The sequence below is a fragment of the Blautia sp. AF19-1 genome, from assembly GCF_003479155.1.
GTDB classification, from domain to species: Bacteria; Bacillota; Clostridia; order Lachnospirales; family Lachnospiraceae; genus Fusicatenibacter; species Fusicatenibacter saccharivorans.
Genome location: NZ_QUGQ01000007.1, coordinates 55,811 through 113,481, shown reverse-complemented (window position 1 = coordinate 113,481; position 57,671 = coordinate 55,811). Strand labels below are relative to the sequence as shown.

Below are 57,671 nucleotides of genomic sequence, written 5' to 3'. Positions count from 1 at the left end.
TTTTACATCACTTTTCTTTACGTGTTCTACCGCACTTCTATATCATTCCTATAATCAGCTTATGTTTGTCGATTATATGCCGTTTCTGCTGCTGGCTCTGCTGGGCGTGGATCGCCATTTTCAGAAGAGAAAGAGCGGTCTTCTGATTCTTTCCGTTCTTGGGATGATTCTGACCAGCTTTTATTTTTCTGTCGGCGGGCTGCTTGCGCTCACGGCGTATGCGGTGACGGAGTATTTGAAATGCGGTACAGAAAATGCTGCGTATGAAGCGGAACAGGAGAATCGAAAAGTGTCGCGGAATCAAAAGGCCGGGGCAGAGAAAAAGCAGAGGGCAGGTGAAAAATCTGCCGGAACGGGTGAAACCTTGGTGGGTTTGCGGAGCTTTTTTGGCGCAGCAATCCGCTTTGCGCTTCCGGTCCTCGCAGGAATCCTTCTTTCCGGTATTCTGCTGATCCCATCGGCTGCCGCCTTGTTCGGCGGCAGCGGCGAGGGCGGACGCGGCACCGCAGCGGGCGGCATCGCAGGACTTTTTACCGATCCGGCGATGTGGAAACCGCAGTTTCTGATCCTGCGTCTCTGCTACACGCCGTACGGCATTGGCCTCTCCGCATTTGCGGGGGTGGCGCTTTTGGGCAGAGTGATCGGAAAGAGCCGGTTGCGTGAGAAACTGTTGTCCTTCCTTTTGCTGGTATTCTTTTGTATTCCCCTGTTCGGCTATCTGCTGAACGGCGGCCTGTACAGCAAAGATAAAGTATTCATCCCGTTTCTTCCGGTCCTCTGTGCAGAAGTCGGGCTTTATGTGGAAAACCAGCTTGTCCGGAAGCGGGAGTGTGGAAAAAATCGAAGCACCGGGAATTTTAAGCGCAAAGTCATGACAGAGCTGCGAGAATTGCTTCCGTACCTCATAGTTCTGATTCTGATGTGGAATGCAAAGCAAGAGACATACTTTGAACCATACTGGCATCTCGGCATACTGGATGTGATTTGTGTGACTGCGTGCTATCTGGCATGGCGGTGGTTTCCGGCAAAAAAACGGCTGCGGGGCAGAGAGCTTCCGTTTCTGCCGCTCGTCTTTAGTGCTGTGATTCTTGCATTTGCCGGAAAAGCAATCAATCAGGAAAAGCATGTGATGATCCCGCGTAAAACGTATGAAGCTCTGACGGACAGCAAGATTGCAGCGGCAATCCGCGAGATCCGTGCGGAGGATCCCGGCTGGTACCGTATGGAGCAGTATGGAGACGGCGGACAGAACCTTGCGAACGTCAACCGGATATGGGATATTGGACAGAATGTTTCGACGATTTATTCCTCGGCATACAATGCAGAATATAAGAAATTCCGGGACGAGACGTATGGGATTAATGAAGCCTTCCGCAACCGCATGATGCAGACGGTTTCCGATGATCCGCTGTTCTGGCAGTTCATGGGAGTGAAATATATTCTGGCAGAAACACGGCCGGAGGGGTATGAACTGTACCGGGATTACGGGGACTTTCAGGTTTATCGTGCCATATCCGCAGCGCCGGTTGCCTACGTGACAGACCAGGTGGTTTCCGAGACGGAATACAAATCATTACCTTATCCGCAGAACCAGGAAATACTGGAGACGGCAGCCGTGATCCCGGATCAGGAAATGCGGAAGACAACAGCGGCAATCCCGGATCAGGAAAAATCGGCGGAATCTGTGGATAATTTCAGAGCCGCTGCAGATTCAGATACAAAGAATGGTTCTGTAGGACCCCTGTTTCACAGTTGTTTTCAGAAAGTGAACCTTGAAATTCCAGAGACTGATCAGGAAGATCTGCGCATTCAGAAGACAGCGGACGGATATGAGATTGAGACGAAAAAATCCGTGACCGTCTCAGCAACGCTGCCGGGTACCGCAGAGGGAGCGACGCTGCTCGCCGTTTCTTTCGAGGTGGAGAATCAGAAAGCGAGTCATGATATGTTTATCCGCATCAACGGCCAGACCAACCGCCTGACCGGCATCAACCATACGTATGCCAATGGGAATACACAGTTTAACTATCTTGTAACGATGAAAGAAGATGGAACCGTATTCATTCGGATGGGAAAAGGCCATTATATCCTGAAAAATTTTGAGACATGGACTGGTATGGCACAGCCGTTGGAAAAAACGGAGCAGCTGTACAGTCAGGCGGTTACCCTGATTGGCGGAACAACAGCAACATACGGCGGCGACGGCATCACAGGCGTGGTTTCCGCGGAAAGAGACGGATACCTCATCACCAGCATTCCATACGATGAAAATTTTGTGCTGAAAGTGGATGGGAAAGAAACACTGCTGTTCCGCGCAAACACAGCATTTCTCGGCGCAAAAATCCCATCAGGCGAGCACAAAATTGTTCTTGTGTACCATGCGCCCGGACGGACGGCTGGCAGTTGGTGCAGCCTGATGGGAGGAATGCTGGCACTCATCCTTGTGATCTGTGAAAAAAAGAAACAGCAAAACGGCAGCGAACGGGCAGGAGAGAGCAAAATGTTGCAAAAACAGCGGAAATATTATATCATCAGAGTGTAAAAATAGTTGTAGTGACACTTGGTGGAATGGAGCATATCTTTACAGCCGCAGGAAGAACTGGCAGCGTTTGCCCGTTTTGGAAACGCCGTTGCAAGCCTTTGTGTGGAGAAAAAAGGTGCTAGAGCGTGTCTGAAAAATCATTTCCGCAATCTGCAAGCTCCACTTTGCGGTATATTTTACCCTCATTCGGTTGCCGTAGCCCGCTACGCCGCCCTTATTCGGATAAAATCTCCCACGAACTGGGACTCGCAGCTCACGAAAAGCCTTTTTCAGACACGCTCTATTCCGACCAACGATATTGAGATGACGATTGCGTTTTATGAAAAGCTTGGATTTGAAATTGCATTCCGCACCGTAAATGAGGCGGCGGATGAGAAAGTGGCATTCTTAAAGCTTGGAACACTTGCGATCGAAACGTACGAAAACAAAGCTGCAGCACTGAAACCCGGAGCAATCGACCATGTGGCGATTGACGTAAAGAATATTGAAAAGGTTCACGAAATGATTACCGGGGCCGGTCTGAATACGACGCAGGATGAAGTACATTTCCTTCCGTTCTGGGAAAATGGCGTCCGTTTCTTCACGATCGAAGGACCAAATAAAGAAAAAGTGGAATTCAGCCAGTATTTGTAACGATTCCAAGCCATGCGAAATGGAAGAAAAATCGCGAATCATGCTTGCATGAATATCCGTTTGACCAGCAAAGCCTCTGCCGGAAAGCAAAATTTTTGCCCGGCAGAGGCTTTTTTACTTACTCTGAAACAAATACTACCGGATAGTCAAAAAAGCGCAAATTATCCCTATAGAGTAAAGGAGATGCAAAATTTATCTGCAGTTACAAAAACGGGGTGGAGTTTTTATGGAAACAGGGCAGGAAATCATTGTGCTTTCTGCACGTGAGTGGTAAAATAGAATAGATAATATATAATCTGTTTTGAATAAAAACAGGATATTTTAGATAACATATAATCTGTAACAAGAAGGGGAAAAAATGGAACAATTTATATGGGAAACTCCGGAAGAACTGGATCAAAAACTTGCGCAGCGAGTGAGAAAAATCAGAAAGAGACGTTCAATTACGCAGGAAAAATTAGCATCTATAAGCGGAGTGAGTTACGGCTCAATCAAAAGATTCGAAACGACAGGACAAATTTCCCTGTTATCTTTAACGAAAATTGCAATCGCACTGGATCTTGCAGATGAGCTCAGAAATATTTTCACGCAGGTACCGTATAAAGATATTCAGGAGGTTATCAATGAAACAAGATAAAGTACTGCAGGTGTGTTATGAGGATCAAACGGTGGGAACATTAGCTATGACGGCAGACCACAAAGTGGCATTTCAGTACAGTGATGAATGGCTGGAAACCGGATTTTCGATCAACCCATTTTCATTGCCTTTGCAAAAACAGGTATTTGTTCCAGTTAAGGATCATTTTGAAGGATTATTTGGGGTTTTTGCGGACAGTCTTCCAGATCATTGGGGCAGATTACTGTTGGATCGCCTGTTACGGGCACATAAACAAAATCCGGATGAACTGACCGTACTGGATCGTCTGGCGATTGTGGGCACATCGGGGATGGGAGCGTTGACATATCACCCGGAAAAGAATTTTCCAGAGGAGCAGAGCAGTGCAGATCTGGACAAACTGGCGGAAGAGTGTCAAAAGATACTGAATACAGAGTATTCGGATAAACTGGACGAATTGTATCTGCTGGGAGGTACCAGCGGCGGAGCAAGACCTAAAATCATGACAACCATTGATAATGAAGAATGGATTATCAAATTTCCAGCGCATGTGGACGGAAAAGATGCAGGAAAAATGGAATATGACTATTCCTGCTGTGCCAAGGCCTGCGGAATTATGATGAGTGAAACGAGATTGTTTCCATCAGAAAAATGTAAAGGATATTTTGGAACTAAAAGGTTTGACAGGAGAAACTGTTTGAAAGGGAAAAAGAAAGTGCACATGTTGACGACAGCTGCAATTCTGGAATTGGATTTTGAGCAGCCAAGTCTGGACTATCATGGATTAATGAAACTGACAAAAATCATGACACGCAATTGCGATGAAGATGTTGAAAATATGTTCCGCCGAATGTGTTTCAATGTTTTTGCACATAACAGAGATGATCATTCGAAGAACTTCACGTATTTGTACGAAGCAGACGAAGATAAATGGCATTTAAGTCCGGCATATGATCTTACTTACAGTAATACGTATTATGGCGAACATACTACGTCAGTAGATGGAAATGGAAGAAATCCAGGCAGAAAAGAGTTACTGGCGGTAGGAACTGGTGCAGGGATGAAAAAGACAAGGTGTGAAGAGATCATAGACGAAATTGAGAAAAAAGTAAAGGAAATGTTGGAAGAATATCTTTTGGGTAAGTGATTCTCTTTGCATTCAAAAAATTTTAAACAGCAAGTTATTAACAGTTAAATAAAAAAGAGTTGCCAGACAAATGAACACTATAAGTACCTTGCTACGAGTTTTATTTTCGTAGCAAAGTACAAGATAGTACAGAGATAAAAATATGTCTCATTTGTCGTTTAACTCTTCACATTGCGCTTTTATTTCTTCTATCGAATCCTTCAATAACTTTAATCTGGCAGGCTACTTTCTAAACAAAGTCGTCCCCATCCCACCCGCCTGTTCGGGTATTCGCTCTCGGATGCGATGGGTTTTGTGCCTGCGATGAGATAAGCTTTCAGCTTTTCACCATATAAAAACGGGTCATTTCCGCGCAGAATACCCCATTCCATCATAAGAGCGGCGCTTCCCGATACAAAAGGCGTGGCAAACGAGGTGCCGGTGAAGGAAGCATAGCCGCCGCCGGAACGGGGAGCTGGGATATTGACACCCGGGGCGGCGAGATCAGGTTTAATTTCGTGGAGAATACGGGTATAGCCGCGGCCGGAGAAGCTGGCATAGGAGGAAAGGCGGGGATCGTAGGCACCGACCGTGATGGCGGAGCGGGCGGTGGAAGGGATGGTGAGTGTGGTGTCGGCAGTGGGGGAGAAGAAGCGGGTCTGTGAACCGACGGCGTTTCCGCCGGGAAGCCAGAGGTCAAAGGAACCGGAGATCAGGCGGCCGGGGGTGAGACGCAAGGTCCAGATGCCGTTTTCGACGGACAGATGGTTTCCTGCGCCCTGAAAGGTCAGGTAAATTTCCTGCGCCTGGCTGTAGGGGGATGGCATGCCATAAAACAGGAGAAGTTCTGTCGGACCAAGCGTCAGACGCGCCGTGCCGAGGACAGGAGAGAGCGTGCCGGAGCGGATGCCGCCGGGGGAAATCAGTTCGATCGAGATTTCATCCCCATAAACCTTCCAGATCTGGAGACTGAACGAGGATTCATAAGCACCGACCTGAAATTCAACGGAGACAGCGCGGTCAGCCGTTGCCGAGACCGCAGACGTCGCAGCCGGATCAGATGTCGCACGGACTGTTTGCGTCTGACCGGACGACTTGCGATCCGACTTTAGGTTCCCGGCATAATGGCGTCCGGTATCCCCTTCATTTCCTGCCCCGATACAGATCACGTTCTGCCCTAAATTTGACACTGCATTCAAATACGTTTCAAGTAAGGAATCCCCGCTGTGCGAACCGTAATTATTCCCGAAGCTCAAATTAATCACAAGCGGCCGCTCCACCAGAAGTGCATATCTTACGCAGAAATCCACCGCCTGCAGCAATTGCGATGTCCGCGGCAGATCCGCCGGATCAGGATTCCCAAGCTTTACGACCACGAGTGTTGCTTCCGGTGCCACGCCCCGCATGGCCGCATCTGCCGAGGATCTCCCATTTCCCGCTGCGATTCCGAGCACCGCTGTCCCATGCCCCGTCACATCGCGGGACGGCACGAGGGCAAACCGTTCTTCCGGCGTAGAAGATGCAAGTGCCTCATTGATCTGCTGCCGTGTATATACCGACCCAAGAGCATACCCCATCGGAGGATTCCCCGGAATCGTCTGATCCCATAAAATTGCAATTCGGCTTGTCCCGTCCGGTGCGCAGAAATCAGGATGCGCATAGTCCACGCCTGAATCAATGCATGCAAGCAGCACCCCATTCCCATACAGACCTGAAATCCCCTCCTGCACAGGTGTAATACAGGATATGCTCCGCGCAAACGCATCCGCGAAAAACAAAGGTTTCGGTTTTTCCAGATACGTAATCTGCGGCAGTCCCGTCACGTAATCCATCAGAGATTCCGGTACCAGAAGAATGGCATACGAAAACAGCAGAAGCGTCACGCGTATCCCCTGCCCGTCCAGAAAGGCCAGATCTCCCTGATATTGTACAATTACTTCCCAGGTTTTGCCGGAAGCGTTATAACCTGCCGAAAGCTCCGGCACACGCCGCCGTTCGACTTCCGTTGCGGCCAGCGCAAGGTTCAACAGGTTTTCCCTTTTTTGATCAATCATTACAAAAACTCCGTCCAAAATGTTGTTAAAATCTATTCCGCTTTTCCTGGAAATATGATATAATCGCCATCGTACAATAGGGGTACAGATCTGCTTTTTGGAGTGCATCGAAAAATGGTTTTACGATGCCGCCTGGCGGGTCTTTACTATTTTACGCGAAATGCTTTTGCATTGAAGGGAGAGAACATGAAAATTATCATTGTGGGCTGCGGAAAAGTCGGAGCCGCACTGACCGCCCAGCTGAGCCGCGAGGACAACCTTGTGACGGTCATCGACACAGACAGTATTGTCGTCCGCAACGTCTCCAACACCTACGACGTTATGGGAATTGTAGGAAACGGAGCAAGCTATCAGGTGCTTCAGGAGGCGGATATTGAGCATGCGGATCTGATGATTGCCGTAACCAAAAGTGATGAAATGAACCTGCTTTGCTGTGTCATCGCCAAACAGGCAGCAGACTGTCACACCATCGCCAGAGTTCGAAATCCGATGTATCGGGAGGAGAGAGAATTTATCCGTAAAAAGCTGGGTCTGTCCATGATCATCAACCCGGAGCACGCGGCCGCCATGGAAATGGCAAGACTGCTGCGGTTCCCATCTGCGATTGAGATCGACAGCTTTTCCCGCGGAAGAATCGAAATGCTGCGCTTTAAAGTGCCGGAAACATCGAAAATTGTCCATATGTCGCTGCGTGAGCTGGCCGGAGCGCTTCAGTACAGTCTGCTGGTCTGTGCTGTTGAGCGAAACGGCGAGGTTTACATACCGGATGGAAATTTTGTGATCCAGGCAAAAGACAGCCTTTCCATCATTACCACACCGCAGAACGCAGAGAGCCTGTTTAAGAAAATCGGTGTTCATACAAACAAGGTACACAATACGATGATCGTTGGCGGCGGTGAAATTACGTATTATCTCGCAAAATCACTGGCAAATATGAACGTCGATGTCAAGATTATCGAGAAAAATAAGGATCGCTGTGAGGTTTTAAGCGAAGCACTGCCGGATGCAACCGTTATTTACGGTGACGGAAGTGACCAGGAGCTCTTAAAAGAGGAGCGCATCCAGAATATGGATTCCTTTGTGGCCTGCACCGATATGGATGAGGAAAACATCATTCTGTCGCTGTATGCGAAAGAGAAGGTATCCTCAAAGGTTGTAACGAAAATCAACCATCTGGAATTTAATGATGTTATCCACAGCCTGAACCTGGACAGCCTGATCTACCCGAAACACATCACCGCAGAGTACATTTTGCAGTATGTCCGGGCAATGAAAAACTCCATCGGAAGCAACGTTGAGACGCTGTATAAGCTGATGGAAGACCGTGTGGAGGCTCTTGAGTTTATCGTGAACCAGAATTGCCGTATGATCGGCATCCGTCTGCAGGATATGAAAACACGGCCAAACCTTCTGGTAGCAGCGATTAACAGACGGGGAAAGGTCATCATTCCGGGCGGACAGGATTCCTTTGCGGCAGGAGATTCCGTCATTATCGTAACAACGGAAACCGGTCTTCAGGATATCCATGAGATTCTGGCAGAGTAACGGGGGAAGCGGATTATGAACTATAAAATGATTCGTTTTGTCATCAGCTGGGTGCTGAAAGTGGAAGGTATGCTGATGCTGTTTCCGGCGCTGGTCGGAGCCATGTATCAGGAAAAGACAGGCTTTGCGTATCTTATCTGGGGACTGCTCTGCATTGCGGCCGGTCTGATCCTCTGCTTCAGAAAACCGTCCAATATGGAAATCTATTCCCGCGACGGATTTGTCTGCGTTTCGTTAAGCTGGGTTGTCCTTGGTGTTTTCGGAGCGGTGCCGTTTGTAATTACGGGGGAAATTCCGTTTTATATCAATGCGCTGTTTGAGATCGTTTCCGGTTTCACAACGACAGGAGCCAGCATTTTGAGCGATGTGGAAGCACTTTCACACGCCAGCCTGTTCTGGAGAAGCTTTTCCCACTGGATTGGCGGTATGGGCGTTCTTGTGTTCATTCTTGCATTGCTTCCGATGAAGGGCGGTTCCGTCATGAACCTGATGAAGGCAGAGAGCCCGGGACCGACTGTTTCCAAATTTGTTCCGAGAGTGCGCGGAACCGCTAAAATTCTGTATCAGATTTATCTTGGCATGACACTTTTTACCATTGCTGCCCTGCTGCTTTCCGGCATGAAGACATTTGATTCTGTCACACTCGCCATGGGAGCTGCCGGAACAGGAGGCTTTGCCGTGTTGAACAGCGGCTGTGCAGTGTACACACCACTGCAGCAGTGGATTCTGACAATCGCCATGATTGCGTTCGGTGTGAATTTTAACTTTTATTATCTGATGCTTTGCAAAAAGGGAAAGGCCGCCATTTCGTCCCAGGAGGTAAGAGCGTATATCCTGATTATTCTTCTGGCAGGAGGCGTGATTTCCTGGAATATCTATCCGATGTACCATTCCATCGGTGAGACAGTACGGACCGCCTTTTTCCAGGTCGGATCGATTATCACGACAACGGGTTATTCCACGACGGACTTTGATCTCTGGCCGGAGCTGTCAAAATGTATTCTGGTGATGCTGATGTTCATCGGAGCCTGCGCCGGTTCAACGGGAGGCGGAATCAAGGTTTCGCGAATCCTGATCCTCTTAAAAACCGTGAAAAAAGAGCTTGGTTCGATCGTACATCCGCGCAGTATCAAACGCATCCGTTTCGATGATCACCCGGTAGAGCATGAGGTTCTGCGGGCGATCAACGTATTTTTGATTGTTTATCTTGTGATCTACAGCTTTTCCATGCTGATCATCAGTGTGGATGGATTTTCCTTCGAGACAAACTTCACGGCAGTTGCCGCAACGCTGAACAACATCGGACCTGGTCTTGACCAGGTAGGACCGACCAGCAATTTCTTTGGATACGGTCCGGTTTCCAAGCTGATTCTGATTTTTGATATGCTGGCAGGCCGTCTGGAACTGTTTCCGATGCTGATTCTTTTCTATCCGTCTACCTGGAAGAAGAGAGGATAAAGCGGTTCACCGGGAAAAAGAGGGACTTTGCGTCGGCGGGAAACTGCCGGAGCAGAAGGAAAAGAAAAAATGGTTACGATTCACAGGGTTTTCCAAAAAAACAGAAAGACGGAATAAAGTCAGGGTGCATTTCCTGACCACAGGCAGAAAGGAAGGAACTTATGAGTAACTGGGAAAAGAATGTAAGAAAAGTTGTGCCGTATGTACCGGGCGAGCAGCCGCATGAGGCTGACATGATCAAGCTGAATACGAATGAGAATCCGTATCCGCCGTCACCAAAAGCCGCAGAGGCGATCAGACGGGTAGCAGAAGAGGATACCCTCCGTCTCTATCCGGATCCGACCGCGGCAGAACTGGTGCAGGCGATTGCGGATGTCTACCACGTAAGCACAAAGCAGGTTTTTGTCGGCGTTGGTTCGGATGATGTTCTGGCGATGGCGTTTATGACGTATTTTAACTCTGACAAACCGATTCTTTTCCCGGACATTACGTATTCCTTCTACGATGTCTGGGCGGAGGAATTCCGCATTCCGTACGAGCAGATCCCGCTCGATGAAAATTTCTGCATTGTGCCGGAGCAGTATTTTGCAGAAAACCATCCAAATGGCGGAATCGTGTTCCCGAACCCGAATGCACCGACGGGTGTGGAGCTTTCACTTTCTGCGATCGAATCGATATTACAGCACAACCCGGATGTGGTTGTAATTGTGGATGAGGCATATGTGGATTTCGGAGCAGCCACTGCGCAGCCGCTGTTGGAAAAATATGAAAATCTGCTGGTTGTGCAGACAACATCAAAATCCCGTTCGCTTGCCGGCATGCGCATCGGCTATGCAATCGGAAATGAGAAGATGATTTCGTATCTGAACGATGTGAAATATTCCTTCAATTCGTATACCATGAATCAGACCACGATCGCAGCCGGAGCCGCAGCGATCCGCGATGTGGAATATTTCCGCAAGACGGTGAAAAAAGTGATGGAAACGAGAGAGTGGTCGAAGGAGGAGCTGAAAAAGCTGGGATTTTCTTTCGAAGATTCGAAATCGAACTTTATTTTCGCAACGCACAAAAGCGTACCGGCCGGGAAGATTTTTCAGGCACTCCGGGAACGCCATATTTATGTGCGGTATTTTGAGAAACCCCGCATTGACAATTATTTGCGTATTACGATTGGCACGCGGGAAGAAATGCAGACGCTGTTTGATTTTTTGAAAGATTACTTAACCGAATCAAGCAAGTAGCGAAGCGGATTGCAAATATCCGCTTGCCAAGAGGGATGAAGCAGCTGAAAATATAAAACAGAAGAAGAGTATCTGCAGAGGAGCAGAAGAAAATTTTAAAGGGGGACTGCCGTCGGAATCAGCCATGAGATCCGGCGGCAGTTTTAGAAGGTATTTGGGTATGAACAAAGAGAAGAAAGAAGTAGTAAAGGTAAATCAGATTACGGAAGGTGTTATCTGGCAGCAGATTCTGATCTTTTTCCTGCCGATTCTGTTCGGAACGTTTTTCCAACAGCTTTACAACACGGCAGATGCCATGATTGTCGGACACTTTCTTGGAAAACAGGCACTTGCGGCGGTCGGCGGAACGACAGGTACACTGATCAATCTGCTGGTCGGATTTTTCGTCGGCCTTTCGAGTGGTGCGACAGTTGTTATTTCACAGCATTACGGAGCCAATAAAGAGGACAAGGTTCAGTGGGCAGTGCACACTTCTATTGCCTTTTCCATTCTCGGAGGTATTGTGCTGACAGTAGTCGGCATTGGCTGTTCGAGATGGATGCTCGATCTGATGAACACGCCGGATGACGTTGTAAACTATGCGCTGATTTATATGCGTGTCTATTTCCTTGGAACCATCGGAAACCTGATTTACAACATGGGTTCCGGTATTCTGCGTGCGGTCGGCGATTCGAAACGTCCGCTGCTGTATCTGATCATCTGCTGTATGACCAATATCGCGCTTGACTTTTTATTTGTTGTCGGTTTGCAGATGGGTGTTATGGGCGCGGCGCTTGCGACCATTCTGTCGCAGATCATCAGTGCGGTTCTTGTTATGGGCTCTCTGATGCGGACCAGAGATATTTACCGGCTTCATCTGCGGAAAATCAGCATTGACTGGATTATGCTGAAACGAATTATCCGCATTGGCTTTCCGGCAGGAGTACAGTCGATTCTGTACTCGGTATCGAACGTGATCATTCAGTCTGCTGTCAACTCGCTGGGAACCAACAATGTGGCTGCGTGGGCGGCTTACGGAAAGGTGGACGGTCTTTTCTGGATGATGATCAATGCGCTCGGTATTGCGGCGACAACCTTTGTCGGTCAGAACTACGGTGCGAAAAAGATGGATCGTGTACACCGCGGTGTGCGCACCAGCATGATCATGGCATTCCTGATGACGGGTCTGATGGTTGTGTTTATGTGGTTTATCGGTGATACACTGATTTCTCTGTTTACCACAGATACGGCGGTGCGTGAAATCTGTCACGGACTGATCCATTTCCTGGTGCCGACCTTCTTCACCTATATTTCCATCGAAATCCTTTCCGGTGCACTCCGTGGTGTCGGAGATGCATGGATTCCGATGTTTATCACCGGAATAGGAATCTGTGGAGTACGTATCGTGTGGATGACGGCGGTTTTGCCGCATTTCCACTCCTTAAAAGGAGCGGCCTTCTGCTATCCGCTGTCGTGGGTGATCACAACGATTGCGTACTTTATTTATTACCTGTTCTTCAGTCAGCTGAGTAAGAGGAAAGAATTGAGGAGTATCTAACAGAATGTTCAAACTGTATTAACAAAACTGTGCTATCATGAAAATATCAGTGTCAAAAGGTCAAAAAACCGATGCAGGAGGATTTTTGAACTCGGGACACGGCAAAAAATGAGTAAGTAGCCATTTTTCAAAGAAAAATGAGCGGATTACAAAGGAAAGACAGGTGGAACGTAAGATGGTAAGTGAAAAAGTAACGATTGTCAATCCGTCAGGTCTGCATCTTTTAAACGCGGTAAATTTGTCAAACAGTGTAAGCCGGTACAAATCTTCCATGTCGTTTACCTATGAAAACAACGGGATGCAGGGAACGGTTAATTTAAAGAGTATTTTGAGTATCGTAGCTGCAGGAATCAAGCAGGGAGAAACCATTGAGATCTGCAGCAGCGGGGAGGATGAAGAGGAGGCACTTCGGGCGGCTGTTGCCGCAATTAAAAGCGGGCTCGGAGAGACGCCGGAGTGAGGAGATAGGAACATAGAATAGAAATAAAGAAAAGGACCTCGCTTTTTGAAAAAACGGAATGGGAAACCGGACCGTATTTCAAAAAGCGAGGTTTTTTTTGTGGCGGCAGATAAAAGATTCCTGCCTTCGGGGGGGATTTCGAAAGCAGGGATGAAAAGATAAGCTGCGAAGCAGCTCTTCGGCTATGAGCAAGCAGCGAAGCGGATTGCTCATAGCCGTTTGACAACAGGAGGTATAAGGCCGGAAAAAAGTGTCTACACTCTGGATAAAGCAAAAATGCAGAGAAAAGGAGTGTAGAAAAAATGGCAAGGCAGAAGAAAATTGATCTGGAACATATGACGGAGAAGGAGAAAATGAAATACGAAATCGCAGGTGAGCTGGGGCTTTTAGAACGCGTGCTGAATGACGGCTGGCGATCACTCACGGCAAAAGAAACGGGACGGATCGGTGGCCTTGTGACACGGAGGAAGCGGCAGATGGCGGCGGAAGGAAAGAACGAAAACGAAGAAAAATAAGCGGTACCGCAATTTTTGCAATATCCTCAACAGTTTTGACCATAGATTTTTCCTGTGAAAGCGTTATAATAAAAACAAGGAATGGGTGGTGCCGCGCCAAAGTCCGTGTCTGCACGAGACCCGGCGACTGCCGCGATACCCTGAGAAACTCGCAGAGCGTGTTTCGGATCGTTTGGAGAAGTGAGGGAAAAGTTTATGGAAGCAAAAAAAGAGAAAAAGTATATGTCGGATATCCATCTCGAGGATTATACCGAACAGTACGAAACGGGATTTGCCACAGTGGACACGATGATATTTGAAGGGGGAAGAAGAGAGGAGCTGCTGAACGGCGGCTGGCATTATGCAGTCGATCAGTACGATACCTGTCTGCGCCAGAAATGGTACAAAGAGAGATACCGCGACGAAAAAGGCTTCACTGTGCCAATCGACTATTCCTTTGACGAGTGGCCGGTGATGCAGCTTCCGTGCAGCTGGAATACCATCGATCCGATGTATCTCCTGTATGAGGGAAGCATGATCTTTACGAGAAAAATTTCCTATATCGCAGAAAGAGAGGAAACAGTTTTTCTGAAGGTGGGCGCAGCCAATTATCTGTGCCGCGTTTTCTTAAACGGAAAATACGTCGGTATGCATCGCGGCGGATCGACACCGGCGTTCTGGAATATCACAGAATACCTGAAAGCGGAGAACCGCATCGTGCTTGCTGTTGACGGAACGAGACGGCCGGAGCAGGTGCCGACCGAGAATACCGACTGGTTCAACTACTGCGGCGTATACCGCGATATCGCACTGATCCGTGTTCCGAAATGCCATATCAAAACTTTTAAAATTGCGCTTGTGCCGGACGGAACATTTGGACATGTTATGGCGAAAGTGACACTGTCGGAAAAAATCACAGCCAAGGCAGAGCTTGTCATCGAGGAGCTTGGCGTGAGCCGGAAAATCCAGCTGGAAAACGGAGCCGGAGAAGTTGTTTTTGATGCAAAACCGGAGCTTTGGACACCGGAAAAACCGAAGCTGTATGATGTAAAAGTAACCTGTGGAACCGATACCGTCAGCGACCGGGTCGGCTTTCGTGAAATTCGCGTGAACGGCAGAGACATTCTGCTGAACGGAGAGCCCGTTTTCCTGCGTGGTATCAGTTGCCACGAAGACAGCGTGGAAAACGGAAAAGGCCTGACAAGAGAGGAACGGATCGAAAATATCCGCATTGCGAAAGAACTGGGATGCAACTTCATGCGCCTTGCACATTACCCGCATAACGAAGAAATGGCAAAACTCGCCGACGAGCTTGGGCTTCTTTTGTGGGAGGAAATTCCGGTTTACTGGGCAATTCGTTTTGAACGTGAAAAAACATATGAGGATGCCCAGAATCAGCTCCGCGAACTCATCAACCGTGACTGGAACCGCGCGAGCGTGATCATCTGGTCTGTCGGAAATGAGAATGCCGATACGGATGAACGGCTGAAATTCATGAGCGCACTGGCAGAATGCGCGCATCGGGAAGATGAGACGCGAATGGTGTCTGCGGCCTGCCTGGTTAATGCTGCGAAAAATAAGATTGAGGACCGTCTGATGGAATACCTTGACATCATCGGCATCAACGAGTACTGCGGCTGGTACACCCCGGATTTTGCGATGCTGCCGGCACTGATGGAAAACAGCCAGCCGGACAAGCCGGTTATCGTAACGGAGTTCGGCGCAGACGCGCTGCCGCATCACCATGGAACCATCTCGGACAAAGGAACCGAGGAGTGCCAGGCGGATGTGTACGAAAAACAGATTGCAACGCTGCGGAACATTGACTACATCAAGGGCATGACCCCCTGGATTCTCTACGACTTCCGCTGCCCGCGCAGAACAAGCCTGATCCAGAAATATTATAACCGAAAGGGGCTGCTCTCTGAGGACAAAAAGTACCGCAAACCGGCATTTTATGTGCTGCAGAAATTTTATGAAGAGCTGAAAAGAAAAGAACAGTAGGGGCAAGAGCTTTTCGAAAAGATCAGCCGACTTGCACGGTTGACGATATCAAACGGAACAGAGAAAAAAAGACAAGAACAGACAAAAACAGATGGTATGAAATCAGCTTTGAAGTCCGATTTCATACCATCTGTTTTTTTCACTGCAACAATCCGCCGTAGGCGGAGAATCCGGCAAGTGCTGTGTTATGCTTTTTTCTGTGCAGCCATCCACTCCAGAATCGGAGTCTCTTTTCCGTCCGTCATAACCGGTTTGCCGTCATAATCGAGGACACACTCATCGTTCAGCATCGGGATCCAGGACCAGTGGCCGATGTATTCGAATGGGGTGCCATCCGCATTTTTCTGTGTTCCGGTGTGATCGAGTACCTTGTCCCAGTAGGTGAAGTGTGCATTCGGGTTGACCTTTGCCAGACGCTCATAGGTTGGAACGACAAAATCATCCGGAACGACAACGGGGTCGGTTTTTGCGTGTGTAAACCAGATCGGCAGATCTTTGAGCTTCAGAATATCTTCATCGGAGATAAATGCATCCGCCAGAGCCTCGCAGACCGGATATGCGGCAGCGTAGCGGGACGGGTTGAAAATGATCTGTTTCATGGTCATAAAGCCACCGTTGGAGCAGCCGCCGATGTAGATGCGGGAGCGGTCAATCTGCGGATGGGCATCCACGAAAGCACCGATCAGGGCATCGAGAACTTCGGTATATTTGGAAGAACCGTCTTTGGTATATTCGCCGGTTCCGTCATCCATCCACATGGTTGGAGCCTGTGGAGCGAGCAGGTAGGTCTTGCCGCCGAAAATTTTCTGAACCTTTGGGGAAATCAGGTTTACAACTTTATTTCCGATTGCTGCAATCGGCGGTTCCTGTCCGCCCTCACCTGCGCCGTGCAGCCAGATGATCAGCGGGATTTTCTCATCCGCATCCATTTCCGGCTCGTAGTAAACGTAAGAGAGCGGAATCTGCGGATCCTCGTAGCGGTCTTCTTTGAGCCATTCACCGTAGATGACGCGGTTTCCGCCGTCTACGTCGAACGTCTGCGGAGAAATGGCATCATCGTCTGTTGCAATTTCAGAGACTTGTGTTACATCGTAAGCAACATTGACAAATACATTAAAATTACCGTTGAATTTGATGATGGAGCCGATTCCTTCCATGATGAAACACGGCAGCTCCAGCGTCAGACAGGTACCGTCCTCGCACGGTGCACCGGTTTTGTCAGAAACGTAAACGTTCGAAACGCGGCGTGTGCCGTCCATGGAATCATCCGGTTTGTCACCCATGAAATTCGGCCAGACAAAGTTCTCACCCTCGGTGGATGTACGGGTAACGTGTACCGTAAACTGCTCCGGAGATGGGGCCGCACCCGTCATGCTTTTGCCATAATCCAGAATTATTTTCGAAATATGCGGACCGAAATCAAAAACTTCGGTAATGGTATAATAAGTTCCGTTCATTTGTAAAAACCCTCCTTTGGTACGGAATGTACGCTCAGAGTCTTTCTGCACTTGCTTTTGCGACTGACAAAAATCATCTCACAAAATCAGGTACAGAAAAAGCTTGAGAGTACAGTTGTTTGCATGGGCAGAAAAGACGGTATTGGGAATGATAGATTTTTTCTGCCCTACAATACCAGTCTACTACAGACATTCCGAAAGAAAAAGTACAAATCAGAGATAAATTTGCACGGAGATGCTTTTTCTGTGTTTTTGTTTTCGGAACGGAAAAAGTCTGATCGAAACAGAAACAGCAGAAAAGTGTCAAAAAACAGCAGAATCGTTGTTTTTCGTATTGGAGCCGTATGGAATAATAAAATCATACAAGGAAAAAGGGAGGTTTTATGAGATGATTACAAGACTAGAGGAGATTCCGGTAACGAAAGAAAGCTATCCGTTTGCCAGTGCGGAGCGTTACCTGAAGCTGTCGGAGCGCGGCTATGTGGAGAAGGAATATTATATGTATGGAACGGCAAATGTCTACGAGACAGCCGACGAGCGCGGCGGCGTCTGTGTGCGCACTGCAGATGCACCATACACAAACCGCATCATCGTCCGCGCGCCGCAGGACACTGCAAAATGCAGCGGAAACGTTGTAGTGGAGATCATCAACCCAACGAGTTTTATGGAGATTGACCGCATGTGGATTCTCGGCTGGAAGAAATTTGTACGGGACGGCGATATCTATTTGGGAATCACAAGCAAACCGAATACCATCGCTAAAATGGTAGAGTTTGATGAAAAGCGTTACGGCCGTCTTTCCTGGGCCAACCCGACGCCGGATGTGCCGTTCTCGGAGCGACTGCAGGTCACAGGCGGACTCGGCGATCTGAATCATGATTACGAAACGGGTCTTTTCTGGGACATGCTGACAGACCTGGCGTGGCTGCTGCGCGGCGATGAGGAGCAGAATCCGATTCGGGAATATAAGAGAGAATACGTCTATTTGACGGGCTGGTCACAGTCGGGTTCGTATCTGTTCCGCTATCTGAACAGCTTTGCGTATCGTCCGGAGGTGGCACGCGGTGCGTGTGTATTTGATGGCTACCTTTCCGGAGGAGGAGTCCATTCCCTTGGTATTCCGGTCAACCAGTATGAAACCATGGCTCCGTACCATTACAGTCTGACACGTGTGGAAAAGGCGCGCGAGCCGTTTATCGCTGTGCAGACGGAGAGTGAAAACGGAAGAATGGAAGCATGGCGCATTGCCCAGCAGGACAGCGATGATCCGGAGTTCCTGTTCCGCCAGTATGATGTGACGGGTGCAAGCCATGACACTTCCTATAGCTATGTGGACTACTATCAGAACGATCCAGATCTGGTGCGGATCAACCATCTGCCATTCTATATGGGAAAAAATGAGGAAGGAAACGACTATCCGTCCCAGATTCTTTTTGCGGCAGCATTTCGGAATCTCTTTACCTGGGTACGGACAGGCGCAGCTCCGGCGCACTGTGACCGGATTGCGATTGACAGCGACGGAGAAAACAAAAAGGATGCGTTCGGAAATACGATCGGTGGACTGCGTACCTGCCTCCTTGACTATCCAACCGGAAGATACAGCAATACCAGCGACATTGAAAAAGGCCAGAATTTCCTGGATCCGGAATCGGAAAAGGAAGGATTGTTCGGTTATCAGCAGGCGTTTTCGAAAGAAATGATAAAAGAGCTGTACGGAACATTGGCACATTACCGGGAAATGGCGGAGAAAAACACGAAAGAGCAGGTAACGAAAGGCTTTGTCTGCCGCGAGGATGCGGCGGAGCTGGTTGAGATTGCCGTGCAGCTTGCAAAGAAACGCGGACTGGAATAAAAAACAATAAACAATAAACAGTTACAGTAAAATCAGATTCGAGGAGCGTGCCCGAAAAAAACCGGGCGCGCTCTGCGCAGATAAAGGAGAAAATAAAATGGGGATGAAAGCAGAACAGTGGCGACAAATTATTTTATCATTTGAGAGCAAGAAAACATACAACAATCCATTCCTCGATGTTTCCATCTGGAGTGTTTTTACGGGACCGTCGGGAAGAAGGATCAGAAGAGAAGCATACTGGGACGGCGGAAATACCTATCGGATTGCCTTTGCGCCGACCGAAACCGGAATGTGGAGTTATAGGTTGGAAGCACCGGAGGAGACGGGACTTTCCGGAGTGCAGGGAACGATCGAATGTATTCCATACGAAGGAAATCTTGCTATCTATCAGCACGGATTTCTGAAAGTGCATCCATCAGGAAGATATCTGACGTATGCAGACGGAACACCGTTTTTCTGGCTCGGCGATACGCACTGGGCATTTGCCTTTGGTGAGCGGTGGGACGAGTCGAACCATCCACAGATGACGAGCATGTTCCGCGGCATGGCGGACCGCAGGAAGGAACAGGGTTATAACGTTTATCAGACAAACCTTCGAAGCGACAGCTGGAAGGAGCACAAGAGCCGTTACTGGAAAACGGATGCCGCAGATGATGTGCCGGATGTGGCATTTTACCAGAACGAACTCGACCGCCGCATGCAGTATCTCGCTGACCTCGGCTTTATCAACGCGCTCGGTTTTGCCTGGTCCGGCTCGATCGAGCAGGGTGTGGAGCACCAGAAACATCTGGCGCGCTATATCATTGCCCGCTATGGTGCCCTTCCGGTTGTGTGGACGCTGGCAGGCGAAGTGGCAGGCTACTTCCCGGGAAAGCCGCGGGAAACAGCCATCAAAGGCTGGCGCGAGGTCGCAAAGTATGTGGAAAAAATGGACGGATATGGAACACTGCAGACCGCACATTATACGAATGAGCGTCCGTTTGCAGATTACTATTATGACGAATCGTGGTTTGATTTTGTGCTGAATCAGGCCGGACACGGCGATTTTCCGATCAATCCGTCCTGGTACCGTACCTATTGGAAGGAACACGGAACAAAACCGTTCATTGAAGGAGAGTCTCTGTATGAATACTGTTCCACACTGGAAGAAAACGGAACCCGGCTCTGCACCGATGCAATGCTGCGCCGCGTGGCATATATGGCAGTCCAGACCGGCGGCTGCGGCTATACGTACGGTGCGCAGGGAATCTGGGATAATATCTGGGAGGTAAGTGACATCAACCCGGATTTTAATGCATTCAACAAATTTGGCATCATCTGGGCGAAAGCCATTGACGGCCCCGGAGGCGCACAGATGGGATATCTGAAACGTTTCTATGAGGAACATCATTTTGAGGAGATGGTGCCTTACGATCCGGCAGAAGCAGAGGAGAGTATCAGCCCGTTTGTCAATAAGCTTGCGATTGCCACGATCAGCCGGGATAAAACAAGAGCACTGATTTATTACGGAGAGATGGATGGCACGAGTACACCGCTCGCAGGCCTTTGCGACGGAATCTATGCAATTTCTTGGTTTGATCCGAGAACGGGACAGACAGAAAAAGCAGAAATCCAGGTGGAAGTGCGTGGAAAGTCGTGCATTATGCCAAAGAAACCGGCGGCGGGAGACTGGATGCTGATAGCAGAATGCATAGAAAAAACTGAAAAGTGATCATAAACTATACAAAATGCGGAAAGAAACCGCAGAAAAGTGCAAATTCATCGCAGGATTGTTCTTTTTTGGAGGTAAGAAAGCAGATATAATAAGATCATCAAATGAGTCACGGCCGAAACTCAGAAACGAAATAAAGCAGCAAGACAAAAAGATAAAAAGCGAGGACGAAAGAATGAAAAAGAAAGTAGCAGCGATTTTCATGGCATCCATTATGGCATGCTCCATGGCTGCATGCGGAAGCAGCGGCGGAAGTTCAGATTCCGGAAAGACAGATTCTAAGGATAAGAGTACCGCATCCAGTACAGCAGAGAACGGAAGCGGAGAAGTGGAAAAAATCATCGTAAGCTTCCCGACCTGGACGGGTGCTCCGGCAGACACGGAGAAAGTACAGGAAGCCATCAATGATATCACAAGAGATAAGATTGGTGTTGAAATTGAGCTTTCCATTACTGATTACGGTTCCTTTAACCAGAACACGACGCTGGCGCTTTCCGCAAACGAGGAAGTCGACGTGCTTGTTTGTGTAGGATTCCCATATCAGACCGGAATTCAGCAGGGATATCTTTCCGATCTGGAAGAGAACGATCTTCTTGCAACGTATGGACCGGACATCGCAGAAGCAGTTGGACAGGATAACATTGATGCCTGCCGTGTGAACGGAGTTCTCTATGGTCTTCCAAGCAACCGGGACATTGCACAGGGACGTGGATGCGCAGCGATCGCAACCGAGTATCTCGATGGTATTGGCTACGAAGCAAACACAGACGATGAGATCGTAAAAATCAGTCTGGATGAATTAAATGACATTTATGCACAGCTGCATGAGAAGTATCCGGACAAAGAGGTTTATCGTCCGACAACAGGTTCTATGTCGCAGTTCTCTAACGTAGACTCCCTTGGAGGAAATGTGTTCGGTGTTCTGCTTGACTATGGCCAGAACCTTGATGTTGTAAATCTCTTTGAGAGCGATTTCTACAAGGATTATTGTGCAAGACTGTATGACTACAATCAGAAAGGCTATATCAGTGCCGATGCATCGACCGATACAACAGCAGTCGGAGAGCTTGTAAAAGCCGGAACTCTGATGAGCTATACCACAGGCGGAAAGCCTGGCATCAAAGCGCAGGAGACTACACTGACCGGTCGCGATATGACCATCTTCCAGACACTGGATGACTATATCAGTTCCACATCTGTGGCTAGTATGCCTTGGACCATTCCGATCTCTGCACAGCATAAAGAAGCAGCCATGAAATTCCTGAATGAGTGCTACACAAATGCCGATATCGCAAACCTTCTGGCATGGGGCATCGAGGGAACACATTATAAAATTGGCGATGACGGACTTGCTACTTATGCAGACGGTGTAGATGCATCCAACTCCGGATGGAATCATTCCATGGGATGGATGATGCCGAACCAGTTCCTGACCCATGTATGGGAAGGAAATGATCCGGATCTGTGGACAGAGATGAAAGAGTTTAACACCAATGCAAAGGTTTCCAAAGCAAGCGGTTTCTCCTTTGACAGCACAAATGTGGCAAACGAGCTCACAGCAGTACAGAACGTATACAACGAGTATCAGACCAGCGTAGAGTACGGCTTTGTAGACCCGGAGACCGGAATTGCTGAGATGAACGATAAGATGATGACTGCAGGCCTTCAGAAGATTATCGACGAGAAAAAGGCACAGCTTGCAGCGTGGCAGGAAGCAAACAAATAAAGTTTAAGAATTTAGATCAAAAAATGACTGCGCCGTCCCAAAAACAGGACGGCGCAGGTTGTAAGAAGAGAAAAATCTGTCAAAACCGGAACGCTTTGGGACCGGCTGCGGATAAGAAAAAAAAGGAGAAGGAAAAACATGGCAAGAGTGAAAAGTCAGAAGAGCCAGAAAAGACGAAAAACATTTGTACGTTTTCTGCCGATCTATATTCTGATGCTGCCGGGTCTCATTTATCTGTTTATCAACAATTACATGCCTCTGCCGGGTCTTGTGATTGCATTCAAACAGTACAATGCCGGAAAAGGCATCTACGGAAGTCCATGGGTAGGACTGAAAAACTTTGAATATCTGTTTACGACAAGCGATGCCTTTGTTATTACACGAAATACCATTCTCTACAATGTGGCATTTATCGTAATCAACACAACACTGGCAATCGCAGTAGCTATTGTCTTGAGTGAACTGGAAGGAAAACGGAAGAAAGTTTACCAGAGTGCAATCCTTCTTCCGAACCTCCTCTCCACCGTTATCATCGGATATCTTGTTTTTGCATTCTTCAGTGTAGAAAACGGATTCATTAACAACACGATTTTAAAGGCGCTGGGAAAAGATCCGGTTTCCTGGTATTCGGAACCGAAATACTGGCCGTTTATCCTGGTTTTTGTCAGTGCATGGAAGTCGGTTGGCTACAACTGTATTGTGTATCTGGCAACACTGATGGGATTTGATAAATCCTTCTATGAGTCAGCCAAGATCGATGGTGCAACGAGATGGCAGCAGATCAAATATATCACCCTGCCGCTTTTGCGTCCGACCATTATCATGCTGACCATGATGGCAATCGGAAGAATTTTCTACTCTGACTTCGGTCTCTTTTATCAGGTGCCGATGAACCAGGGAGCTTTGTATTCCACAACAAACACAATTGATACCTACGTATACCGCGGACTGCTTCAGATGGGCAATGTTTCGATGTCTGCCGCAGCCGGTGTTTACCAGTCGATCGTAGGATTTATTCTGGTGCTTGGCGCCAACCTGCTGGTACGTAAAATTGACCGCGACAGCGCGCTGATCTAGGAGGAACGGTATGAAAACAAGAGAAGATAAAATTTATAGCTTTTTCGGCCATCTGATCATGACAATCCTGACACTGCTCGCGATCATTCCGATTCTGCTGATGTTCATTTCCTCATTGACTGACAATGCAACCCTGCTACAGAATGGCTACTCTTTCCTGCCGGAAAAGTGGAGTACCTACGCTTATGAGTGGGTATTCACATCCAGCAGTTCCATGGTAATCAAAGCCTATGGAATGTCCTTTATCCTGACCGCAACCGGCGTTGTATGCAGCCTTGCACTGACAACCTGTCTGGCCTACGGCCTTTCGAAAAAGGGTCTGCCGGGACGAAATGTCCTGACCTTCCTGGTATTCTTTACCATGCTGTTTAATGGAGGCCTTGTACCGACTTATATCAATTACACGACCGTATTCCATGTGAAAGATACGTTCTTCGGGCTACTGGTTCCGTCTCTGATGATGAGCGCATTCAACGTTCTCCTGATGAAGAGCTACTTTGTCACCGGTGTGCCGGATGAAATTCTTGAGGCTGCCTATATTGACGGTGCAAACGAATTCCAGACTATGTGGAAGATCGCCATTCCGCTGTCCAAACCGATTATTACCACCGTTGCCATGTTCTCCGGTATCGCTTACTGGAATGACTGGAACAATGGTTATATCTATCTGACAAAGAGAACGGATCTCTACAGTATCCAGAACCTGCTGAACCGTCTGATGCAGAATATTCAGGCGCTGACGCAGAACGCCAACAACATGGCGCAGGCAGGCGAAGGCCTCTCCCAGATCCCATCCGGAACGGTTCGTATGGCGATGGCAGCACTTGGTATTCTGCCGATCATGATCATTTATCCGTTCATCCAGAAAAACTTTGTAAAAGGTATTACCCTTGGCGGCGTGAAGGGCTGATAAAAAAGTAAGTGAATCCAAAAAATCCGGCTTTCCGATATGCAAAAGGAAGGCCGGATTTTTTTAATTTCTAAACTGCCGTGGTGTCATGCCCGTCGATTTTTTAAACTGGCGGGAGAAGTACGAAATATTCTGGAAGCCGCAGGTGATGGCAATGTCGCGGATGCTCATTTCGCCCTTTGCGAGAAGCTCCTTGGAGCGCGCAATCCGGCGATCGATGACGTAGTTGATGAGAGAACTTCCCGTGTCTTTTTTGAAGAGATGGGACAGATAATCGGCGTTCAGGTATACCATGGCTGCAAGCGTATCGCGATCCAGCTCGTCGGAGAGGTGCGATTCGATATATGCTTTCACGGTGGCAACAGCCGTGTCCTGGGAAGCGGCTGCCTGACGGCTTTGTATGAACAGCAGAAGACTGTTGGAAATCCATTCTCGTAAAGCACCAAACGAGGAGAAGGTCTGCTCCGGGGAAGCAACGGTAATCTGGCGGCGGAAGGCTTCGTCTTCGCTGCCCGGATGATCCATCTGGCGGAACAGCAGCTGCAGGAACTGATAGTAAAAGCCGGTCAGAAATTCCCGTGTAGCAGTGCCGGAGCTTTTCGTCTGATTTAAGAAAGCGAAAACCTCAATCTGAAGCTGTTCCGTTTTTACGGATGTGAGAAGATCGGACCAGCGGTCAGATGGAATCGGCTGAAAAGGCGTCTGAACAGGAGCTTCGGTTTCAGCGGCAAGATCGAAAACGTGATTTTCGTAGGTGACGTTCTTTCCGGCGAAGGCTTTCATGGAAAGAAAAGCTTTTCGCAGGTCTTCCGGGAGACAGACCTTCTGATCAACGAAAAAGTTGATCGAGAACGGAAAATGTGTCACAAAGTCGGTCAGGGCCTGACGGCATCGGCCAATCACGGCGTCCCGAGAGTGTGTGGAGGCCGGGAGAAGCAGAAGATAAAAACCATCAAGCACACGGATCGTCAGCGGCAGCTCGCCGGGTTCAAAAAAATATTCCCGGGCAATATTTTTTAAGGCAAATTCATACAGGGTACGGTTGTCGGTCGGAGAAAAGGAGTTCGTCTGTCCGGTCTGGATCAGAAGCGGGCAGAAGGGCTGATGAATCAGTTTGACATCCAGACGGCGATAGCGGATTTCATCCATCACTTCGGGAGGAGCAGAGGAAATACTGCCATTTAACAGGTCGAGGAAAAACTGTTCCGCAAGCGGGAGCTCACTTTCCTTCCAGTAATTGGCATGAAGGGTGTTGACGTGGTCCTTCTGCTGCTTTTCACATTGCGCACAGGCTTTGTCAAGAGCTTCCAGAAGAGCATGGTCGTCCAGCGGCTTCAACAGATAGTCACTGCTGGAAAGCTTCATAGCGCGGGAAATATATTCAAATTTTGCATAGGCGGTCAGAAAAATGCAGACGGTTTCGTAGTGTGCCTGGCGGATCTGGTCCAGCAGTTCGAGGCCGGAACCGCCGGGCATCTCGATATCACAAATCATCAGATCAATCGGATGCGCGGAAAAGGCTTCCAATGCCTGTGTCAGATTGTAGGCACAGAAAATCTCAAAAAAGTCCGGGCGTAGTGTGCGGATTTTGTTGGAAATGCTTTCGACGGTATAATATTCATCGTCTACAATTAACAGGTTCATAATAACCTCCCAAAACATATTTTTAGCTGTTCCGGTTATCCGTCGATGCGGAAAAAGGGAACGTAAGGAAAATCAATGGTAATCTGAGCGCCTGCGCCGGGGCGGTTGCCAAAAGCAAAAGCTGCGTCGGGAAAAATCTGGCGGAGGCGGAGCACCACGTTTGTGATGCCGATGTGTTCCTGCTCGGAGTTTACATAGGTATCAAGCTTTTGCAGCACGGCAAGTATATCCTCGGAAAAACCGCATCCGGTATCCCAGATACAGATATGAAGACGGGTACACTGATTTTCTTCCTGCGCGGTGATATCGATATGCATGTCCAGCACTTTCCCCATAACGACCTCATATTTGATCGTGTTTTCCACAAAGTTCAGGAGTATAAGCGGCACAACCGTTGCATTTTGCAGCGATTCTTCGCAGGAAGGGAGCAGGCGCAGCGCGCCGGGATAGCGGATGGAGGAAAGCTCCACGTAGTTTTTTACAAGGTTTAGCTCTTCTAAAAGCGAGACGGTCTGGCCGGAGGAAAGCGTATAGCGCAGATGTACACTCAGGTTCTGAAGCATCTGCCGTGCCAGGTCCGCATGGTTATTTTCAGTCAGCTGATAAATGGTGTTCAGGCAGTTGATCATAAAATGCGGCGTGATCTGCTGCTTCAGGTAAAGCGCTTCCAGCTTCTGACGGGCGAGCTGTTTTTCGTAATTCGCGATTTTCAGATCATCGATCTCTTCGACCATATCGTTGAAAGCGGTCGTCATTTTCCGGAATTCGTCGAGCATAGCGTCATCCGGAATCCGCACCTTGAGATCACCGCCGCGGAGCTGTTCCAGCGCATGCGTCAGCATGTGAACCGGGTGAAGAACCCAGCGGTGCAGGGAAGCAGACAGGAGCAGCCAGATTACGAACAGACCGAGCGAAACGATCAGGGCGAGAAGATAAAAGCTGCTCTGATATTTGGTGTATTCCGAAGCCTTTAAAAGCAGGGTCAGCGACAGCGGTGTTTCGTTCAGTTCATGTGAAACAGCCATCCAGGAGGTTCCATCAATGTCGTAGGAAGGATATCGTCGCCATTTCAAGCGGGGAGCCTCCAGGCGGACATCGTTTGACGGGGTGCGCAGAAGAAGGGGACCATCGGAAAAATACAGAAGACTGTCCTGCGTTTTTGTATCGACCAGAGTGCCAAGGAGTGTATCCGTGGAAATGTACGCGCCGAGCAGATATCCGTTCAGGTTCAGAATACGGACAAGGTAATATTTCCCGTTGATTTCGTTGAGATTCCATACAGAGGACGGATCCTCTGTTTTGGCGATTTCACGGATATAGTTCCAGAGGAACGGTGTCGGGTTGGTGGTCTGGTCATAGAGGACCAGGGCATCTGTGGCTTCCTGATAGCAGAAAAAGCCGTCTACGGTATAGTTTGGCGTTGCGTTTTCAAAGCTTTTTTTGATTCGGTTTAATGTGATATACCAGTTGGTTGTCTGTGGTTCTGCTGCGCGGAGGGAAAGAAGATCGGCATCATTTAATGCGAAAACATAGAGGTAGGTTTCCGTGCGGGAAAGATTTTCATCCAGGCTTTTCTGGTACAGAACCAGTGTATTTTCCGAGTTCTCATGGATCCGCTCAAGCATCAGACCGAAAGCGGCTGTGTTGTTGTACGCGACAAGCGCGCAAAAAAGGACGATCATGACTGCAAGCAGAACAAAAATACGAAAACCAAGTGAGTGTATGGAAATTTTGGAAAAGCGTTTTTTCAAAGGACCATCTCCTCTCCTGTACATGTTAGATATATGCTGAATTTTGAGCCAGATAAAAAGAAAATGCCGGAACTGTTCAGCAAAAGGTCCGGCAGACTCTATGGGAAAGTTTACAATAAAAGTGAAAAAACGTCAATAAATACAAGGAAAAAAGAAATAGATATCGGCAAAAGTGATAAAAAAACAACTGAATTATTGTTTAAAAGTTTAATTTAAAAAGATTGACTATTCAAAATACATTTAGTAAAATTAAATTATCGCGATACGAAGCAATACTTATTTTAGAAAGGTGGAACGTATGTTACAGTCTTATACCGAATATGTAAAACGATATGGAATTGCAGAACTGGTTTTCCGGGGACCGTCCGAGGGAAATCCGTTTGCGGAGCAGTGGGTGAAAGGAACGATGGCAGGCCAGGCAGAGGAAAAGCGTGCCGAGGGCTTTTATGATGGAAACGGCGTATACAAACTGCGCTTTATGCCATCCTGCGAAGGAACGTATGAGATTACCGCAGTAACAAGCTGGGGCGATGAGGCAAAGGTGACGGTGGAGGTCAGCGCAGCCGATGAAAACTGCCACGGTCCGGTCCGGGTAGCAAACACCTATCATTTTGCTTACGATGACGGAAAGGAATACTACCCGTGCGGTACGACCTGCTATGTGTGGGAGCTGCAGAGTAAGGAGACTCAGGAGAAAACGTATGAAAGCCTTGCTGCTTCTCCGTTTAATAAGATCCGCTTCTGCGTTTTCCCGAAGCACTATGTCTACAATTTAAAAGAGCCGGCACAGTATCCGTTTGAAATTCGTGAAAATTCTCCGTGGTCTCCGTCTGACTTTGAGACAGAGAAGCTGGAAAAAGCGCCGCGCAATATGTTCGGCGGCATTGATGCCATGATCGAAAACCCGGATGAAGTATGGGATTATACCCGTCCAAATCCTTCTTATTTTGAACACATAGAAAATACGATCGTACGCCTTGGCACCATGGGAATCCAGGCTGATCTGATTTTGTTCCATCCGTACGACCGCTGGGGCTATTCACGCATGAATCTGGAGCAGCAGAACTTTTATTTAAGATACGTTGTTAACCGTTTCAGCGCATACCACAATGTATGGTGGGCTATGGCAAATGAATTTGACCTGTTCCGCTGGAAACCAGTATCCGAGTGGGAGTCCAATGCAGAAACCGTCTGCCGTCAGGATCCGTACCGCCATCTGCGCTCCATTCACAACTGTATGACCATGTACGATCATTCCAGGGGATGGATCACGCACTGCAGTCTGCAGAGAATCGATCTGTACCGTACCGCAGAAAATGTGGAAATCTGGCGCCCGCAGTATGGAAAACCGTGCGTACTCGATGAGATTGCATATGAAGGAAATCTTCCGTTCGGCTGGGGAAATATCAGCGGCGAGGAGATGACACGCCGGTTCTGGGAGGCATATACCAGAGGTGGATATGGCCAGCACGGCGAGACGTATGAAAATGAAAACGGTGTGATCTGGTGGTCACACGGCGGAGAGCTGAGGGGCGGCAGCCCGGCGCGTATTCAGTTCCTGCTGGACATTATGGAAGAAAACGGAGGCTATATGGAGCCGCTTCCGGCATTCTTTGATGAGACTTGCTGCACGAACGGCGCAAGCCATCCGAGAAAAGACTGTATCATGTACTATTTCGGAGCCAACCGCCCATGCCGTCGCCCGTTCCACATGCCGGAAGGCCAGGAGTTTGATGTGGAAGTCATCGACACCTGGAACATGACCATCACCCCGGCAGGCCGCCACAGCGAAGAATTCACGATCGACATGCCGTCAAGACCGTATATGGCTGTGCGACTGGTGAAAGTGAAATAAAAATGTGGGAGAGGAATCTTGAAATTCGGTTCTGCATATGATATACTTGCCGTAGGCAAAGCGAAGCTAAAAGGTTTCAACAACGAAAACCCCGGAGATGGCAGTCTCCGGGTTTTTCTATTCCGTAAAGCGGCTTAAACTTTTGGGCTGGTTGTCCTTCTAATCGTTTTCGTCCAACCATTTGCAGATGAGGTGGCAAATCACACCTGCCATAACGGAAACAATAAGCGAAGTAATAGGCTCCAACAACGTCACCTCCTTTCCAAGTTGCCTTGGTGTAGGTGAGACAACAAAATAAGTATAACATGATATGTGTAGAAACGGTTTGAAAAAACAGAACGTATATTTTGATGAAGTGTTACAGTTCACAGATTCCCTGCGAACTGTAACATTCGCAGCCCTCATTTAAAGTTTTGCTTCGCAAAAGGAGGGCTGCTCACTCCTGAATCACTTTCTTACGCAGCGAAACAGCAGGTGTTTCACTGCTGAGTGAACAGTAACGATGAAGTTGCACAAATATGAAAAAAGTTTATTTTGATCTTGACAACCCTCATCACATATGATAATATACCATCTGTATCACGCCGAAGACAGCAGGTGCCGCAAGGCGTAAGTTTCAAACGCCTGCCGAGGAGAAGTTACACAAGGTTCATGTTATGGAATTTTGAGATCTCTTCGCCAATCTTCGCGAAGAGCTTTTTTTATACTTCCAAAGCGTAGGTACGAAATACTACAAGGAGGTGCAATCATGGCAATCAATGCAAAAATCGATCTGAAGAAGCCGGTCCTGGAAGAGATCAGCGCACAGGTAGAAGGCGCACAGTGCGTGCTGCTGGTAAACTACAGCGGATTAACCGTTGCTCAGGATACTCAGCTGCGTAAAGAGTTAAGAGAAGCAGGCGTTCATTACAAAGTATACAAAAATACAATGATGAAACGTGCATTCGCTGGTACTGCTTTCGAGTCTCTTACCAAAGACCTGGATGGCACAAACGCTATCGCAATCAGCAAGGACGATGCAACAGCTCCGGCAAGAATCATCGCTAAATTTGCAAAAACCGCTCCGAAGCTGGAGATGGTTTCTGGTGTTGTAGAAGGAAACTACTACGACAAAGCTGGAATGGAAGCACTGGCAAACGTTCCGTCAAGAGAAGAACTTCTTGGCAAACTGCTTGGAAGCATCCAGTCCCCGATCGCAAACCTGGCTCGCGTCCTCAACCAGATCGCAGAGTCCAAAGGCGGCGCAGCAGAGGCCTAAGCCTCAAGCGGGCAGCGTGAAATACGCAGCCTGAGAACATTATTCAGAAAATATCCAAGGAGGAAAATAAAATGGCAAAGTTAACAACCGCAGAGTTTATTGACGCTATCAAAGAGTTATCTGTATTAGAGTTAAACGATCTTGTAAAAGCATGTGAGGAAGAGTTCGGCGTATCCGCAGCAGCAGGCGTTGTAGTTGCAGCAGCAGCAGGCGATGCAGCAGCAGCTGAGGAGAAAGACGAGTTCGACGTAGAGCTGACAGAGGTTGGCCCGAACAAAGTTAAAGTTATCAAAGTTGTACGTGAAGCTACAGGACTTGGCCTGAAAGAAGCTAAAGAAGTAGTTGACGGTGCTCCGAAAGTCCTCAAAGAGGGTGCTTCCAAAGCAGAAGCTGAAGAGCTCAAAACTAAACTTGAGGCTGAAGGCGCTAAAGTTACTCTTAAATAATTTAAGCGTAAATCAGAATCTATGGACGCACGGCGGGATTTCCTGCCGTGCGTTTTTTTCTTCACAGGATACTTCGTTGAATTTTTCTGTAAAGTAAAAAGCCATCCGGGCAGGAGCGCACTGTGGCGGAGGCAACGAGATAAAGTCCTTGCCGACGCTGCCCGTGGTGTCTGCAGTGATAACGAAAGAAGCCCACAGAGAGTGTTTTTTTGAGTACAAAATGGATGAAAGTGGGAGGGAGAAGAAATGCAGGTACATTCCATTCTGGAATCTTTACAGCAGGGAATCCTGATCTGCGATCAGCACAGCAGGATTGTGTTCTTCAATCAAGTCTACAGCGATTTCATCGGCGTTCCGCTTGAAATCGCGAAAGGTCATAAAATCACGGAGTACCGAAAATCTGCCATTGCTCCGGAAGTTATTTGGAGCGGCATCCCGGTCGAGGGAATGGTGCGGAGAGAGGGAATGCAGGAATACTTTGCAAGTGTTTATCCGATCTGGGAAGAGCATCAGATCCGCGGAAGCATCTCAATTGTGACGAGTCTCGTACAGTTTGAAAAACGGGAATCAGAGGCTCACATGACGCTGGAAGAGCGGGTGCGCCGCTTCGAACGGCAGGAGATCCAAAATACGCTGCTGCTGTACGGACGGGATATGGAGGGGAAGCGAAAAGCGGCAAAGGAACTCGGAATTTCGCTGGCGACGTTATACAATAAAATGAAAGAATAAGAAATAATAACGGAATGCCGGAATTTCTATTGCATTGGATGTTTTTACCGTATTTTCCGACCCGGCTGAAAAGCAGTTCATGTAAAAAGGGAACCAGATTTCTAAAATTTTAGAAATTCGGTTCCCTTTTGTGGTACCTGCCATGGATCTGCGTTACAATGACATCAGATCAAAGAAAGAGAGGCCATTGGATATGAAAAAAATCAGAATCGGAAGCGGGGCAGGCTACGCGGGAGACCGCATCGAGCCGGCCGTGGAACTGATGGAAAAAGGAAATCTGGACTACATTATTTTCGAGTGTCTGGCGGAGCGCACCGTTGCGATCGGACAGCAGGACAAAGAGAAAGATCCGTCGAAGGGATATAACCAGCTGCTCGACTACCGAATGGAAAAAATTCTCCCGCTGATGGAGAAAAACAAAGTAAAAGTCATTACCAATATGGGAGCTGCCAACCCGGTATCTGCTGCCGAACGGACGTGTGAAATTGCCAGAAAACTGGGTGTCGGAGGATTGAAAATTGCCTGTGTGACCGGCGATGATATTACAGACGAACTGGATAAGTATGAAAATGAAAAAGTGCTGGAGGATGGCACGCTGTTAAAAAAGAAAAAAGATGTTCTGATTTCTGCGAACGTCTATATGGGTGCGGAGGGCATCACAAAAGCGTTGGAAGAGGGTGCCAATCTTGTCATTACCGGTCGCGTTTCCGATCCTGCACTGACGATCGGACCGCTGGTATATGAGTTCGGATGGAACATTGACGACAACCCGGATCAGATGGGACAGGCGGTTCTGGCAGGCCATCTGCTGGAGTGTGCCGGACAGGTGACAGGCGGCTATTTTGCGGATCCGGGCTACAAGGATGTGCCGGATCTGTGGAAACTTGGATTCCCGCTCATTGAGATCGACGAGACAGGCGCATTTACCGTGACAAAGGTCGAGGGAAGTGGCGGACTGGTGAGTGTGGATACCTGTAAAGAGCAGATGATCTACGAAATCCACAACCCAAAGGCTTACCTGACCCCGGATGCAACAGCGGACTTTTCAAAGGTGACGTTCCGGCAGATCGGGGAAAACCAGGTTCGCGCCGAGCATGCGACAACGCATGGAAGACCGGAAACTTTGAAAGTGAGTGTCGGCTACAAGGACTGCTTCATCGGTGAGGGTGAAATTTCCTACGGCGGAAGCAACTGTATGGCACGGGCGGAGCTGGCGGCGGAGATTCTGGAGAAGCGGATTGCACTGACAGGCATCGAACTGGAAGAGTACCGTACTGATTTTATCGGATGCAATTCCCTGTATCGTGATGCAATTTCCAAGGAGATCGGAAGTGGAACTCCGTGTGAAGTGCGCCTCCGCGCCGCAGGCAGAACGAAAGACCGGAAAAATGCCGTTCTGCTGGCAAACGAGGTGGAGGCTCTCTATACCAACGGTCCCGCAGGAGGCGGCGGAGCAGTGAAACGGGTGTCCGAGATTGTCTCGGTCTGCTCAATTTTTGTGCCGCGCGATGCAGTAGAAGCAAAAGTTACATTCCGGGAGGTATAAGGCGATGAAATTAAAAGAGATTGCACATGCAAGAACAGGAGATAAAGGCGAGATCTCCAATATTTCGGTGATCCCATATGATGAGAACAATTATGAAATGCTGAAAGAAAAAGTAACAGAAGCACGCGTAGCAGAATACTTCCGCGAAATCTGTCACGGAAAAGTAACCCGCTACGAACTGGACGGAATCCATGCGCTGAACTTTGTCCTCGACAAGACACTCGGCGGCGGTGTCACAAGATCGCTGGCGCTGGACAAACATGGAAAGACACTCGGTATGGCACTGCTGGAAATGGAGGTTTAGGGCAATGGCAGAAGATTTTATGGCGGCAGTGGTAAAACGCGTGGAGGAACAGTTTGCGAAAAGCGGCGTTTCCGAAAGCTGTGCAGTATTTGAAAGAAAAGAAAACCAGATCGAGATGCGTGACGGCGTGAAGCTTCACACGATCTATTATTTCCCGAAGGAAGATGGAACTGCGGAAGAAAAAACATATCCCGTCATTCTGACCCGCACCTGCTATCCGGGCAACGACCGCATTCATCGTGCCTACGGCGAGGGGCTGGCGCGCAGAGGTTATGTGTATGTCTACCAGTATTGCCGCGGCAGAGAGCAGTCGGAAGGAAAATGGGAGCCAAACATCAATGAGCGGAACGATGGCATTGACACCATGGATTACCTTGTGGAGCAGCCGTGGTGCGAAATCTTAGGCTACTGGGGCCATTCCTACACAAGCATGACCGGCTGGGCGTTCGCTGATGCCGCGGAGGGGAAAGTTGCCGCAATGTTTCTGGAGGACTATGGAACGGATCGTTTTGTATCAGCCTACGAGAAGGGCTGCTTCCGCCACGATATCCTGACCGCATGGTCGATGGAAAATGCGGAAAAACCAGTGAATGCTGACTATCGCGAAAGCTGCCGTTATCTGCCGCAGATTGAAGTGGACAAGGCGCTGTGGGGACAGCGTGTTCCGTCCTACCGCGAATACATCACAAGCCCGAGCCCGGATGCGGCACTCTGGCAGACGGGCTGGTGGAAACAGTTGCGGGAAATTCCATCAAAAACGAAGGTTCCGATTTATCTTTTAAGCGGCTGGTACGATCATCACCACGGCAGCAGTATGAAAACGTGGGAGCGACTGAATGAGGAGACGAAACAGCACAGCTGGCTGGAAATCGGTGCATGGAACCACTTTTTCCAGATTTGTCTTGAAGATAAAGAGGTGCTGCACCCGCAGAATGAAGAAATTCCAAAGATGCTGGAATGGTTTGAGCTGACGCTGAAACAAAAAGAAATCCCGACACAGCGGATCCGTGCCTATGAAATCGGAGCGGACCGGTGGATTGACATCGTATCCGACCAACTGGGAGAAGAAGGAACTGCGGGAAGCATGACGCTGTATCTGGATGAGAAAACACTGCGGGAAGACGCGCCGGAACGGGAAAAAACGAGAAACTACACGTTTGACCCGGCCACTCCGGTTGAGAGTATCGGCGGAGAAGCTCTTCTGCATACGATGCCGCAGATCGGCAGCCATCTTCAGCCGGAACCGGACTATCGTGAGGATGTCCTGAGTTTTGTATCAGAACCGCTGGAAGAAACTTTCACGCTGAACGGAAAAGCTTCCGTCCGTCTGTTCGTGGAAAGTGATTGCGAGGATACGGCATTCACAGCGAAAATCATGGAAGTGACGCCGGAGGGAAAAGCTTACAACATTCGTTCCTCGATTGCAACGCTGGAGCAGGGAAAAACAGAGGCTGGGGCCTATGAACCGGGCAGCGTGGCAGAGGTGCAGATTACTATGTGGAATATTGTATACACGATTCCAAAGGGTTCCCGCATTCGTGTAGATGTTTCCTCCTCCGACTTCCCGCAGTATCATGTTCACAGCAATCAGAAAGGGCTGTGGTCGGAAAAAACGGAGAATAAAATTGCACATCAGACTATTCATATGGGCGGAAAAGCTGCTTCCTGCGTGATTTTGCCGCTGATGAAAAAACAGTGAACCGTAACGGTAAGGCGAACATAGGAAAAATCAAAAAGAAAAAAGTAGCACAATCCATTCTTTTGTGATATAGTGAAAACACTATAGGTTTTGCGGTAAACCTAAAGAACGGCCCGCATCATAAAAACAAAATGAACAGGAGAAAAGCAATGGAGAAAAAGTGGTGGCACAAAACGGTTGGATACCAGATTTATCCGAAGAGTTTTCAGGATACCAACGGAGATGGAATCGGAGATCTGAAAGGCGTGATCCGTCATCTTGACAAAATAGAAAAGCTGGGAGCCAATGTCATCTGGCTCTGCCCGGTGTTTGCATCCCCGATGGTGGATAATGGATACGATATTTCCGATTACATGGATATCGACCCGTCGTTTGGAACGATGGAGGACATGAAGGAGCTGATCGCGGAGGCAAAAAAGCGCGGCATCCGCATCCTGATGGATCTTGTCGTGAATCATTCCTCTGACCGGCATGCGTGGTTTCAGGCGGCACTCAAAGATCCGTTTGGAAAGTACGGAAAGTATTATGTGTTCCGGGAAGGAAAAGACGGCAAAGAGCCGAACAACTGGCGGTCGATTTTTGGCGGCAGCGCATGGGAGAAAGTACCGGGATATGATAACCTGTATTACCTCCACATCTTCACAAAAGAGCAGCCGGATCTCAATTGGGAGAATCCCAAATTGCGGGAAGAAATTTATGAGATGATTTTAAAATGGATGGATCTGGGACTTGGCGGATTCCGTCTTGATGCGATCAGCCATCTGAAAAAGAATTATCAGTACACCAACCTTCCGCCGGATGGACCGGACGAGTACAATATGGCGTTCGAGTATTTCAACAATGTAGACGGTCTTGCCGATATCTTGTGTGAAATGAAGGAGCGCACCTTTGCACCGACCGATGCGCTGACGATCGGAGAGTACGATCACATGGGACCGGAGGATGTGGAGGATGTGATTGGGGAAAACGGCAGTTTCTCGTCCGTTTTCGATTTTTGTCACACCCTCGACAATGTGCGTAACCCGAAATGGGGCAATACCGTGGCGCTGTTTGACGATTATCGCGATCAGCTTTTTGCGGCGCAGAAAATCGTGGATGGCCGCGGCATGCTCTGCAACTTTCTCGAAAACCATGACAAAACGCGCATCATCGACCGGTTCCTGATGCCGGAGGACCAGAACCGCTACAGCGAAAAGATGCTTCCGGTCACCAATTTCTTCCTGCCGGGTATTGTATTTCTGTATCAGGGACAGGAGATTGGCATGCGCGACAACCCGAAACAGTCTATTCAGGGATTCGTCGACAAACCGACCTTTGCTATTTACGACCGTCTGATTGCAGAAGGAAAAACGGATGCGGAAGCGCTCGAGCAGATCAACCGCGAGAGCCGCGAGCACAGCAGAACTCCGATGCAGTGGGATGCATCTGCCGAGGCGGGATTCACAACAGGTACGCCGTGGTTCCCGGTGAATAAAAACTATACGGAACTGAACTATGAGGCCGAGGAAAAAGATCCTGATTCCCTGCTGTGGTTTTACCGCAAAATGGTGGCAGTAAGACGACGTGAAGATCTGGAAGAAACCTTCCTCTACGGAACGCTGATTCCGGAATACGAGACGGTAAGCGGCGTTCTGGCGTACCGCAGGAAGGATGAGAAGAATAATATTCTGATCCTTACTACTTCTCTTGCGGATGGCATTACATTGCCATTTACAGACACAATCGAAGAAGTACTTCTGAATAACTATGACACCTGCGAGGCAGGCGAGGAAACGATCCGTCTGCAACCGTATCAGTGTCTGGTGCTGAAGGTGAAGGAATAATTGCAAAAACTAAAACAAAAACCGAAAAATTGGTCCCACAAAAGGAGAAGATCTTTTTGCGGGACCTTTTTTGTGGTACAATACAACAAAAAAATCTATCATGAGGTGTGAAATGGAAAGAGACAACAGAGACGAAGACATGATGCTGAAAGGAACAAAACAGGAAATGCCGGGATTCCGTTTTCGGCTACTCCGGCCGGAGAAGAAACGGGAACTGTGGAATCCGGATTTTGAACTTTTATTTCTGCTTCGTGGGAGTGGAAGAGTCAGCTACGAGGACGGGGAAGTTCACAATCTCCCGATGGGATCTATCTTTGCGATCAACCGGTTTCAGATCTGTGACCTGGATCTGGACGAAGACGGACTTGCTCTGTCGCTCTGCGTTTCAGCGGAGACGATTGATTCATTTCACATTAAGCTGCTGAAATGTGAAGTCAAATGTCAGTCGTTTTTTTATATGGAAGATCAGCAGGAAAAATTTGATTTGATCCGGCGGGATATGGCACGGATCTTTCTTGAGATGTACAAGAATAATGAGGAACAACCGATCTATATGAAAAGCCGTGTGACGGCGCTTCTGGAGGATCTGCTTTTTTACTTTACATCCGGGGAAAAGGTGGAACAGGGCCGGGGCGGAAGGGAACGCATTCAGCGGGCATCAGACTATATTCTGCAGCATTGCCGGGAAGAGATTACGCTGGAGGATCTGGCGGATCATCTTTATCTGAGCCGTGCCTATATTTCACGGAGCTTTCCGCAGTATTTCGGTGTATCATTTCGGGAGTACGTGACGCAGGTGCGCCTGGCGCATGCCGTACAGGAAATGCACAGCGGCGCAACGCTGACGGAGATTGCCTATCACAATGGATTTGTCAATGAGACGGCGATGATCCGCGCATTCCGCAAATACCGCGGTATGACACCGAGCGAATACCGGAAGCAGATGGAATATACAGTAAAACAGCGTGAAAAGAAAGGAAAAGAGCGGGAAGAGGCGGCGGGAGACCATGATATTTTCCAGAGTCTCCTGCAGTATGCAGCGGTCACGGAGCAGGAGATTGAGACGATAAATGAGAGTGCCGTTTCCGTGACAGCGGCAGTAAACGGACGGAAACCAAGAGTGGCAGGCCACTGGAAGCGCGTGATCAATGCTGGTTATGCGGCAAGTGTGCTGAACCGCGAGGTGCAGGATGAGCTGGAACAGCTGGTGCAGGAGCTCGGCTATGAGCTGATCCGCGTAAAAGGAATTCTTGATGATGATATGTGCGTACTTCGGCGGAATATGTGGGGCGAGATTCAGTTCTGCTGGAACTATATTGATGAGGTGATCGATTTCATCCTTTCCACGGGAGCGAAGCCGTTGCTGGAATTCGGCCATATGCCGTTGCTGCTGGCAAAAACAGACCCGGGAAGAACGATGCGTCCGGCGCTAAGCAGCTCTCCGCGAGATCTGGCTGAGTGGCGCATGCTGATCAAAAACCTGATGGAACATCTAAGGGAACGGTATGGAATCAACCAGATGCGGCGCTGGATTTTCAACCCGTGGATCAGCGGAGACGTGATCACGATTGATGGAGGAGATGAGTTCTTTGAGACGTGGAAAGCATCGTACGAGGAGATGAAACGTGTGAGCCCGGATCTTGTAACATGTCTTTCCTTTGGTCTTGGACCGGAGGAACATCTCAAAGCCTTTATCGAAACTATGAAGGAAAAGGAATGTGTGCCGGAAATTTTTGCATTCCGCTCGTTTGGCACGGTGATCTATGGAGAGGAAGAGGAGAAAATGAATCTGATCCAGAACAACGAGAGCGTCAATATGATTGTGAGCCGCGACCCGGATTTTCTGCGGAACCGCGGGGAGAAGGTAAAAGGTCTGCTGCAGAAGGCTGGGCTTGGTGCACTGCCGGTTCTGGTGGATGAGTGCAGCAGCAACATCTGGCAGAGGGATCTGTGCAACGATACCTGTTATAAAGCGGCATGGCTGTTTAAAAATCTTCTGGAAAATGAAGAGGCGCTGCAGGGAATTGCGTATTTCTCGGTCAATGACCGTTTGGATGAAGTATTTCCGGCGCGGGAAACGTATCATGGAGGTTTTGGGCTGTTCACGATGAACGGCATTCCAAAGGCGGTCTGCACTGCGCTGCGGCTGCTCGGCAGAATGGGATCTCGTCTGGTGAAGCGTGGGGACGGCTATTTTATCAGCACGGAGCCGGAGAAAAACCAAAGCCAGATTTACCTGTACAACTATGTTCACTACGATATGCTGTACCGCTACCGCCATGCCGTGAATATTTCCCGCACGGACCGTTACCGCGTATTCAATATGGGGGAAATCCGGACCTTTTCAGTGAAACTGACCGGACTGGAACCGGGAAAATATTGCCTGCGGCTGTATAAAGTGACAAAAGAGCACGGCAGCAGCTACGATGCGTGGGTGCGGATGGGAGCTCCGGAGCGGATGAACCGGATGGAGCGCGCGATGCTGTGCCACAGTGCGGACCCGGAATACCGTGTCTGGGAGCAGGAAACCGACCCGGAAGGCAGCCTCACGGTGCAGGAACGCCTGGAGCCGCACGAGACGGCGCTGATTGAGGTGGAGCAGATTCTGTAAAATCTTCAAAAAATTGCACTCGCGGTGGGAGAATACAGAGAAAGAGTGGAAAAAAAGCAACAATATAAGAAGATCTTGCGACAATTCGAGTAGAAAAGGACGAAAATATTGTTTATACTGAAAACAACATAAATGCTAAATTCTACAGAAAAGAGGTATTTCAAAATGGGGAAAATATTTGATTACGATGGCGTGCCGGTGCTGCATACCACATCCGGCGATTTAAAAGGTTATTTTTATGACGGTGTTTACATTTACAAAGGAATTCCGTATGCATACGCAGACCGTTTCCAGATGCCGGTTCCGTCCAAATGGGATGGCGTGAAGGATGCGACAAACTACGGCTTTGTATGCCCGCTTCAGAACCAAGATACACCGAACGGCGAGCTTATGGTTCCGCACCGCTACTGGCCGCAGGATGAGCACTGCCAGTCCTTAAATATCTGGACAAACAAACTTGATCCGGAAGCCAAAAAACCGGTTCTCGTATGGTTCCACGGCGGTGGATACGCAGCGGGATCTTCCATCGAGCAGGTTGCGTATGACGGCGTCAGCATCGCAAAGAAAGGTGATTCGATTCTTGTTTCTGTCAACCACAGACTGAATATTTTAGGATATCTGGATCTGTCTCCGTTTGGGGAAAAATACAAAAACTCCGCAAACGCAGGCCACGCCGATATGGTGGCAGCCCTGCAGTGGGTACATGACAATATTGCCCTGTTCGGCGGCGATCCGGAGAATGTAACCATTTTCGGCCAGTCCGGCGGCGGAATGAAGGTGATTGACCTGATGCAGATTCCATCAGCAGACGGCCTGTTCCAGAAAGGCCTTGTCATGAGCGGTGTTATGGAGGACGATCCGCTCGGCGCAGGAGAGAAAGACGGCACGGAGATTATTACGGCAATGATGAAAGCGCTCGGCTTTGACGATGTGGCTCAGCTGGAAACTGTACCGTATCCGCAGCTTGCTGCTGCATATGCAAAAGTGGCTCCGGCGATTGCACAGAGTGGCGGCTACATCGGCGGCGGCCCGAAAAAGGGCGATTACTTCTATGGAAATCCATTCGACGCAGGCTTCCGTGAGCATGCACATCAGATTCCGATGATGATCGGAACCGTATACGGCGAGTTCGCAACGTTTGCACCGGCAGCTTATGATAAGAACAAACTGACAGCGGAAGAGATTCTGGAAATCCTCAAAAAGGTTTATGGAGACAATGCCGAAAAGGTTCTGGACGCTTTCAAAGAAGCATATCCGGAGAAGAACGGCGTAGATGTTCTTGCCATCGACCGTGCAATGCGTGAGCCGACCGTAAAACTTGCCAAACTGTTCGCAAAAGGCGGCGGCAAAGCATATCTCTACAACTTCGCTCTGGAATTCCCGTTCCAGCACGGCAAGCCGGCATGGCACTGCTCCGATATCCCATATTTCTTCGGAAACGCAGATCTCGTAGAAATTTGTGGCATCCCGGATGTCAGCGATAAACTGGAAAGCGAAATCTTCGGAGCACTTCTTGCCTTCGCAAAGAACGGCACCCCGGATCATGCCGGACTCCCGCACTGGCCGGAAGTAGAAGCAGAGGATGCGGATACCATGGTGTTTGACCGCAAAACGGAAGTAAAACACAACTACGATGATAAAGTGTTTGCAGAGATCAACAAAGTTCTGAAACCATGGAGCTTTATGGACATGATGGCTGACAATATTCAGCATTAAAAAGAACGATTCGACGCGGCATAAGCGAAATCGGGATGGAGCTCTGAAATATTAAAAAATTAGAATAAAAAAACCGCCTGTTTGATTTGAAAAATAAAAAAATCAAACAGGCGGTTTTTTCTGAAAATTCGGTGCTTTCAATCACATCTAAAGTATTATTCTAACAGGGTCACGGAAGAAAAACCAGTAAAAAACAGATTGTACTGAAAAAAATACAATCTGTTTTGTTGACACACTTGAAAAAACATGATAATCTAGAAAATGCACTATTATGGCAAGATATGCCTAAAACCTTTTGTTCAGGCATGAGCGGTAATAAATATATTATAACACAAGGGGTGACAACGTCAATGGAGAAAAACAGAATACGTCCGATACCTACCGGAAAAAGTATGCGAATGAGTTACCAGAGACAAAAAGAAGTATTGGAAATGCCCAACTTGATTGAAGTCCAGAAGGATTCCTATGACTGGTTCCTGAGAAGCGGACTCAAGGAAGTCTTTGATGACATTTCACCAATCTCCGACTACGGCGGACGGCTGAGCCTTGAATTCGTAGACTTTACACTGTGTGAAGATGACGTAAAATACTCAATCGAAGAGTGTAAACAGCGTGACGCTACTTATGCGGCACCGTTAAAGGTAAAAGTAAGATTATATAATAAGGAAAAAGACGAGATCACAGAGCACGAAATTTTCATGGGTGATCTGCCGTTGATGACAGCAACAGGAACATTCGTTATCAATGGTGCAGAGCGAGTAATCGTCAGCCAGCTGGTACGTTCCCCTGGTATTTATTACGGCATCGCACATGATAAGCTCGGAAAGAGACTGTTCTCCTGTACCGTAATCCCGAACCGTGGAGCATGGCTGGAGTACGAGACCGATTCCAACGACGTCTTCTATGTCCGCGTAGACCGTACCAGAAAAGTTCCGATCACAGTCCTCATCCGTGCACTTGGAGTAAGCTCCAATGCAGAGATCGTAGAGCTGTTCGGTGAAGAGCCGAAGATTCTTGCAAGCTTCACCAAAGATACTTCCACCAACTATCAGGAAGGTCTTCTCGAGCTGTACAAGAAAATTCGTCCGGGCGAGCCTCTCGCAGTAGAAAATGCAGAGAGCCTCATCATGAGCATGTTCTTTGACCCGCGTCGCTATGACCTGGCAAAGGTAGGCCGTTATAAATTCAACAAGAAACTTGCACTGCGCAGCCGTATCCGCAACCAGATCCTCGCTGAGGATGTTGTAGATCCGTCCACCGGTGAAATCCTTGCAGAAAAAGGCACCACCGTTACTCTGGAACTCGCAGACAAGATTCAGAACGCAGCAGTACCGTATGTATGGATTCAGACAGAGGAGAGAAACGTAAAAGTTCTTTCCAACTTAATGGTAGATCTGAAAGCATGGGTAGATGTTGACGAGGAAGAACTTGGCATCAACGAGAAAGTATACTATCCGGTTCTGGAAAAGATCCTGGAGGAAAATACCGATATCGAAGAGATCAAACAGGCGATCAAACGTGACATTCACGACCTGATTCCGAAACATATCACAAAGGAAGATATTTTCGCTTCCATCAACTACAACATGCATCTGGAATACGGCGCAGGAAATGCCGATGATATCGACCACCTGGGCAACCGTAGAATCCGTGCCGTAGGTGAGCTGCTTCAGAACCAGTACCGCATCGGTCTGTCCCGTATGGAGCGTGTGGTACGTGAGCGTATGACAACACAGGACATCGACGGAATTTCTCCGCAGTCCCTGATCAATATCAAACCGGTTACAGCTGCAATCAAAGAGTTCTTCGGATCTTCCCAGCTGTCCCAGTTCATGGATCAGAATAACCCGCTTGGAGAGCTGACGCACAAGAGACGTCTTTCCGCCCTTGGACCTGGCGGTCTGTCCCGTGACCGTGCCGGATTCGAGGTTCGAGACGTACACTACTCCCATTACGGAAGAATGTGCCCGATCGAGACTCCTGAGGGACCGAACATCGGTCTTATCAACTCTCTGGCATCGTATGCGCGCATCAACGAGTATGGCTTCGTTGAGGCTCCATACAGAAGAATTGACAAATCAGATCCGAAAAATCCGCGTGTTACCGACGAAGTAGTCTACATGACCGCAGATGAAGAGGATAATTACCATGTAGCACAGGCAAATGAGCCGCTGGATGCAGAAGGACACTTCCTCAACAAGAACGTTTCCGGACGTTATCTGGATGAGACCCAGTCCTACGAGCCGCACATGTTTGATTACATGGACGTGTCTCCGAAGATGGTATTCTCCGTTGCTACGGCGCTGATCCCGTTCCTTCAGAACGACGATGCGAACCGTGCGCTGATGGGATCCAACATGCAGCGTCAGGCCGTACCGCTGATGATCACCGATGCTCCTGTAGTAGGAACCGGTATCGAAGCAAAAGCAGCCGTAGACTCCGGTGTCTGCGTCGTTGCAAAAAAAGCAGGAACCATTTCCTATTCCTGCTCCAACGAGATCCGCATGAACAATGATGACGGAACAAAAGATGTTTACCATCTGACCAAATTCATGCGAAGCAACCAGAGCAACTGCTACAACCAGAAACCGATCGTATTTAAAGGTGACCATGTAGAGGCCGGCGAAGTAATCGCAGACGGTCCGTCTACCTACCAGGGCGAGCTTGCTCTTGGTAAAAACCCGCTGATCGGATTTATGACCTGGGAAGGATATAACTACGAGGACGCCGTACTCTTAAGCGAGCGTCTGGTACAGGATGATGTTTACACTTCCATCCACATCGAGGAGTACGAGGCAGAGGCCCGTGACACCAAGCTTGGACCGGAAGAGATCACAAAAGACGTTCCGGGCGTCGGCGATGAAGCCTTAAAAGACCTGGACGAGCGTGGAATCATCCGCATCGGTGCAGAGGTACGTGCCGGTGATATTCTGGTCGGAAAAGTAACTCCGAAGGGAGAAACCGAGCTGACCGCAGAGGAGCGTCTGCTCCGTGCCATCTTTGGCGAGAAAGCAAGAGAAGTACGTGATACTTCCCTGAAAGTACCGCACGGTGAGTATGGTATCATCGTGGACGCCAAAGTATTTACCCGTGAAAACGGCGACGAACTTTCTCCTGGAGTAAACCAGGCAGTCCGCATCTACATCGCACAGAAGAGAAAAATCTCTGTCGGCGATAAGATGGCTGGTCGTCACGGAAACAAGGGTGTCGTTTCCCGTGTACTTCCGGTAGAGGATATGCCGTTCCTGCCGAACGGACGTCCGCTGGACATCGTGCTGAATCCTCTGGGTGTGCCGTCCCGTATGAACATCGGACAGGTGCTGGAGATCCACCTGAGCCTTGCAGCAGCAGCGCTTGGATTTAACGTATCCACCCCGATTTTCGACGGCGCAAACGAGAAAGATATTCAGGATACCCTGGAACTGGCAAACGATTATGTAAACATGGAATGGGATGCATTCTCCGAGAAATATAAAGATATTCTGCTTCCGGAAGTATATCAGTATCTGGAAGAGCATCTGGATCACAGAGAACTGTGGAAGGGTGTTGATATCGCAAGAGACGGTAAGGTACAGCTCCGCGACGGACGTACCGGTGAGCCGTTCGATGGAAGAACGACAATCGGACACATGCATTACCTGAAACTGCATCACCTGGTAGACGATAAGATTCATGCCCGTTCTACCGGCCCATACTCCCTCGTTACACAGCAGCCTCTGGGTGGTAAAGCTCAGTTCGGTGGACAGCGTTTCGGAGAGATGGAGGTTTGGGCTCTTGAGGCGTACGGTGCATCCTACACGCTGCAGGAGATCCTGACTGTGAAGTCTGACGATGTGGTTGGCCGTGTGAAGACATACGAAGCCATCATCAAGGGCGACAATATTCCGGAGCCTGGTATTCCGGAATCCTTCAAAGTATTGTTGAAAGAGCTGCAGTCCCTGGCACTCGATGTCCGCGTACTGCGTGATGACAATACCGAAGTTAAAATTATGGAATCAGTTGATTACGGTGATACCAACCTGAACCACATCATCGAGGGAGACCGTTACTCTGACAGAGAGGACGAGAGATTTGGTGACTATGGATTCTCCAAGAAAGAATTTGACGGAGAAGAAATGGTAGATGTGGAAGAGGATGAAGAAGAAGACTCTTATCTTGATCTGGATGAAAGTTCAGATGATGACATGTAACTTGTAGATCTTCGCTTTGCGAGGAAAGGGGTAATCAAATGCCAGAAACAGCAAAAAAAGAAAATTACCAGATGAGCTTTGATGCCATCAAAATAGGACTTGCCTCCCCGGAGAAAATCCGGGAGTGGTCCCATGGCGAGGTAAAAAAACCGGAGACCATCAACTACAGAACGCTGAAACCGGAAAAAGACGGTCTGTTCTGTGAAAGAATCTTCGGACCAAGCAAAGACTGGGAGTGCCATTGCGGTAAATATAAGAAAATTCGCTACAAAGGCGTAATCTGCGACCGATGCGGCGTAGAAGTAACAAAATCCAGTGTGCGCCGTGAGCGTATGGGACACATTGAGCTGGCAGCTCCGGTATCCCACATCTGGTATTTCAAAGGAATTCCGTCCCGTATGGGACTGATCCTGGATCTGTCTCCGAGAACTCTGGAAAAGGTTCTGTATTTCGCAAACTACATCGTTCTTGATGCAGGCGATACCAAATTACAGTACAAACAGGTTCTGACCGAGAAAGAATACCAGGATGCCAGAGAGGAGTTCGGAAACAGCTTCCGTGCAGGTATGGGTGCGGAATCCATCAAAGAGCTTCTGATGGCAATCGATCTGGAAAAAGAGTCTGCTGAATTAAAGGCAGGTCTTAAAGATTCTACCGGACAGAAGAGAGCCCGCATCATCAAGAGACTTGAGGTTGTTGAGGCATTCCGTGAGTCCGGAAACCGTCCGGAGTGGATGATTCTTGATGCGGTTCCGGTTATTCCGCCGGATCTGCGTCCTATGGTACAGCTTGACGGAGGACGTTTTGCAACATCTGACCTGAATGACCTGTACCGCCGTATCATCAACCGTAACAACCGTCTGAAGAGACTGCTGGAGCTCGGTGCACCGGATATCATCGTGCGCAACGAGAAACGTATGCTCCAGGAGGCAGTTGATGCCCTGATCGACAACGGCCGCCGCGGCCGTCCGGTAACCGGTCCTGGAAACCGTCCTCTGAAATCTCTGTCCGACATGCTGAAAGGTAAATCCGGCCGTTTCCGTCAGAACCTTCTTGGTAAACGTGTTGACTACTCCGGCCGTTCTGTTATCGTCGTAGGACCGGAACTGAAGATTTACCAGTGCGGTCTGCCGAAAGAAATGGCAATCGAGCTGTTTAAACCGTTCGTTATGAAAGAGCTGGTTTCCAACGGCACTGCACATAACATCAAAAATGCAAAGAAAATGGTCGAGAAACTCGAGCCGCAGGTATGGGACGTTCTCGAGGACGTCATCAAAGAGCATCCGGTTATGCTGAACCGTGCCCCTACCCTGCATCGTCTGGGTATCCAGGCGTTCGAGCCGATTCTGGTAGAAGGTAAAGCGATTAAGCTGCACCCGCTGGTTTGTACCGCATTCAACGCCGACTTCGACGGTGACCAGATGGCTGTCCATCTGCCGCTGTCTGTAGAAGCGCAGGCAGAGTGCCGTTTCATGCTTCTTTCTCCGAACAACCTGCTGAAACCGTCCGATGGTGGTCCGGTAGCCGTTCCTTCCCAGGATATGGTTCTTGGTATCTACTATCTGACACAGGAGCGTCCGGGCGAGAAGGGCGAAGGAAGCTTCTTCCGCGATATGAACGAAGCCATCCTGGCATACGAGAACGGATATATTACCCTGCAGACCAAGATTACCATCCGCTGCGAAAAAGAGATGGAAGATGGTACTGTAATGCAGCAGAACGTAAGCTCCACACTCGGAAGATTCCTCTTCAATGAGATTCTGCCGCAGGATCTGGGATACGTAGACCGTACGGTTCCGGGTAACGAGCTTGCGCTTGAGGTTGATTTCCTCGTTGCAAAGAAACAGCTGAAACAGATTCTGGAAAAAGTCATCAATACACACGGAGCTACCAAAACCGCAGAGGTTCTGGACTATATCAAGGCAACCGGATATAAATACTCCACCCGTGCAGCCATGACCGTATCCATTTCCGATATGACCGTGCCGCCGCAGAAGCCGGAGATGCTCGCCGAAGCACAGGCAACGGTAGACAAGATTACAAGAAACTTCAAACGTGGTCTGATTACAGACGAAGAGCGTTACAAAGAGGTTGTAGATACCTGGAAGAAGACCGACGATGCGCTGACAAAAGCATTGCTCGACGGACTGGATAAATACAATAACATCTTCATGATGGCTGACTCCGGAGCCCGTGGTTCCGATAAGCAGATCAAACAGCTGGCTGGTATGCGAGGACTGATGGCCGATACAACCGGACACACCATCGAGCTGCCGATCAAGTCAAACTTCCGTGAAGGTCTTCAGGTACTGGAATACTTCATGTCCGCACATGGAGCACGAAAAGGTATGTCCGATACCGCGCTTCGTACCGCCGACTCTGGTTACCTGACCCGTCGTCTGGTAGACGTTTCTCAGGACCTGATCATCCGTGAAATCGACTGTGCCGAGGGCAAGGACGAAATTCCGGGTATGTGGGTCAGCGAGTTCACAGACGGAAAAGAGCAGATCGAGAGTCTGCAGGATCGTATCACAGGCCGTTTCTCCTGCGAGACGATCAAAGACAAGGACGGCAACGTCATTGTAAAAGCAAACCATATGATCACCCCGAAACGTGCTGCCCGTGTCATCAAAGACGGCATCAACGAGAACGGTGAGCATTATACAAAAGTAAAAATCCGTACCATTCTTACCTGCCGTTCCGGTAACGGAATCTGCGCAAAATGCTATGGTGCCAACATGGCAACCGGCGAGGCAGTACAGGTTGGTGAGTCTGTCGGAATTATCGCAGCACAGTCGATCGGTGAGCCTGGTACACAGCTGACCATGCGTACCTTCCATACCGGTGGTGTTGCCGGTGGAGATATCACACAGGGTCTTCCTCGTGTCGAGGAGCTTTTCGAGGCAAGAAAGCCGAAAGGACTTGCCATCATCACCGAAATCGCCGGTGTTGCACAGATCAAAGACACCAAGAAGAAACGCGAAATCGTTGTTACCAATCCGGAAGGCGGCGTATCCAAGACATACCTGATCCCTTACGGATCCCGTATTAAGATCGCAGACGGAACAGTTCTGGAAGCCGGAGACGAGCTGACCGAGGGTTCTGTCAACCCGCATGATATCCTGAAGATCAAAGGTGTACGTGCCGTTCAGGATTACATGATCCGCGAGGTACAGCGAGTTTACCGTCTGCAGGGTGTAGAAATCAACGATAAGCATATCGAGGTTATCGTTCGCCAGATGCTGAAGAAGATCCGCATCGAGGAAAACGGAGATACCGAATTCCTTCCGGGCGACATGGTAGACTTCCTGGATTACGACGAGACCAACAAAGCTCTGATCGCAGAAGGCAAAGAGCCGGCAGAAGGAAAACAGGTACTGCTTGGTATCACCAAAGCATCCCTGGCATCCGATTCCTTCCTGTCCGCAGCATCCTTCCAGGAGACCACCAAGGTTCTGACCGACGCTGCTATCAAGGGTAAGGTTGACCATCTGGTAGGCCTGAAAGAGAACGTTATCATCGGTAAACCGATCCCGGCCGGTACCGGTATGAAGTGCTACAGCAACATTCATCTGAATACCGACAGCATGATCGAGGAAGAAGAGGACGAGGATCTGATTCTGACCGAAGATCTTGAGGACGATGCTCCGGCAGCTCCGATGGCAGAAGCTCCGGTTGAAGAGCCGTCAGCTGAAGAGGAAGAGCCGATGCTCGACTTCGACTTTGAGGAAATGATTCCGTCAAAGGATGATACCGAGGAGTAAACCCTTCAACAAATAATAGCAAGGATTCTCCCACCTCTATAGGTGGTGAGATGAATTGCAAATAAGAAAGTTAACGGCAGTGGCGGGCGGAGAGAAATCGGTATCCCCCACTGACATGAGGCAAACCACAGTCAGCATTCTGCTGACATGTCAGACTCTGTGAAATTACCGACTGTGGATTGAAACAAGGTTAAAAAATAAATATGTCATTTGTGAAAAGCAGAGAATTTTCGGTTCGCCGGGGTCTCTGCTTTCCTTGTGTTTTCGGGAGCATTTTGTTACAATGGAGACAGAAAAGAGGGAAGCCTATGTGGATAAAAAAATTACCTGGCATCGTGGCAAATGCGGCGGTACTGATTCTGGATATATTTGTGATTCTGATGATTGCAGCGCTGTTTCTCCACCAGCAAACGGCGGGAGAGCGTGTGAAAGAGACGATTACGCGTTTTTCCACGACATCGGAGGAGTATTATTCCGAGGGAGAGGCATACAGCCAGAAGAGCGACCGGGTGCATACGTATGCGGTGAAAGAACAGTCTAAATAAGAGGAAAAGATGAGGTAAACTATGCTCCAGAAGTGGAAAAGAAAAGGAAAAAGATTCCGCCATGTGGAAAAAGACGGAGAAGAGACGACGGAGCTTTCTGTGAAAATACAGGCGGCAAAATTTCGTGATCTGCCGATGAGTCTGCGGATTCTGATCGTGAATCTCAGTCTGTTTCTGATTCTGTGCGCCGTATTTTTTATGGCAGGCGCGTATCTGTATGCGCCGCAGGCGGCAGGACGGAATTACGTGGAAGCATGCCTGGCAGGAGACTGGAACAGTGCATACGATGTATGCCAGTTCCCGGACAGCACGTTTCTGTCGCGGAAGAACTACGTCAATGCAATGACCTGGAAAGCAAAACAGGACGGCACTGACGGGCAGGAAACACCGGAGATCAAGAGCTTTTTCATGCGCAGAAAACAGAATCTTGAGACCGGGGAAAACAGGATTTATACTGTGCGGTACACGTTAAAAGGCATGAGCGACTCGCAGGAAGAAACATTGGAGATCGCCGTCGGGGATACCGTAAAATGGAACTTCAAAGAGTGGTACGTTGTGCCGAAAGACAGCTGCGTGACGGATGTCGAAATCACCGTCCCGGCGGATGCCTCGTTCTATCTGGACGGCGTGCAGGTCGGGAAAAAGTATTTAAAAGAGACAGCAGATAACGTCAGCATCTACAAAATCCCGTATCTCTTCCTCGGCGGCCACACCATTGAACTGACCGAAAAACAGAAAGACCCATACCGCGAGATCGTCCTCGTGCAGGACAACAGCAGCATGGAATTCCTGCCGGATTTAAAACTCAACGATTCCACCGGCAAAACCATCGCCGACCGCGCAGAAGAGTCCCTGGACAAGGTATTCACAGCCGCAGCCGCCGGAAAATCCTTCAGCACCATCAAAAATGAATTTTCCGCCGACACCGCCGTACAGAAAACCGCCAAAGAACAGTACCAGCAGCTCTGCGATGCCTACCTGAACAGCGACACCAACACCGGAATCACCAGCATCACCGTGAGCAGCGTCTCCACAACCGTAACCAACGAATCCAACCAGATGAAGATCGAAACCAACGTGACCGCTGCGATCGAGCGACGAACCCGTTTCCTCCATTTCTTCCGCAAAACCAAAATAGAGACCGTCACCTGGAAACTCGAGTCCGTTGTGACGCTGGAAAACGAAAAATGGGTGATGGGCAGCGATTTCCTGACTAAAATAGGACATGAGGCATAAGGTGTTTGCTTCCGTTGTTCTGGCAACGTTAAAACTTTGCAGTTACTCTTAAGCAGAGAGGATAATCAGGCTGGACAGGTGAAAGACCTGTGATTTGGTGGCAAAGCACCAGAAAGAAACCAGGTTTTTTAAAAGAGAGTGACAAAGAGTGATTTTGTATCCGCTTTTACCATGGGTGCAGAGTCACTCTTTTTTTGTGACAAGATGTTAAGAAACGATAAACATTAATTTACCAGAAGTGGAAAAATGTAAGAATTTGTGCCTTGCATCTTAGGTCAGATCACGTTATGATAGTAAGTAGAAAAATGTCGAAAAACGTTTGTGTTACGATGGAAGAAAGTTCCGCAAAGGGGCGGGACGATGGAGTATAAACAGATCATATGGAAAGAAAATCATTGAAACAGAGAAGAAAGCAGATGCGCCGCAGACAGATGATGCAGAAAGTATCACGGATTTCCCTGTGTGTGGTAATCGGCCTTCTTTTTCTTGCGCTTATCTGGAAATTTGCGGGAGCGCAGCTTGCGAAAAAAGGAATTGTACTGAGTAATGACACAGCCGCAAAGACGGTGAGCGAGACGGCGCCGGAGGCGGAGGACGGATCGGGAAATGCGGGAATTAAGAAGCTTGCGGAGACCACGCCGCCGAATGAGACGCCGGGATGGCAGTACAGCTCGTCGGGCTGGTGGTACGCAACGGATGCCACAACGTACTACGTCAACGGCTGGGCAGATATCGACGGAAACCAGTACCATTTTGATTCCAATGGTTACATGGCGACCGGCTGGAAAGCGATCGGCGGAAAAGGCTGTTACTTTGATGACCAGGGTGTTTACCAGCCAGACCGCAACGGCTCGATGATGGTAGCCCTGACCTTTGATGACGGCCCAGGCGTCTATACCAGCACGCTTCTCGATACGCTGGAGCAGTACGGGGCACAGGCGACGTTCTTTATGCTCGGCAGCAATGTGGAAAAATACGGTGCAGATGTGATCCCGCGCATGGCGGCGATCGGCTGTGAGCTTGGAAACCACTCCTATGCGCATCCGAATATGAAAGAACTGAGCACCGACGACGGCCTTGCCCAGTTCCAGATGACGGATGATCTGATCGCCCAGTACAACAACGGACAGGGTGCAACTGTCATCCGTTTCCCGTATGGAAACAGCACCGATGAACTGCTCGCATCTATCGGCCGCCCGAGCATCATGTGGGATGTCGATACCCTGGACTGGCAGACAAAAAATGTACAGGCAAACATCAGCGCCGTTCTCGACAGTGTAAGCCCGGGAGACATTATCCTGATGCATGATATCCACGAGACGACCGTAGAATCGTGTGCAACGATCGTGCCGGAGCTGATCAACCGCGGGTATGAGCTTGTCACGATTCATACTCTTGCAGCGGCAAACGGCGTGGATCTTGCAGCGGGAGAGACGTATTACGGCTTCCATGGCGGAACGACAAACGAATAGAAAACAGAATAGAAAAACGACAAAGAACCGCCGGTTTACTCTCAAATCAAGAGTGAACCGGCGGTTCTTATGTCATTTTATGAAAATTTATTTCATTGCCGCTCTCTTACGAAGTCTGGAATCCAGCTCTTTCTTACGGATACGTAAGGAAACCGGAGTAACCTCAAGAAGCTCGTCCTTGTCGATGAAGTCCAGAGCCTGCTCCAGGGAAAGGATTCTCGGCGGAGTCAGACGCAGTGCCTCGTCGGAAGAAGAAGTACGGGTGTTGGTCAGGTGCTTCGTCTTGCAGACGTTCAGCTCGATATCCTCGGCCTTACCGTTCTGTCCGATAACCATACCGGCGTAAACCTTCTCGCCAGGTCCGATGAACAGAGTACCGCGCTCCTGTGCGGAGTACAGACCGTAGGTAACGGACTCGCCTGCCTCGAAAGCAATCAGGGAACCCTGTTTGCGGTATTCAATGTCGCCCTTGTACGGTGCGTAATCTTCAAACTCGGTGTTCAGGATACCAGTTCCTTTGGTGGAGGTCATGAAGATTCCACGGAAACCAATCAGGCCTCGTGCCGGGATTTCGAACTCCAGACGGGTGGAACCATCGCTTGCGCGGCTCATGCCGTGAAGCTCGCCTTTACGCTCGCTGAGGAGCTGGATGACAGTACCGGAGAACTCGTCCGGAACGTCAACGTATGCGATTTCCATTGGCTCGAGTTTGCGTCCGCGCTCGTCCTCTTTGTAGATAACCTCTGCCTTACTTACTGCGAACTCATATCCCTCACGGCGCATGTTTTCGATCAGGACGGACAGATGCAGCTCACCACGGCCGGAAACCTTGAAGCAGTCTGCGGAATCAGTCTCCTCGACACGCAGGGAAACGTCGGTGTTCAGCTCACGCATCAGACGGTCGCGCAGGTGGCGGGAGGTAACGTATTTACCTTCTTTACCTGCCAGCGGGCTGTCGTTTACGATGAAGTTCATGGAAATGGTCGGCTCGGAGATTTTCTGGAACGGGATGGAAACCGGGTTGTCCAGATCGCCGCAGAGAGTATCTCCGATGTGGATATCCGGGATACCGGAAACAGCAACGATAGAACCGATGCCTGCCTCAGTAACCTCTACTTTTTTCAGTCCGTCAAATTCATACAGTTTGCTGACCTTTACTTTTTTCTTCTTGGTCAGATCGTGGTGGTTGACCAGCATAACGTCCTGGTTCACGCGGATCGTTCCGTTTTCAACTTTGCCGACACCGATACGTCCAACGTATTCGTTGTAGTCGATGGTACTGATCAGAAGCTGTGTGCCAGCTTCCGGATCGCCGGTCGGAGCCGGGATGTATTTCAGGATGGTCTCGAACAGAGGAGTCATATCCTTCGGGGTATCGTTCAGATCGAGTACCGCATGACCCATCTTTGCGGATGCGTACAGAAACGGACAGTCAAGCTGTTCGTCAGATGCATCGAGGTCCATCAGAAGCTCGAGCACTTCGTCGATAACTTCATCCGGGCGGGCTTCCGGGCGGTCGATCTTGTTGATGCAGACGATAACGGACAGATCCAGCTCGAGTGCTTTTTTCAGCACGAATTTGGTCTGCGGCATAGCGCCCTCGAATGCGTCTACAACCAGAATAACGCCGTCTACCATTTTCAGAACTCGCTCAACCTCGCCGCCGAAGTCCGCATGGCCTGGGGTGTCGATGATGTTGATTTTCGTTCCTTTGTAGTAAACTGCTGTATTTTTGGAAAGAATGGTGATTCCACGCTCACGCTCGATATCGTTCGAGTCCATGACACGTTCCTGAACCTCCTGATTGGCACGGAAAACGCCGCTCTGTTTCAGAAGCTCGTCTACCAGTGTAGTTTTACCATGATCGACATGGGCGATGATGGCAACGTTTCTTACATCTTCTCTCGTTGTTTTCATTTCTTCATTCCTCTTCCTATGAGTTGACCCTGCCGGGTTCAATTTTTCAAAATTTCAAGCCGGCCGGGAATGTTTATCACAGCACAAAGGCAGGTGCCTTGCCGTTTTGTCTCTGCTGGATGCCTGCCTATCTGAATTATTATAGCACAGAACAGAGAAAAAAAACAGGGAAGATGTGACATTTTTTGTATTGCAATGGTAGAAAATACGAAGCATGTGGTGCGGTTTTTACAGAAACATATACAAAAAATTGGGCAGAATGCTGATTTGAATAGAAATAAAAAAATCTGGAAAAAAGTGGTTCTGAAAAAGAAATGTGGTTCATACATTAGGATTATAGATCAGCAAAGTACCGATCAGAAATCAATATTCAGAAAGAAAAGACAAAGGAAGGGGATTTTCATTATGGCAGACAAGATGATTGAAAACAATCAGGTGGTTATCATGGGAGAGATTGTCTCCCCGTTTACATTCAGCCATCAGGTATTCGGAGAGGGCTTTTACCTCGTCGATGTGATGGTCAAGCGGTTGAGTGAATCGCAGGACATCATTCCGGTGATGGTCTCCGAGCGGCTGGTGGACGTATCACAGGATTACCAGGGTGAGTGGATCTGCATCAGCGGTCAGTTCCGGTCCTACAACCGCCACGAGGAGAAGAAGAACCGTCTGGTACTCTCCGTATTTGCGCGGGAATTAAGCTTCGTGGAGGAAGAGGACGATTCCGTCAAATCCAACCAGATTTACCTCGATGGATACATATGTAAACCGCCGGTCTACCGGAAAACACCTCTGGGAAGAGAGATCGCCGACCTTCTGATCGCGGTCAACCGTCCGTATGGAAAATCAGATTATATCCCGTGCATCTGCTGGGGACGGAATGCGCGGTATGCCTCTGCGTTTGCCGTGGGCGGCCACGTTCTCATCTGGGGACGGATCCAGAGCCGGGAATATATGAAGCGGCTGAGCGAGACGGAAATGGAAAAGCGGACCGCATATGAGGTTTCGGTGAGCAAGCTGGAATATAGTGAGAGTTAAAGCGCGATCCGCTGTTGACAAGAAAATTTAATGATGCTATAGTAAAAGCAGAACTGAAGTGGATAGAGGTCGCATTACTTCAAGAGTACCTTTTCGGATGCCTCAGCAGCAAAAGAAGAAGAGGAAAAGGGAAGAATGCCGAAGGACATCCGGCGCTGAACCGGTATGCTCCTGGGCGCAGGTTGAAAAAATCTGCGACTGTCATCGAGAGATGGAGAGCTATCTGATCATAGATACTGCGTATGTGTGAATTTGGAGGCGATCTTATCTGGGATGAGGCGCCTCTTTTTTTAACGGAAAGTGAAATTTTCCGTGGGAGATAAGCTCCGGCGACTGATTTCTTATGGTTTTATCTGACACAACATACAGGAGGAAAAGAGAATGTCTATTTTTAAAGGTGCAGCTGTTGCAATTATCACACCGATGACCGAAACACAGGAAGTGAATTACGAAAAACTCGGAGAACTGATTGAGGAGCAGATCGCCGGCGGAACCGACGCCATCGTTATCTGCGGAACCACCGGTGAGGCTTCGACCCTGTCCCATGAGGAGCATCTGGATGCCATCAAATATACCGTGGAAAAAGTAAATCACAGAATCCCGGTAATTGCAGGAACCGGCTCCAACAGCACGGAGACAGCAATTTATCTGTCTCAGGAAGCAGAAAAATACGGCGTGGACGGACTTCTTCTCGTTTCTCCGTATTACAATAAAGCAACACAGAAGGGCCTGATTGCACACTTTACCGCAATCGCAGACAGCGTCAAAGTGCCGGTCATCCTTTACAACATTCAGGGCAGAACCGGCGTAAACATTGCACCGGAAACGATCGTCTATCTGTTCAACAACGTTGAGAATATCGTTGCAGTCAAAGAGGCTTCCGGAAACATTTCCCAGGTCGCAAAAATTATGCAGCTGACCGATGGAAAGATCGATCTGTACTCCGGAAACGACGATCAGGTTGTGCCGATCCTTTCCCTTGGCGGAAGCGGTGTAATCTCCGTTCTTTCCAACGTAGCACCGCGTGAGACCCACGACATGGTACAGAAATTCCTCGACGGCGATGTGGCCGGATCCAGAGAAATCCAGCTGAGAGCACTGCCGCTCATCGATGCGCTGTTCTGCGAAGTAAACCCGATTCCGGTAAAAGCAGCGCTGAACCTGATGGGCAAAGAGGTTGGACCGCTTCGTCTGCCGCTGACCGAGATGGAGCCGCAGAACCAGGAGCGCTTGGCAAAGGCTATGAAAGATTTTGGAATCAAACTGGCTTAAGTTAAGAATACACGAAGTAAAGAAGGAAAAAGACAATGGTTAAAATTATTATGCATGGCTGCAACGGCCATATGGGACAGGTCATCACCGGCCTGGTAAAAGAAGATGCAAATGCAGAAATCATAGCCGGAATCGATATGAACGACAACGGCCAGAACGATTATCCGGTATTCAAAAGCCTGGCAGAATGCGATGTTCCGGCAGACGTAGTCGTTGACTTTTCTTCCTACAAGGCAGCCGACGCACTGCTCGATGCCTGCAAGGAGAAAAAACTTCCACTCGTCCTCTGCACCACAGGCCTCACCGAGGATCAGCTCAAAAAAGTGCAGGAGACCAGCAAAGAAATCCCGGTTCTCCGCTCTGCAAATATGTCCCTTGGTGTGAATACGCTGATGAAACTGGTACAGGCAGCTGC

Annotated in this window: 39 protein-coding genes, 1 riboswitch and 1 other annotated feature (2 of these 41 running past the window's edge); of the genes, 34 read left to right on the top strand and 5 right to left on the bottom strand. The window is 48.9% G+C overall.

What is annotated here, in order from left to right; all coding sequences use genetic code 11:
- From DWX26_RS06615 to DWX26_RS06600, 4 genes are all read left to right on the top strand, one after another.
- Positions 1-2,542, top strand: partial view of a YfhO family protein gene (locus DWX26_RS06615; protein ID WP_118601100.1) — the 3' portion only. The gene continues 479 nt to the left of window position 1, outside the view; the window shows 2,542 of its 3,021 coding nt (coding positions 480-3,021); its start codon lies beyond the left edge, outside the window; it ends in the stop codon at positions 2,540-2,542.
- A gap of 21 nt (positions 2,543-2,563) precedes the next feature.
- Positions 2,564-3,175, top strand: coding sequence for a VOC family protein (locus tag DWX26_RS17500; protein WP_330422989.1), 612 nt, complete (start codon positions 2,564-2,566; stop codon positions 3,173-3,175).
- A 358-nt stretch (positions 3,176-3,533) separates the two neighbouring features.
- Entirely contained in the window at positions 3,534-3,812 is a 279-nt protein-coding gene (locus DWX26_RS06605; RefSeq protein ID WP_055227803.1) for a helix-turn-helix domain-containing protein, read from the top strand.
- Entirely contained in the window at positions 3,799-4,938 is a 1,140-nt protein-coding gene (locus tag DWX26_RS06600; protein WP_055227801.1) for a type II toxin-antitoxin system HipA family toxin, read from the top strand. Before DWX26_RS06605 ends, DWX26_RS06600 begins: the two co-directional genes overlap by 14 nt.
- A 209-nt stretch (positions 4,939-5,147) precedes the next feature.
- Here DWX26_RS06600 and DWX26_RS06595 read toward each other — a convergent pair whose 3' ends face one another.
- On the bottom strand, positions 5,148-6,971 hold the full coding sequence (locus DWX26_RS06595; RefSeq protein ID WP_118601098.1) for a S8 family peptidase: 1,824 nt from the start codon (positions 6,969-6,971) through the stop codon (positions 5,148-5,150).
- Between the two features lie 114 nt (positions 6,972-7,085).
- Here DWX26_RS06595 and trkA point away from each other — a divergent pair, with 114 nt between their 5' ends.
- The 7 genes from trkA (at position 7,086) to DWX26_RS06560 (ending at position 15,710) form a co-directional block, all read left to right on the top strand.
- Positions 7,086-8,516, top strand: coding sequence for a Trk system potassium transporter TrkA (gene trkA / locus DWX26_RS06590; protein WP_279220565.1), 1,431 nt, complete (start codon positions 7,086-7,088; stop codon positions 8,514-8,516).
- 15 nt (positions 8,517-8,531) lie between these two features.
- The gene (locus DWX26_RS06585) at positions 8,532-9,974 is read left to right on the top strand and encodes a TrkH family potassium uptake protein (RefSeq protein WP_118601097.1); all 1,443 of its coding nucleotides are present in this window, start codon (positions 8,532-8,534) and stop codon (positions 9,972-9,974) included.
- A gap of 161 nt (positions 9,975-10,135) precedes the next feature.
- A complete protein-coding gene (gene hisC / locus DWX26_RS06580) occupies positions 10,136-11,215 on the top strand; it encodes a histidinol-phosphate transaminase (protein ID WP_118595907.1) in 1,080 nt (359 codons plus the stop codon).
- A gap of 160 nt (positions 11,216-11,375) precedes the next feature.
- Positions 11,376-12,752 carry an MATE family efflux transporter gene (locus tag DWX26_RS06575; RefSeq protein ID WP_117510359.1) on the top strand — a complete coding sequence of 459 codons (1,377 nt, stop codon included), beginning with the start codon at positions 11,376-11,378 and terminating at the stop codon, positions 12,750-12,752.
- Positions 12,753-12,927: 175 nt separating this feature from the next.
- Complete coding sequence (locus tag DWX26_RS06570) at positions 12,928-13,212, top strand: HPr family phosphocarrier protein (protein ID WP_055227790.1); 285 nt, start codon at positions 12,928-12,930, stop codon at positions 13,210-13,212.
- Positions 13,213-13,514: 302 nt separating this feature from the next.
- Entirely contained in the window at positions 13,515-13,727 is a 213-nt protein-coding gene (locus DWX26_RS06565) for a small, acid-soluble spore protein, alpha/beta type (protein ID WP_055220834.1), read from the top strand.
- Positions 13,728-13,922: 195 nt separating this feature from the next.
- Positions 13,923-15,710 (top strand): glycoside hydrolase family 2 protein, encoded by a 1,788-nt coding sequence (locus tag DWX26_RS06560; RefSeq protein ID WP_118601096.1) that lies wholly within the window; start codon positions 13,923-13,925, stop codon positions 15,708-15,710.
- Positions 15,711-15,895: 185 nt separating this feature from the next.
- Here DWX26_RS06560 and DWX26_RS06555 read toward each other — a convergent pair whose 3' ends face one another.
- Positions 15,896-17,167, bottom strand: coding sequence for a prolyl oligopeptidase family serine peptidase (locus DWX26_RS06555; RefSeq protein ID WP_118601095.1), 1,272 nt, complete (start codon positions 17,165-17,167; stop codon positions 15,896-15,898).
- Between the two features lie 388 nt (positions 17,168-17,555).
- Here DWX26_RS06555 and DWX26_RS06545 point away from each other — a divergent pair, with 388 nt between their 5' ends.
- The 5 genes from DWX26_RS06545 (at position 17,556) to DWX26_RS06525 (ending at position 24,443) form a co-directional block, all read left to right on the top strand.
- Positions 17,556-19,019: an alpha/beta hydrolase domain-containing protein gene (locus DWX26_RS06545; RefSeq protein WP_118601093.1), complete on the top strand. Its 1,464-nt coding sequence runs from the start codon at positions 17,556-17,558 to the stop codon at positions 19,017-19,019.
- 97 nt (positions 19,020-19,116) lie between these two features.
- Positions 19,117-20,730, top strand: coding sequence for an apiosidase-like domain-containing protein (locus DWX26_RS06540; protein ID WP_118601092.1), 1,614 nt, complete (start codon positions 19,117-19,119; stop codon positions 20,728-20,730).
- A 175-nt stretch (positions 20,731-20,905) separates the two neighbouring features.
- Entirely contained in the window at positions 20,906-22,456 is a 1,551-nt protein-coding gene (locus DWX26_RS06535; RefSeq protein ID WP_158579574.1) for an ABC transporter substrate-binding protein, read from the top strand.
- 138 nt (positions 22,457-22,594) lie between these two features.
- The gene (locus DWX26_RS06530; protein ID WP_117510352.1) at positions 22,595-23,533 is read left to right on the top strand and encodes an ABC transporter permease; all 939 of its coding nucleotides are present in this window, start codon (positions 22,595-22,597) and stop codon (positions 23,531-23,533) included.
- A 10-nt stretch (positions 23,534-23,543) separates the two neighbouring features.
- Positions 23,544-24,443 carry a carbohydrate ABC transporter permease gene (locus DWX26_RS06525; RefSeq protein WP_055266923.1) on the top strand — a complete coding sequence of 300 codons (900 nt, stop codon included), beginning with the start codon at positions 23,544-23,546 and terminating at the stop codon, positions 24,441-24,443.
- A 63-nt stretch (positions 24,444-24,506) separates the two neighbouring features.
- On the opposite strand, the gene DWX26_RS06520 is transcribed toward DWX26_RS06525, so the two are convergent.
- A complete protein-coding gene (locus tag DWX26_RS06520) occupies positions 24,507-26,087 on the bottom strand; it encodes a response regulator transcription factor (protein ID WP_158579575.1) in 1,581 nt (526 codons plus the stop codon).
- Between the two features lie 35 nt (positions 26,088-26,122).
- Positions 26,123-27,838 (bottom strand): sensor histidine kinase, encoded by a 1,716-nt coding sequence (locus DWX26_RS06515; protein ID WP_055266927.1) that lies wholly within the window; start codon positions 27,836-27,838, stop codon positions 26,123-26,125.
- Positions 27,839-28,136: 298 nt separating this feature from the next.
- Here DWX26_RS06515 and DWX26_RS06505 point away from each other — a divergent pair, with 298 nt between their 5' ends.
- The 15 genes from DWX26_RS06505 (at position 28,137) to DWX26_RS06435 (ending at position 53,032) form a co-directional block, all read left to right on the top strand.
- The gene (locus tag DWX26_RS06505) at positions 28,137-29,693 is read left to right on the top strand and encodes a DUF5605 domain-containing protein (protein ID WP_118601089.1); all 1,557 of its coding nucleotides are present in this window, start codon (positions 28,137-28,139) and stop codon (positions 29,691-29,693) included.
- Between the two features lie 566 nt (positions 29,694-30,259).
- Positions 30,260-30,404: a sequence feature (ribosomal protein L10 leader region), on the top strand.
- A 37-nt stretch (positions 30,405-30,441) separates the two neighbouring features.
- On the top strand, positions 30,442-30,951 hold the full coding sequence (gene rplJ / locus DWX26_RS06500) for a 50S ribosomal protein L10 (protein WP_055227784.1): 510 nt from the start codon (positions 30,442-30,444) through the stop codon (positions 30,949-30,951).
- Between the two features lie 71 nt (positions 30,952-31,022).
- Complete coding sequence (gene rplL, locus DWX26_RS06495) at positions 31,023-31,397, top strand: 50S ribosomal protein L7/L12 (protein ID WP_022462823.1); 375 nt, start codon at positions 31,023-31,025, stop codon at positions 31,395-31,397.
- A gap of 246 nt (positions 31,398-31,643) precedes the next feature.
- Positions 31,644-32,126 (top strand): helix-turn-helix domain-containing protein, encoded by a 483-nt coding sequence (locus DWX26_RS06490; RefSeq protein WP_118601088.1) that lies wholly within the window; start codon positions 31,644-31,646, stop codon positions 32,124-32,126.
- 193 nt (positions 32,127-32,319) lie between these two features.
- The gene (locus tag DWX26_RS06485; protein WP_118601087.1) at positions 32,320-33,672 is read left to right on the top strand and encodes an acyclic terpene utilization AtuA family protein; all 1,353 of its coding nucleotides are present in this window, start codon (positions 32,320-32,322) and stop codon (positions 33,670-33,672) included.
- A gap of 4 nt (positions 33,673-33,676) precedes the next feature.
- Entirely contained in the window at positions 33,677-33,976 is a 300-nt protein-coding gene (locus DWX26_RS06480) for an AtuA-related protein (protein ID WP_022462826.1), read from the top strand.
- A gap of 4 nt (positions 33,977-33,980) precedes the next feature.
- Complete coding sequence (locus DWX26_RS06475; RefSeq protein ID WP_158580591.1) at positions 33,981-35,675, top strand: CocE/NonD family hydrolase; 1,695 nt, start codon at positions 33,981-33,983, stop codon at positions 35,673-35,675.
- Positions 35,676-35,824: 149 nt separating this feature from the next.
- A complete protein-coding gene (locus DWX26_RS06470) occupies positions 35,825-37,498 on the top strand; it encodes an alpha-glucosidase (protein ID WP_118601085.1) in 1,674 nt (557 codons plus the stop codon).
- Between the two features lie 112 nt (positions 37,499-37,610).
- Positions 37,611-40,109 carry a GH39 family glycosyl hydrolase gene (locus DWX26_RS06465; RefSeq protein ID WP_158568555.1) on the top strand — a complete coding sequence of 833 codons (2,499 nt, stop codon included), beginning with the start codon at positions 37,611-37,613 and terminating at the stop codon, positions 40,107-40,109.
- A 165-nt stretch (positions 40,110-40,274) separates the two neighbouring features.
- Positions 40,275-41,825, top strand: coding sequence for a carboxylesterase/lipase family protein (locus tag DWX26_RS06460; RefSeq protein ID WP_117761434.1), 1,551 nt, complete (start codon positions 40,275-40,277; stop codon positions 41,823-41,825).
- Between the two features lie 350 nt (positions 41,826-42,175).
- Positions 42,176-46,015, top strand: coding sequence for a DNA-directed RNA polymerase subunit beta (rpoB, locus tag DWX26_RS06455; protein ID WP_117510452.1), 3,840 nt, complete (start codon positions 42,176-42,178; stop codon positions 46,013-46,015).
- A 38-nt stretch (positions 46,016-46,053) separates the two neighbouring features.
- Positions 46,054-49,779, top strand: coding sequence for a DNA-directed RNA polymerase subunit beta' (gene rpoC, locus DWX26_RS06450; protein ID WP_118601084.1), 3,726 nt, complete (start codon positions 46,054-46,056; stop codon positions 49,777-49,779).
- 308 nt (positions 49,780-50,087) lie between these two features.
- Positions 50,088-50,324, top strand: coding sequence for a hypothetical protein (locus DWX26_RS06445; RefSeq protein WP_055266947.1), 237 nt, complete (start codon positions 50,088-50,090; stop codon positions 50,322-50,324).
- Between the two features lie 21 nt (positions 50,325-50,345).
- Positions 50,346-51,560, top strand: coding sequence for a hypothetical protein (locus DWX26_RS06440; RefSeq protein ID WP_118601083.1), 1,215 nt, complete (start codon positions 50,346-50,348; stop codon positions 51,558-51,560).
- A gap of 380 nt (positions 51,561-51,940) precedes the next feature.
- A complete protein-coding gene (locus DWX26_RS06435) occupies positions 51,941-53,032 on the top strand; it encodes a polysaccharide deacetylase family protein (protein ID WP_117761431.1) in 1,092 nt (363 codons plus the stop codon).
- Positions 53,033-53,119: 87 nt separating this feature from the next.
- Here the strand turns inward: DWX26_RS06435 and typA are convergent, their stop codons facing one another.
- A complete protein-coding gene (typA, locus tag DWX26_RS06430; RefSeq protein WP_055220803.1) occupies positions 53,120-54,949 on the bottom strand; it encodes a translational GTPase TypA in 1,830 nt (609 codons plus the stop codon).
- Between the two features lie 405 nt (positions 54,950-55,354).
- Here typA and DWX26_RS06425 point away from each other — a divergent pair, with 405 nt between their 5' ends.
- The 3 genes from DWX26_RS06425 to dapB form a co-directional block, all read left to right on the top strand.
- Entirely contained in the window at positions 55,355-55,984 is a 630-nt protein-coding gene (locus DWX26_RS06425) for a single-stranded DNA-binding protein (RefSeq protein ID WP_055220802.1), read from the top strand.
- 55 nt (positions 55,985-56,039) lie between these two features.
- Positions 56,040-56,214: riboswitch (Lysine riboswitch) on the top strand.
- Between the two features lie 151 nt (positions 56,215-56,365).
- Positions 56,366-57,256: a 4-hydroxy-tetrahydrodipicolinate synthase gene (gene dapA, locus DWX26_RS06420; protein ID WP_022461866.1), complete on the top strand. Its 891-nt coding sequence runs from the start codon at positions 56,366-56,368 to the stop codon at positions 57,254-57,256.
- A gap of 35 nt (positions 57,257-57,291) precedes the next feature.
- Positions 57,292-57,671, top strand: the beginning of a protein-coding gene (dapB, locus tag DWX26_RS06415) for a 4-hydroxy-tetrahydrodipicolinate reductase (protein ID WP_117510456.1). It continues 382 nt past the right edge of the window; 380 of the gene's 762 nt are visible here — the first part of the coding sequence; the start codon lies at positions 57,292-57,294; its stop codon lies off the right edge, out of view.

Excerpts from the sequence above, each read along its gene's own strand:
- DWX26_RS06585 (WP_118601097.1), top strand. The coding sequence starts at position 8,532 with ATGAACTATAAAATGATTCGTTTTGTCATCAGCTGGGTGCTGAAAGTG.
- DWX26_RS06540 (WP_118601092.1), top strand. The coding sequence starts at position 19,117 with ATGGGGATGAAAGCAGAACAGTGGCGACAAATTATTTTATCATTTGAG.
- trkA (WP_279220565.1), top strand. The coding sequence starts at position 7,086 with ATGGTTTTACGATGCCGCCTGGCGGGTCTTTACTATTTTACGCGAAAT.
- DWX26_RS06475 (WP_158580591.1), top strand. The coding sequence starts at position 33,981 with ATGGCAGAAGATTTTATGGCGGCAGTGGTAAAACGCGTGGAGGAACAG.
- rplJ (WP_055227784.1), top strand. The coding sequence starts at position 30,442 with ATGGCAATCAATGCAAAAATCGATCTGAAGAAGCCGGTCCTGGAAGAG.
- hisC (WP_118595907.1), top strand. The coding sequence starts at position 10,136 with ATGAGTAACTGGGAAAAGAATGTAAGAAAAGTTGTGCCGTATGTACCG.
- DWX26_RS06545 (WP_118601093.1), top strand. The coding sequence starts at position 17,556 with ATGATTACAAGACTAGAGGAGATTCCGGTAACGAAAGAAAGCTATCCG.
- DWX26_RS06480 (WP_022462826.1), top strand. The coding sequence starts at position 33,677 with ATGAAATTAAAAGAGATTGCACATGCAAGAACAGGAGATAAAGGCGAG.
- DWX26_RS06490 (WP_118601088.1), top strand. The coding sequence starts at position 31,644 with ATGCAGGTACATTCCATTCTGGAATCTTTACAGCAGGGAATCCTGATC.
- DWX26_RS06600 (WP_055227801.1), top strand. The coding sequence starts at position 3,799 with ATGAAACAAGATAAAGTACTGCAGGTGTGTTATGAGGATCAAACGGTG.
- DWX26_RS06425 (WP_055220802.1), top strand. The coding sequence starts at position 55,355 with ATGGCAGACAAGATGATTGAAAACAATCAGGTGGTTATCATGGGAGAG.
- DWX26_RS06485 (WP_118601087.1), top strand. The coding sequence starts at position 32,320 with ATGAAAAAAATCAGAATCGGAAGCGGGGCAGGCTACGCGGGAGACCGC.
- DWX26_RS06445 (WP_055266947.1), top strand. The coding sequence starts at position 50,088 with ATGTGGATAAAAAAATTACCTGGCATCGTGGCAAATGCGGCGGTACTG.
- DWX26_RS06465 (WP_158568555.1), top strand. The coding sequence starts at position 37,611 with ATGGAAAGAGACAACAGAGACGAAGACATGATGCTGAAAGGAACAAAA.
- DWX26_RS06595 (WP_118601098.1), bottom strand. The coding sequence starts at position 6,971 with ATGATTGATCAAAAAAGGGAAAACCTGTTGAACCTTGCGCTGGCCGCA.
- DWX26_RS06520 (WP_158579575.1), bottom strand. The coding sequence starts at position 26,087 with ATGAACCTGTTAATTGTAGACGATGAATATTATACCGTCGAAAGCATT.
- DWX26_RS06565 (WP_055220834.1), top strand. The coding sequence starts at position 13,515 with ATGGCAAGGCAGAAGAAAATTGATCTGGAACATATGACGGAGAAGGAG.
- DWX26_RS06535 (WP_158579574.1), top strand. The coding sequence starts at position 20,906 with ATGAAAAAGAAAGTAGCAGCGATTTTCATGGCATCCATTATGGCATGC.
- DWX26_RS06505 (WP_118601089.1), top strand. The coding sequence starts at position 28,137 with ATGTTACAGTCTTATACCGAATATGTAAAACGATATGGAATTGCAGAA.
- DWX26_RS06525 (WP_055266923.1), top strand. The coding sequence starts at position 23,544 with ATGAAAACAAGAGAAGATAAAATTTATAGCTTTTTCGGCCATCTGATC.
- typA (WP_055220803.1), bottom strand. The coding sequence starts at position 54,949 with ATGAAAACAACGAGAGAAGATGTAAGAAACGTTGCCATCATCGCCCAT.
- DWX26_RS06440 (WP_118601083.1), top strand. The coding sequence starts at position 50,346 with ATGCTCCAGAAGTGGAAAAGAAAAGGAAAAAGATTCCGCCATGTGGAA.
- rpoB (WP_117510452.1), top strand. The coding sequence starts at position 42,176 with ATGGAGAAAAACAGAATACGTCCGATACCTACCGGAAAAAGTATGCGA.
- rpoC (WP_118601084.1), top strand. The coding sequence starts at position 46,054 with ATGCCAGAAACAGCAAAAAAAGAAAATTACCAGATGAGCTTTGATGCC.
- DWX26_RS06570 (WP_055227790.1), top strand. The coding sequence starts at position 12,928 with ATGGTAAGTGAAAAAGTAACGATTGTCAATCCGTCAGGTCTGCATCTT.
- DWX26_RS06470 (WP_118601085.1), top strand. The coding sequence starts at position 35,825 with ATGGAGAAAAAGTGGTGGCACAAAACGGTTGGATACCAGATTTATCCG.
- DWX26_RS06460 (WP_117761434.1), top strand. The coding sequence starts at position 40,275 with ATGGGGAAAATATTTGATTACGATGGCGTGCCGGTGCTGCATACCACA.
- DWX26_RS06560 (WP_118601096.1), top strand. The coding sequence starts at position 13,923 with ATGGAAGCAAAAAAAGAGAAAAAGTATATGTCGGATATCCATCTCGAG.
- rplL (WP_022462823.1), top strand. The coding sequence starts at position 31,023 with ATGGCAAAGTTAACAACCGCAGAGTTTATTGACGCTATCAAAGAGTTA.
- DWX26_RS06530 (WP_117510352.1), top strand. The coding sequence starts at position 22,595 with ATGGCAAGAGTGAAAAGTCAGAAGAGCCAGAAAAGACGAAAAACATTT.
- dapA (WP_022461866.1), top strand. The coding sequence starts at position 56,366 with ATGTCTATTTTTAAAGGTGCAGCTGTTGCAATTATCACACCGATGACC.
- DWX26_RS06555 (WP_118601095.1), bottom strand. The coding sequence starts at position 17,167 with ATGAACGGAACTTATTATACCATTACCGAAGTTTTTGATTTCGGTCCG.
- DWX26_RS06435 (WP_117761431.1), top strand. The coding sequence starts at position 51,941 with ATGGAAAGAAAATCATTGAAACAGAGAAGAAAGCAGATGCGCCGCAGA.
- DWX26_RS06605 (WP_055227803.1), top strand. The coding sequence starts at position 3,534 with ATGGAACAATTTATATGGGAAACTCCGGAAGAACTGGATCAAAAACTT.
- DWX26_RS06575 (WP_117510359.1), top strand. The coding sequence starts at position 11,376 with ATGAACAAAGAGAAGAAAGAAGTAGTAAAGGTAAATCAGATTACGGAA.